Below are 57,671 nucleotides of genomic sequence, written 5' to 3' on the forward strand. Positions count from 1 at the left end.
CATCTTAGATGGTGCGGGATATCACCGCAGTGACTTAGTCAAAGATGCAGCGTTTGTCCTAAATATCGAACTACATTATCTTCCACCTTACAGTCCAAACCTCAACCCAATTGAGCGGCTTTGGAAGGTAATGAACGAGCAGTCGAGGAATAACGTTTACTTCAAAAATAAACGAGACTTCAAGGAAGCCATCGATCAATTTTTTACTGTGACTCTTCCAGAGATCGCAGGTTCACTGACGTCTCGAATCAATGATAATTTTCAGGTACTCAAGCCTGCATTTTCAAGTTGATTGGGTATAGTCGTTATTTAGCTTACACACAGTTTTACGGCTTAAAAGTTATAGCTCAAGCATTTAGGTTAATTGCTTGAGCTTGAGTATCGTTCAAGTTAAAGATATGTTACTGAACTATATGGTTTAGAATTTATATCGTCCACCAAAGCTAACCGTTGAAAGGTTCACTGCAATATCATCAGGTGCCGTATACATCATGCGATACCCTAAGTTTAAGACGAACCTCTCAAATTCATACCCTAACTCAACTCCTAAGCTGTGCCCTAAATCTGTAGAGTCACCACTTCCTGAAGGAAGGATGTTACTATCAACACTAGCATCTATTTTATATTGGCCAATACCAGCGACTGCGGCGATGTAAAAACCGTTATTCATTGGTTTGTAAATTGGTCTAATATTTACTGACAAAGAAGAAACACTAACCTCAGATCTTGCATAATTTCCTCTGTAAGATGAATAACGTTCTATATCTCCCATGTCAAAATACTCTCCTTCGAAGCTTACATTAAACTTCTCACTGACTGTCCATACATGCCCAAAACTCAGAGAAAACCCCGGCCCTAACTCTAACGTATTTGAAAGAACATCCAGATCAGTTGTACCGTTGTATGTTGCCCCTAAGTAAGTATATTCTTTATTGGTTTTATCATCACTTGCCACCTCTTGTGCTAATAGCGTTGAGGAAAAAATAATTAAAGGTAATAATAATATTTTCATAAAAGTTACATCCTATTTAATATATGGAAAGTCTATTTTTTCAAACCGGAAGTAGTTATTGATTTATTTATTCAGCGTCTCCATTACTCACGATTATATTAATATCAAGAACTTCATGCTGTTATTTCCATTAATTGCAACTTAGTTGAACGAGGTATCTTGCACATACCCATAAACCTCAGCATTGGAGGTGCTTGTTGCTGATAGTGTGAAGAACACGTGTAAATCAGATGCAGCATAATCACTACTGTAACGAGATACATTTGAGTCTGGATTTGAGGTGGCAGAGCTACCACCACCACAACCTGTAACTAGCATTAAAACTGACACATAGTATAATTTCATAACATAATCTATTATTACTCAGAAAGAGGGTAGAGATTGCGCCCATCACATTGAATCGACTTCACACTCTGATATTCATTAAAAACAAAGCTTTCGTTCTTAAAATAAACAACGCTGCACAAACGTTTATCTGTGATATCTGAGCTCATTAATGCCAAATAGCTTTCTCTATTCACTCTAACTCTTAACTTGATTCCCTTTACCGTTTGATAATATAAAGACACCCCACCGAATCGTTCGCTGTCTTCTCCTAAAAAAACCAGCTTAGTATCTACAGTTAATTCAGTTCCGTTTGTTTTATATGTTGTAAAAAAAAACCAAGTTGCTGCGAACATAACATATATTGCCAAACCTCTAAGGCTTATGGCTGCTCTCATAAAGAATTACCCCAGTTCCCACCGCATCAATGGTGTTATCTAATGTTGTATAACCTTGCATAAAGTTTATTGTACCCTGCACGGACAACCCCAAACCGATTAAGTTTGTTAACTCAGAAGCATAAGGAACATTCATTTGAGTTAACCCCTGCTCAACAATATGTGGTTGTTGGTTCCATCTAGCGTCAATACTAGCAGCCGCCCATAGTGCTGGTGCACACCCAATTTTAGTGCCAGCAATACAATCAATGCTTCCCACTGTAACAGTTAAAGAGTCAACTGCTAGAGCCGGGCCTTCTTTTTTAAAGAACTCTACACTGTCTTTTGTAGCAGCATCATTAACTTCTTTTATGATTGTATTTGCTTCACTCATTTTCGCGATACCATTCATACCACGTAAGTCATTGTACAAGTAAACAGTAATCACACTAACAGCAGAACGCATCACCGCATCTCGGCTATTGGCACCACTTGCTGCGGCCGCTATACCTGACACAATAATCATACCTCCAGCTTGAAGAGTTTGCGTTTGAACATTGTTATGAACAATTCCCCCACCAAGCTTACCAATGACACCGCTGATAAAGCCTTGCTTGAAGCTACCACCTTGCAATTCATGGAAACCACCTTGAACCACACCATGAGCGAGGGGTAAAGCCGCTCCAAACGGACTCGTTCCACCCGTCGCTCCATGCGCTACCCCATAAGTGATTCCCGCAGACAAACCGCCTATTATTCCCGCCTGAAGAGAATCGTCAAAATCCCCAGTAGTGATATAGGTTGTTGAGAATGAAGCGGTCGCACCACTCGCAGCTGCTTGTGCTATGGGTTGCAATCCAGCATATAACCCTGAAGCGGCATAACCAATCGCAATTGCACCGACCACCATGCCAGCCATTTGGATTGCTGGGTTTTCAAAGGTTTGACTCACCACAAAGAACGCCATCGCAGCAGCCCACCACACCCAGTGCCCTGTTGGGTCAGTATATTTCAACGGGTTGTTATAGACGTAAGCATAGCGGTTGTAACTTTGGCTAAAGCTCGGCTCTGGCACGAACGTATCGGCACTTAAGAAACGACCAATCACAGGGTCATACAAACGCGCGTTCATATTAATAAGACCACTGCTATTGCCAACATTTTCATGCCCAGTAAAGCCGCGCATTTCTGCGTTGGTAAACATTGGGGTTGCTTGCAACTCAGCAGAGGCGAGTAGCTCACCAAATGGCGTATAGCCACGCTCAATCTGCACTTGCCCGTTCGGGTCTGTAATGAGGTCAGCCGTACCGAGAGCATCACGATGGAAATAAGCTGTGCGGTCAATTTGTTTTTCGCTGCCAATTAACGTTTTGACATGCTCTGCAACCGCTTGGTTATCGGCAAGGAAGCGGTGACGCATTATTGTCACGGTCTTACCACTGTTATCCGTTGATAATTCAAGCTGATATTCAGGACTAATGTAGTATGTCGTCACGCCATTCGCGGTTTGTTTCACACGTTCACGTTCACTGCCATACTGATATTGCACGATATTGCCATTGTCGTTGATATGTCTAGCTTTGTTAAACGAGTTCCAAGCAAGTGTACGGCCACGACCTGCCAGCATGTTGCCGTTGGCATCATAGGTATATCCGTTCGTTAACTGACCATTTGGATTGACTTCAAAGTCACCTTGATCGGTTTTATACGTCAAGTTGCCATAGACATCGTAACGATAGTCGCGCTCAATAGAGGAGACACTCTTGTTATCGCTGAAGTTCCACTGCGTTAGACGGTCAAAGTCATCATACTGGTAGTATTCAGATTGATTGCGTATCGCACTCACTTTACTTAACACATTACTGCGCTCGTCATAGGTATAATTGATATCACGCAGATAGGTATCGCCCATGCCTGTAGTGATGCGTTGGACCGTACCACGAGAGCGGTCAATATCACGTCGAGTTAGTAGACCATTACCAAACAGTTCACCACCGATTCGACCGAAGTTATCACGGCTGGTCGCCACCCAAACAATTTCAGCCGTTTCATCCTCAAGACGCTGATCCATGATTTCTTGAAGCTCTGCCTCAGCCACCACTAAATCATCCAGCTCATCCGTTAAGTCAGATAAAAGGTCGGTTTGCGTTCTTGCAAGAGACGCATAGCTCTGAGCTTGCGTAATCAGCTCATCCGCCCTAGCTTCTGCGTTATCAGATAACGCTTGGTAATGATTCGCTTGGCTTTGTTTCTGATTTGCTTGCGCACGCTGGCGATTCGCAATGGCATAATAATGGTCAGCCCAACGTTTATAGACTTGCGTTAAGTTAACCGATGAAGAAGGCCCTACAAAACAACCTGCTTTTAACTTGCCACTAGAAGGCCAACAAAAATTATTCTGAACCATCCACAGAGGTACCCTCTCTGTATACACTTTTCGGGTTTTACAGTTTCCTTTCCAGTCTTTCTTCAGACAGCGATCATATTTATAATACGCATAACCGTTTTGAGTCTTGTAATGATTGAATATTGTCCCACTATACGCTGACCAATAGTAATTAGCTTTGGCACGATACCTATTTGCTCTCTGAATATTAATACTTGCACTTCTAAACAAAGACTGTGCACTGGCGCTTAGCTGATTCGCCGTGTTTTGATAGCTAGCACTTTGTGCAAATAACTGCTCTGCGGCTTGGCGAAGACGTTCAGATTCTTCAATGTAAAATTGGGCGCTTTGCTCTAGCTCGTAGGCCTGTGCCTCAAGTTCCATGATGCGCTCTGAGGTTTCCATCAGCGCAGTTTCAATTTGCAAATATTGGCTATCCCAAATGTCTGAGTAGGGAATACTCATTCGTTTGAGTAGGCCATTGACATCATAATCTTTATCCAGATTCATACCCGATGGGAAAATCACTCGACTTAGTCGGCCTTGCTCATTGTACTCATACTGAGTGGTGTAACTGGAGCCATCAATTGTTAAGGTCATAGACTCTGTTCGACCGAGGGCATCGTATGTGTAGCTGCGATTGCTGTTATCACTACTTGCGACATCAAGGCCACCTTTCAAGACTTGGTCATATTGCCACTGATTCACTCCATCAGGACGAGTTTCACCCGTTTTTCGGCCAAGTGCATCATAAGTAAAGGTGGTGTGTTGCCCCTTAGCATCTTGTTGCCAAACAAGCTCGCCCCAAGCGTTATGTCCGTACGTCCACACGCCCATTGCAGGGTCGTTCATTTGAGTTTTATAACCTAGCTGGTTATAAGTCAGCTCCGTCACCAAACCATTGGTATCGGTTTTTGTTAGGTTCCCTACTGCGTCATAGGTATAGCGAACCGTCGATTGCCCATTTTCAGTAATTTGAACCGTCTGACCTAGGCCATTGGTTTGCTCGACTTTTTCAAACTGACCAGGACCAGTTATTGTCGCGGTTAAGCCTTGATAGTACGTTGTGGATACTAGGTCACCAACATCTTCTGTAGGCTGGGTTTGCCTAATTGGGCGACCTAAATCATCATAAGCGGTTTGCAACCAGAAAGTCGCATCGCCAGCGAAGTCGCCCTCAAAGTAAGGCATGGTTTCGCCCACTTTTTGCCCCTTGGCATCATAAGCGATATCGACAATAACCGTTTTACCATCACCATTGAGTTGTGTCGTGCGAACTTCTCGGCCTAATCCATCGAAATACGTCGTTGACAGCCCGCCTTGCGAGGTTTGTGTCGTGACCATAAAGACACTGCGGTCACCGAGGGTTAATCCATGCTGGTCTAACCCTGCATCAGCACCATCGCTCCACTCATACACCTGCGCAACCCAATTGCCGTCAGGAAGTGTTTTCTTCACTTCGCGACAATAATCATCATACTCAAAGCGTGTGACCAAACCATTCGCATCGGTAATGCTCTGCGGCAGACCACATTGGTTGTCATAGGTGGTGCTCACAGTATGACCGAGTGCGTTTGTGTGTCTGGTCACTCGTCCATAGACATCGTAAGCCGTTGCCGATTGTCTGGTTTCACCACTTCCCGTGGTTTGCTCTGAGGTTCTAAACCCTTTAGGGCTATAACCAAATCGAGTCGTTAATGCCAATGCATGTCCGGGCTCTAAAGTTTGTTCAACTAATGCGCCAGTATCAGCATCATAAGAGAAAGAGGTACGCCTTACTTGGGAGTCGTGACGGTTCGATTTAGTGACATTGATATTAGTTGGTTTACCAATCAGCCAGCGCTGAGTGTCGTGTTGGTAGCGTGTTGTCGTGGTTTCAATGAATTGCCCTCCGTCACCATCTTCAATGACTTTGGTAATCGTATCTGGGAAGTTAAGCACATCATAGCCACGGTATTGAGTCGTCGTATCGGTTAACAGGTTCGAGGATAAATCCCACGCCTTCTGGTTGGTTTCGACCAATTGAGGCCATGTTTGACCTGATACAGGTGCATTAACATCTTGATAAACAAAATGACTTTCTGCTACTTTGCGATTGTTAATATTAGTTTCGGTTTTAGCGATATAAGGCACCCAGTCTCCGTGGTACGCAGTCGTACTAATCGACTTCGTTTTGCGTTCAACATCATGAGTCTGGATTTCACCAAATCCAAGTAGTCCCTTGTCCTTATGTGCGTGATAACCTTTATAGAGGTATTCAGTTCGATTAGTGCCACCAATAGCATTGTCTTGCTTGAGGGCTTTCACTACTTTGAAGTTTGGCGTTAAGCCAATGAGTCCTTGCGGTGGGGCTGCATTTTGAAACACCGAAGCATCGCCTGTCATGCCATACTCGAACTCACTTTTTATCCCTAAGCCAGATGTCACAGATTTAAGTAGTGCTAATGGCTCAAACTCATAAGACAAACACGTTAATCCATCGATAGAGCGGTAACAATCGCCAAGTAGACCATCGCCATTCGCATCCACGCCTTTTTTAAACGGGCCGTAAATGTTATTGGAATACAAATAGTAAATGGTCGTCTTAATACCAAAGATTTTTTTTACATAGTTATCTGAATATGTAATGTCATCATCAAGAAGTTCAAGGTCTGCGTTTATCGTAGCGAGAAGTGTTGATTGATTAAAACGATCGCCATTACCGTAGGCACAATACACTCGCTCTCCAGCGATGTAACAGAAATCGGCTAGCCCATCGCTGTTTCTATCAGATAGCATGATAGAGCCTTCAACTTGGGCAACATTATTTTCTCTATCGTTAGAGACTTCAAAGTGGTCGCGTCCAAGAACCAAACGCGTTGTGGCAGTTTCAAAACCTTTGCCTGTATTTTGATGACAGACATAGTTATTCCCACTTCGATAACACAGTTCTGATAAACCATCACCACTGATATCCACCAAGTTCATGGTGCGTTGAAGTTGTTCGACCTTAGCCACATCTTGAAAGTATGGATCGAGATTAGGCTGTGGATCTGAGGGCAATTGACCACCTATCGGCAACTGATTAGCCCAGCGATCTGGTGCTTCAAATGACAGGTTCCCTTCCGACTTCTTGCCTAATGAGCAGTAAAAGTGACCATCAAGCCTTACCCCGCAAAGGTCTGCAAACCCATCTTTATTTATATCGATGAATTGGCTTTGTGGCATTTTTACAGGCTCTGGCGTGAAATCTAGAAAAAGAAATTTCATAGATTCATAGCTTTTTTCTAAAGGATAACCATGATTAATCAGCACATAGTCTGATGATAGGCCACTTCCGGTATTGTTCGCACACACCACACGGTTCGATTCAACGCGGCAAACATCCACCAATCCATCATTGTTGGCATCCAATAGGCGTACCGCTTTATCAATCGTATAATTTCGGCTCCAGTAATGCCCAGAATCAAACGAGCGTCCATTGCGGTTTAATGCGCAGAAAAAGCCCGTTTCATTGAATGCACAGACATCCTGAAAACTATCATCGTCGATATCCATTAGGCTGATGGATGCGTAGTTTTCTGCTTCTTCCCATGCACTACCTTGGAAATCACTGCTCCATTTCACCGCACTGCCATAACGGCCATTACCTTCATTCAAGCCACAGTAGAGGCCGTCTTTTAAATAACAAATATCACTCAAACCATCTCGATTGATGTCGCCAGCAACAAAGCCTTTAAACTCACCCAGGCGGTAGAGCGTTTTTTGCTCCGGCTCACTACCGGCATAAGGGTTACTTTCCCACTCAAAGGTATGAGCAGGCATACATTCCTCATCCGAGCCACACACTCGCAAGCTATTTAAACGTGTCAGTTCAATGCCTTGAGAGTTCACTTCACCATAGGTGAATTCAATGCGGCGAAGCGCATGACCACTGCGGTTAATTTGAATATTATCGAGCTTTTGTGCCAATGTTTGTTTCTGACCAAACCGATAGGAAGAGAGGACATCAGGGCGATTGACGTAATTAAAGTTAAGGCTTACATCTGCGTATTGGATTTTATCAAGATAATGTTGACCTTGGTGAGTTCGGTACCGATAGTCGATACCATTATTAAATCGGTCAGATTGCTGAGAAATAAACCATTCGAGCCCATGACCATCAACCGTAAGTTGTGCGTCTTCTCTTGAACCGTATCGGGTCACATAACCATCTGCGGAATAAATCGTCCAACTATCAGGCCCCGAAGTCAGGCTGCCGTTTGCAACTACCTTAGTTTGCCAACCTCCCTTAGTGCGGTATTCACTGCCATTTTTACCTAACTGCCCCGAGACTAGGAAAAGCCTTTTGCCATCCAAACAGTAGACATCGGTATCATCAAAACGGAGCCCACTGTTGACATCATCATCTTGTTCATTTCGGCTACAGCGAGTGATGCTAGATAAGCCATCCAAACTCACTCCTAAGCCTAGTGGCCCATTCCCTGAGCCCTGTTGATAACTGACAGACAAAGAAGGGACAAGCTCATTGACGCCACTCGGTAACTGCAAATCAACTTGATAACCTGATTTTCCTTGAGAAACAAATGCACTACCACTGAGTTCCCCCACAGAAGAGGAAAGAGAAGGGAGGGAGAAACAAGAGAGTGCAACGATACATAAGCTCGATTTAATTCTCATCATAACGACTCCTTGTTGTTACCCAAATTGTTAAATCGTTGTTCAATATCGATAAGATCGTCTTCGACCTCAATCACTTGCTTTTCAATTGCTTGAACTTGAGTTGACGGCGTATCAGGAGTCAGTAATACAGGGTCGTAGGTGAATACAATGCCCTCTTGCTCAAGCTCTGACAAAATCATACTCGCTTTAGCCAATACCAATTCAGGGGACTCTTCTTCAGATTGAGCTATCACCGTCTCTTCATCTAACTGACGTTTAGCATCAGCAATATCTTGGTTAAACGTGTCCAGCTCTGCCAGCATCTGAGCTTCAATGCGCTCGCTTTGAGACTCAAAGTCATGGCTCGACTCAGTGAGTGCTATGGTTGATGAATCTGACGCACTCCCCATATCTGGAGAAGAAGAGCTTGCGACAGGCGTGCCTATTCTCTGAGTATGTACCGATTTATCGTAGTTAAGGGCAACGATACCAATGCCGACAACAAGAGCAAAACCAGCCCCTGTCGTGAACCAACATTTAACCATGACGTATCCTTGTTTCGGTATTTTTCGCTGCGCTAAAGAGGCGCTTATTATGGGTAGAGCGAACATTTGTTAGCCCAAGCTGATTAAGTGCATGCAGTAACAGCAAGACACCGACTGATAGCCACAATAGCCATTGGTGTCCGTACTGCGTGTAAAGAGTTTGGCGTGTTTGGAGTGGCACAACGACATCCAATACCTGCGTTCTTTGATGAGTAACTTGAGAAAGCACATCGCCATTAGGTGCGACAAGCGAAGTAAAGCCCTGATTGGTCGGATAAATAATCGACTTTCCAATTTCAGCCGCTCTGACCTGCGTCAATTTGAGTAGAAACTGTTTGACCCAAGGGGTTTGTGTCCATTCCACATCACTCAGTAAAATCGCGACGTTACCGGACTGTAATTTAGAGGCGAACACATCGGAATAGAGCGCCTCATAGCATACGGCCAACACTGCTTTGAGCGGCCCAATACTATGGACGTTGCTCGTATTGGGGACGACTTGCATATCGCCACCTCTAGATAACGTCACGCGCTCCATCCAATCAATAAACCAAGTGGGGCGATACTCACCAAAAGGCACCAAACGCTGCTTATAGTAAATAGGGGCAAGCTCATCGTTTCGGTAAATCACGTTTTGTAAATGTTGGCCATTTCTCGCTTGTCCACCCCAAATAACCACCACGTGTTTGTCGTCAATTTTCTGTAGGCTTTCCTGAACAAAAGGAGCAATTTCTCGATACGGCATGGACATCGAAGATTCAGGCCACACGACAATGTCGGCTCTTGGCGCTTGCAAGGAAAGAGATGCGTAACGCTGAACACGTTCAATGACCTCATTTTTGGACAGCTTGTGTGTACCACTGAAATTCCCGTGAATCATTCGAACCTTCGCTTGGTCAGGCGAGAAGTAGTAGTTATTCACCGCTTGAATGCCTTTATCGAGCGCAACGATAACCAAAATACTCATCACAAATTGGCTCAAGGGGCGAGCCGGTGACGATCGATTGATAAACACATAAACCAACAAACTCGCCACGACATAAACTAAAAAGCTGCCACCAAAAGCCCCGATAACACTTAACCAGCCGGATAAACCGACATCTAGGAATAAGAAACCGGGATGTAACCATGAAAACGAAAAGCTGGTAAGTTCACGTAAGATATCAATAGACACTAAGACAAAGGGAAGCGTCACCAATGCACTGCGACGAGACAGCCCGAGAGTAACAATAGGAACAATCAGAAAGCTTAGTGATAATATGAAGATAAGTAAGGGCCAAAGTCCCCAACGTATCCAACTGGCGTCACCGTACTCATCAGCGAGGTAACCGTTCACCCAAAACAGTGAGGTAACGTAATACCCTAATCCAAATAACATCCATAAAGCACATCGAGCGCTTTTTGTTTTGAGCTGAATATGCACAAAGAAAAGAGCAGCAAAACTAATCAGTGCTATCCCTAAACTTATTAATTCAAAGCGATAAGACATTGCATGAGCAACGCCTACGACTACCCCTAACCACCACATACATCATTCTTTTTTATAATATAACCACAATAACTAGGTGGTATTAGTAACATATGCAACTGGCAATTTAGCGTATTTTTTTTGTACAAAACACAGAGGCGGAACGAGCATCTTACAATGTAATTTTTAAGTAAATGCTGACTTGAATAACCTGATTTTATTGCGCTTATAGTTAGTTCTAAATGCATCTATCGAATCAGGACTGCTTGGGACATTTTTCAGCGTATGCAAGAGAGAAATGTGAGGCTTAGGTAACCCTGATGCTCGTCCAGCATTGGAATGACATTATCGATTGTAGTAGGTCACATCAGGACTAGGTTGCGAGGAGACATACTTTATGTGATTTCGTCTAGAGCGAGGAAGCACTTGTATCTATCTTACTTGATTTGTAAATCAGACGATTACTGGTTTTTAAGCCTAGATCAACAATGTGCGCCCCATTTGATATTAAAATAATTGCCTATTGTTCATCTGGTGGGAAACTCATGAGAATTAGCTTTGTAGATATTCAAAACTTCCGAAAGTTGAAGCATTGTCGCGTTGATTTTGCTGAGAAGCAGACACTTTTAGTAGGCGCAAATAACAGCGGAAAAACATCAGCTACAGATGCGTTGATTTGCTTTTTAGACAAAGGAAAGAGAATAACATCAACCGATTTTACGTTATGTAATTGGGTGGTTTTAAATAGACTTGCACAGTCTTGGATGAGTGAGGAGCCGTCGGTCGTTACTGGATTAGAGTTGTCGGATTGGCAGCCTTACTGTCCATCGTTAGATGTTTGGATTGATGCAGACGTTACAGAGGTTCAAAGAGTGTCTCATCTTATACCTACTCTAAAGTGGAACGGAGAACCCTTAGGTGTTCGTCTAGTGTATCAACCTAAAGATTTAGATAGGCTACGAGAAAACTACGTACGTGAAAGAGACGCTGTTGTTAAAGTAAATAAGGATAAACAACTCTCCCTTTGGCCTAGAGATTTTAAAGACTATCTCAAGGAAAAGTTAAATACTGAATTTGAGATTAAGGCATACCTACTTGATCCATCCAAAATCGATGAAGCACAGTCATTAACGGAAGACTCGATCTGTTTTGATTCTGACCCTTTTAAAGGGCTGTTTAGAGTCGATACAATTGAAGCGCAGAGAGGGTTTTCTGATCCCAATTCGGATTCAGCAAAGCCTACCAGTACATTGTCTTCTCAACTCAATGAGTATTATAGGCGTCATCTAGATCCGTCTGATATGCCTGAGCCCGAAGATTTAAGTGCGTTAGAGGCAATCGAAAAAGCGCAGACTGAATTTGATAAGCGTTTAGACTCTGCTTTTGAAAAAACGTTAGGTGAGATAAAAGGTTTGGGTTATCCAGGTTTTACCGACCCCGATATCAAGTTATCGAGTAGATTAAATCCGATTGATACATTAGAGCATGATGCCTCAGTGATTTTCGACGTGAGAAAACAAAACTTTGGCGACAATACGTTTTCTCTTCCTGAGCAATACAACGGCTTAGGATACAAAAACCTAATTCATATCATTTTCCAACTGATTACTTTCCGTGACCGTTGGTTGCGAATAGGAAAAGTTGCGAAAAGACGTAACGAGGATGATATTGCAATTGAACCAATTCACTTAGTATTGGTAGAGGAGCCTGAAGCGCATCTTCACGCACAAGTTCAGCAAGTATTTATACGTAAAGCTTATGAAGTGTTGAGAGAGTATGGAAATGTACAAGATGATCTAACCACCCAAATGGTTATCAGTACACATTCAAGTTATATAGCTTACGAGGCTGGGTTTGAGACACTAAGATATTTCAAAAGAAAGTCAGCTTCTATGCAGTATGAAACTCCTCACGCAGAGGTAGTTAATCTTAGTGAAGTATTCCCCTCGTCTAAGAAGTCCGACACAGATCTTTCGACTACAAGTAAGTTTGTCTCTAGATACTTAAAGACTACTCATTGTGACTTGTTTTTTGCTAATGGAGTGATCTTGGTTGAGGGTGCTGCTGAACGCATGCTTTTGCCTCATTTTATTCGATATCATCATGAAAAACTACGTCGGAGCTATATATCTATTGTCGAGATAGGAGGAGCTCATGCTCAAAGGTTGAGGTCATTAATTGAGTTGTTAGGTTTGCCAACACTGGTTGTCACAGACACTGATTCATGTCATGCAAGTACGGGATCTAAAGCGCGTCCGAAAAGAAATGCTTCTCTAAAGTCTGGGAGTGATACTTTAAAGGACTGGTTTGAGTTTCAAAGCTTATCACTCGATGAGCTTCTTGACCTTCCGTCAGAGAAAAAGGTCAAGAAGAATGTTCGGGTTGCATACCAATATGGGATAAACATTGAGTTCGGGCCAAAGTCACAATGTGCGGCTGAAGCAATACCTTATACATTTGAAGATGCTTTGGCTCTTACTAATTTGGAGTTGTTTCGAACACTCGATAAGTCTACAGGCATGATCAAGAAGATGTATAAAGCGACTCAGCATTCGGATTTGGATACTTGTTGTTATGCAATGTACCAAGCTCTAGATGGCGAGAAAGCTAAAATGGCATTAGATCTCTTGTACGATGTTGATCCAGAAAGATTGCAGGTTCCTGAATATATACGTGAGGGTTTAGCTTGGCTAGAAAGTGAGCTAGATACTCAAAGTATTGAATTTAATTGGGCTCCAAGGGCTCAAACTTCGAAAGAAGAGGAGCTAGAAAGTGATGCGGTATAGTTCATTGGTAGGAGTTGATAACGAGATTATTGAATACCTTGACCTTGATAATCCTAAAAGCTTTTTGTTGTTTGCTGGCGCAGGGTCGGGTAAAACACGATCATTAGTAAATGTTCTCCAAGCTGTTAGAGAGAGAAACTTGGAACGTATGGTCAAGTGTGGGCAGAGAGTGGGAGTAATAACCTATACTAATGCCGCTTGCGACGAAATTCAGCATCGGCTCTCGTACGATCCTTTGTTTCATGTGTCGACTATACATAGTTTTGTATGGGAGTTGATACAGCCTTTTACTGAAGATATCAAAGTCTGGCTGGAGAAAAAGCTTAGAAATGACATTACTGAGCTGACTTCTAAGATATCTAAGGCGAGAGACATTAATGGCAAAACGGCTCAGCAAAACATCCGAAAACGAGAAGCCAAATCTAAAAGACTAAGTGAGCTGAGTTTAGTTAAGAAGTTCTCATATTTACCAACAAGCAACAGAGTCGAAAGGGGTACTGTTACCCATGAAGAAGTTGTGCAAATAACAGCGGCGTTGCTCAATGAGAGTGTGTTGCTACAGAGTATACTGGTCACTAGATATCCCATATTGCTAATTGATGAGAGTCAGGACACTAGGAAAGAACTGATGGAAGCTTTCATGACAACTCAAGCTAGCCATAGCTGTAAGTTCTCTTTAGGTCTATTTGGTGACCTAATGCAAAGAATCTATGGAGGGGGAAAAGATGATTTGGAGTCTACCCTTCCTATCGATTGGGAGAAACCATCTAAGACAATTAATCATCGCTCTGCGAAAAGGGTTGTTTCGCTTATAAATAGTATTCGTAAGGAATCTGATGGTAAACAACAAGACCCTAAGGAAGATGCGGTTCAAGGAAATGTAAGGCTATTCATAGTGAACTCCTCTGGGGCTGATAAGCCTGAAGTAGAGGATAAAATTAGAGATAGAATGGCGTCTATTACAGGGGATTCTTTGTGGTCAGAGTCTAGTGAATCGAAAGTGCTGACGTTGGAACATGCGATGGCAGCTAGTCGAGGTGGTTTCGATAAATTTTATGTCCCACTAGCTAAAATTGACCATTTAAGGGACTCTCTTTTAAATGGGACTAACATTTCGTTAAGGTTTTTCTGTAGCCAGTTTTTACCATTCATCCATGCAATCAGGGCTCGCGATGATTTCTTGATAGCGAATCTAATTAAAAAGAACTCTGACATCATTAGTTTTAACAATTGTAGGTTTCGTGAAGAGCCAATAGCAACATTGAAAGAGACAGATCATGCAGTCGCTCTTGTTAGCGAATTAATAGTTGATAATGATCCAACTATTTGGTCAGTCTTGCGTCTAGTTAATGAGAACAATTTACTTCATATTCCAGATACTCTCCAAGCTCTTTTTGTTAATGATGGCAAAGACTCAAAGGGATCAGACATTAAAATAAGTGATACTTTATCTGCGTGGGATCTTGCGCTAAAGGCACCACTCAGTCACTTAAATAGCTATGACCTATACGTTAACGAGCAGTTAGGTTTTGCTACCCACCAAGGTGTTAAAGGTCTAGAGTTTGAACGTGTCCTAGCAATAATGGATGATGATGAAGCAAACGGTTTTTTGTTTAAGTATGAAAAACTGTTTGGCGCAGAAGCTTTATCCGATACGGATCTAAAGAACGTGGCTGAAGGGCGCGACAATGTAATATCAAGAACTAGAAGATTGTTCTACGTGATATGTAGTAGGGCTGAAAAGAGTTTGGCTGTCGTTGCGTATACAAAAGATCCCGAAGCTGTAAAGAGGAAGAGCTTAGAGTCTGGCTGGTTTCGCGAATCTGAAATCGAAGTGTTATAGGTATCTATTCACCTGCACTGTTAGCTAGAAGTGTTGTGTGAATTTCTTCTGCATGTAGGTAGTAATCTTTTTCAGGGTATATGGGTCTAGCTGAACGGTTGACTGCTTGGACAAAAACAGCCACATCATCTTGGCTATAGTTTTTCTGGCTTTTCGGCATTTGATTCTGGGCATAAGTTTGACTCCCTTACGTTAATCGACACTGTTTAGATTCTAAGCCATTCTAGATAAAAGTACCCATGGATGGTGACTTTGCTAAGGTTTAAAGAAAAGGCGAACCAAACGGTTCGCCTTTTTATTCAAGTTAGTTTCCAACTCGGTTATCTGTGATCAACGAGATAATTAATCTTCGTAATTCTCGATACTTGGACAAGAGCAGATTAGGTTACGGTCACCGTAGACATTGTCTACACGGTTAACGGTTGGCCAGTACTTCCAGCTCTTAGTCGCAGGTGATGGGAAGCAGCCTAGCTCACGCGAGTAAGGGCGGTCCCATTCATCTTTCGACAGGTCAACTTGAGTGTGAGGCGCTTTCACTAGAGGGTTATTATCTAGTGGCCACTCACCATTTTTGACTTTGTCCATCTCTTCACGGATAGCAATCATGGCATCACAGAAGCGGTCAAGTTCTTCTAGGTCTTCAGATTCTGTTGGCTCAACCATCAGTGTACCCGCAACAGGGAACGACATCGTTGGCGCGTGGAATCTGTAGTCCATAAGACGTTTAGCGATATCTTCTTCGCTGATGCCTGTTTCTTCTTTAAGCGGACGAATGTCGATAATACATTCGTGAGCAACGCGGCCGTTAGTACCACGGTAAAGTACAGGGTAGTGAGGGCGTAGACGCTCCATCACGTAGTTTGCGTTTAGAATCGCGACTTTTGTTGCTTCTGTTAGACCCGCTTCACCCATCATCGCGATGTAAGCCCAAGAGATTGGCAGGATTGAAGCACTACCTAGATCCGCAGCAGATACCGCGTAGTCGTTGCCTTCAACACCATTTTCGATGTGACCAGGTAGGAAAGGTGCTAGGTGTGATTTAACACCGATAGGACCCATACCAGGACCACCGCCACCGTGTGGGATACAGAACGTTTTGTGTAGGTTTAGGTGTGAAACATCTGAGCCGATAAAGCCTGGAGACGTTAAGCCCACCTGTGCGTTCATGTTGGCACCGTCTAGGTAAACCTGACCGCCAGCCGCGTGAACCATTTCACATACTTCTTTCACTTGCTCTTCATACACACCGTGCGTCGAAGGGTAGGTGATCATGATGCTTGATAGGTTTTCTGCGTGCTTTTCGATTTTAGCGGCTAGGTCAGCCATATCGATGTTGCCTTCGTCATCACACTTAACAACGACGACCTTCATTGACACCATAGACGCTGTTGCAGGGTTAGTACCATGTGCTGAGCTAGGGATCAGGCACACATTACGGTGCCCTTCGCCACGGCTTTCGTGGTAGCGCTGAATCGCGATAAGACCTGCGTATTCACCTGATGCACCAGAGTTTGGCTGAAGTGAGAACGCGTCGTAGCCAGTGATTTCACATAGCTTCTCTTTTAGGTCTTTAGCTAGAGCTGAGTAGCCTGCGGCTTGATCCATTGGTGCGAATGGGTGAATTGAGCCAAATTCAGGCCATGTCACTGGGATCATTTCAGCAGCAGCATTAAGCTTCATTGTACAGCTGCCAAGTGGGATCATACCGTGTGTTAGCGAGAAGTCTTTGTTCTCAAGTTGCTTCAGGTAACGCATCATTTGCGTTTCGCTGTGGTGCGTGTTGAACACAGGGTGAGTCAGGTACTTAGATGTACGACGCAATGCTTCTGGAATCGCGGCAAATTCGTTGCTAGCAATTTCTGAAGAAAGGGTATTCACATCTTGGCTAACTGCAAATACTGCAAATAGTGCTTCGATATCCGACGTGGTTGTTGTTTCGTCGAAGCTGATGCCTAACTTACCATCAAGCTTGCGCAGGTTGATGTCAGCGGCTTGCGCTTTCGCGTATAGCTCGTCTGTTTTGTCTGCCGAGTTGATAGTGATGGTGTCAAAGAAACTGTTGTGAGCCAGTTCAAAGCCGGATTTGTTAAGGCCGGCCGCAAGTATCGCTGTCATGTGGTGAGTACGGCGCGCGATAGTACGCAGACCTTCTGCTCCGTGGTAAACGGCGTAGAAAGAGGCCATATTCGCTAGCAGAGCCTGTGCAGTACAGATGTTCGAGGTCGCTTTTTCACGACGGATGTGTTGTTCACGAGTCTGCATTGCCATACGTAGCGCTTGGTTGCCGTTGGCATCGATAGAAACACCGATAACACGGCCAGGCATCGTACGTTTATGTTGGTCACGTGTTGCCATGAATGCAGCGTGTGGGCCACCGTAGCCCATTGGTACGCCGAAGCGTTGAGCACTACCGATCACTACATCAGCGCCCATTTCACCCGCAGGTTTAATAAGAGCCGAGGCGAGTAGGTCGGTTGCAACCGTTACTAGAATTTTGTTTTCATGTGCTTTAGTGATGATGTCAGTCAGATCACGAACTTCACCCGTTGTGCCTGGGTACTGAAGTAATGCACCGAACACGTCTTGGTCAGCCAGTGTTTCAACTGCGCCAACTTGAACATCGAAACCGATGTATTTAGCACGAGTTTTGACGACTTCAAGCGTTTGTGGATGAACGTCATCAGCAACGAAGAAAACGTTGCTCTTGCTCTTACCTGCACGCTTACACAGAGTCATTGCTTCGCCGGCTGCTGTTGCTTCGTCAAGCAGTGATGCGTTCGCAATGTCCATTGCAGTAAGATCCATGACCATCTGCTGGTAGTTAAGCAGTGCTTCAAGACGACCTTGAGAAATCTCAGGTTGGTATGGCGTGTACGCAGTGTACCAACCTGGGTTTTCTAGCACGTTACGTAAAATTACGTTTGGTGTGAAAGTGTTGTAGTAACCTTGACCAATAAAGGTACGCTTAATTTGGTTAAGGTTAGCAAATTCGCGCATGGCAACGAGCATGTCTGCTTCGCTTTTTGCTTCTGCAAGCGTCATTGGCTTTTCTAGGCGAATTTGCGCTGGAACGGTCTCTTCGATCAATGTATCTAGATTCGCTACGTTGATCGCTTCCAACATTTTTTGTTGGTCAGATTTGTTTGGTCCATTGTGGCGTGCAACGAACTCATTTTGTGTGCTGAGGCTTTGAAGTAATTCAGTCATTGTCCTTTACCTACTCCATCATTCGGGTAACGGATTACAGCATTGCTGATAATATTGATTATACGTCCGAACGTTGAAAAAAAGCTGCCACCTAAACGGGGCAGCTTTGCTGTATTCCTAATTACTCGTCTTCGATTGAGTTTAGGTACTCTTCTGCGTCTTTTAGATTGTCTAGCTCTGATGGATCAGACATCTTCACTTTAACAATCCAGCCGCCTTCATAAGGTTCTTCGTTAATAAGCTCTGGGCTGTCTTCTAGATCTTCATTGATTTCAACGATTTCGCCCGTGATTGGGGCGTAAATGTCCGACGCTGCTTTTACAGACTCAACAAGTGAGAAGCTGTCGCCTGCTTCGATTTCGTCTTCAACAGCAGGCAAGTCTACGAATACAACGTCGCCTAGCATCTCTTGTGCGTGCTCCGAAATACCGATAGTTACTGTGCCATCACCGTTGTCACGAACCCATTCATGGCTGTCTGCAAACTTCAGTGTGTTGTCCATTGCTTATTCTCCAAAAAAATAACTGTATTAAATTGTCTATTGGTAAAGTGGGAAGCGAGCGCAGAGTGTTTTTACTTCTTTGCGAACACGTTGCTCTACTTCAGCGTTACCTTCTGGGTTTTCAACTAACCCGTCTAGTACATCGCCAATCCAGTTACCGATGAGTTTGAATTCTTCAGCGCCAAAGCCGCGGCTTGTTCCCGCAGGCGTTCCCAAACGGATGCCCGATGTAATCATAGGCTTCTCTGAATCGAATGGGATGCCATTTTTGTTACATGTGATCCCAGCACGTTCCAGAGCTTCTTCCGCTTTGTTGCCTTTTAGCCCTTTCGGACGAAGGTCAACCAGCATTAGGTGCGTATCTGTACCGCCAGTCACAATGTCACAACCGCGAGTTTGCAATACTTCCGCAAGAACTTTTGCGTTGTCGATCACTGAATCTATATAAGTTGCAAATTCAGGACCTAATGCCTCACCAAATGCGACAGCTTTAGCTGCGATAACGTGCATTAATGGGCCGCCTTGAAGGCCAGGGAAAACGGCTGAGTTGATCTTTTTGATGATCTCTTCGTGGTTGGTCAGAATCATGCCGCCGCGAGGGCCACGTAGTGTTTTATGAGTTGTGGTCGTCACCACGTGTGCATGCGGTAGTGGGCTAGGGTGAGCGCCCGTCGCGATTAGGCCAGCAATGTGTGCCATATCGACCATTAGGATTGCATCCACTTCGTCTGCGATTTCGCGGAACTTAGCGAAATCAATCGTGCGTGGAATCGCACTACCGCCTGCAATAATCATTTTAGGCTTGTGTTCAACCGCTAATGCGCGAACATCTTCATAGTTGATTTCAAGTGTTTCACGGTCAACGCCATACTGTACTGCGTTGAACCATTTGCCTGAAAGTGCAGGGCGAGCACCGTGAGTCAGGTGACCACCTGCGTCTAGAGACATACCTAGGATGGTATCACCAGGTTGAAGTAGAGCCAGTTTTACCGCACCGTTTGCTTGAGCGCCAGAGTGAGGCTGAACGTTGACATATTCACACTTGAACAACTGTTTTGCGCGTTCAATAGCGATAGACTCAACCGTATCTACGTGTTCACAACCACCGTAATAGCGGCGGCCAGGATAACCTTCTGCGTATTTGTTTGTTAAACACGTTCCTTGTGCTTGCATTACCGCTTTAGAAACAATGTTCTCAGAAGCGATAAGCTCAATTTGTTCGTTTTGACGAGTGAACTCGGCTTGGATGCCAGCGAATACAGCATCATCAGTAGCAGCAAGGTTAGTAGAGAAAAAGTTCTCTAGGCTATGATTTTGAAACGGTTTGTTCATGGTAGATGACCTTCCATTCGTGCCAACGAGATTTTTATATACGCTAATTGGTTCTCGTCAGTTCTACTTCTTTGTCTGCTCATTTCTATGCACGAGCAGGGTGAATTTCCATACCCCAAAATAGCGGGGAAAACTGAAACCAAGGGTTAAATTCCTCAACATTTGGCTTCCGAAACAACATCTCTACAACTAACAAGTTGGTAACATAACGGTTGTGAAAGGAACAATCAACCAAAAATTTCCTATTGGAAACAAGGTTTCTATTTTTGTTAACAAGAGCACGGTTTATTTCTCATTCGAACCTTTCTTCCACTTTACGCTTCGTGCACAATGAAAAATGAGACAGGAAGTAGTAGAAATTAAGAGGGAAATATGCCCGAAGATATCTTTGATGATTATCCATCTTTGACTCTGGCCAAAGAGGCTGAAGAAAACATTGAACCGCTAAAACTGGGGCAGCGAATTAAAGATATTCGTGGCAAGTTGGGCATTACATTAGAAGAGGCGAGTCAGCGTACAGGGTTGGCGCGTTCGACGTTAAGTAAAATCGAGAATGAGCAGATCTCTCCAACCTTCCAAGCGATGCAGAAATTGGCATCTGGATTGCAGATAGATATGCCGCAACTGTTTGAACCACCTAGAAAAAAGGTGGCAACAGGGCGTAGAGATATTACCAAGGCAAATCAGGGTAAACCGCATCCTACACCTACCTATGAGCATGAGCTTCTGGCTACGCAACTATCTAACAAGAAAATGATGCCATTTAAGAGTCAGGTCCACGCTCGAAGCTTTGATGAGTACACCGATTGGGTGCGACATGACGGAGAGGAGTTTCTACTGATTTTATCTGGTTCAGTAATGTTCTATTCCGAATTCTATGAACCAGTAGAAATGCATGCAGGTGATAGCGTCTATTATGATGCCAATATGGGGCATATGTTGGTCTCAACCAGTGAGCAAGACGCGCACATTTTGTGGGTTACTGCAAAGTAACGTGAACGGTTTGTTAATTTCTTATAGTGAATGCAAACGGTTGCTTTTGGGTTGAGCATGAATACAATACCGCCATCTTGACGATTTGTTCGTCAAGGTGGCGTTTTTATTTTCAGTCTTTATTGTGAATATGATGTTAAATGTCACATTTTGAACGGTTCTGATCTTGTTAATCGTGCAAATTCTATCTACTCGTGTTTATTATTGGAAACAAGGTTTCCTTGAATGGAAAACGAACCTGACTAAATGGAGACAACAATGACTCAAGAACTACTCAAAACACCTTTGCACGCACTGCACGTTGAAGCTGGCGCAAAGATGGTACCTTTCGCTGGTTATGATATGCCAGTTCAGTACAAACTTGGTGTTAAAAAAGAGCATCTACATACGCGTGATGAGGCAGGCCTGTTTGATGTGTCGCACATGGGACAGCTTCGTCTTCATGGTGAGGGCGCAGCGGAGTTTCTTGAGTCACTGATTCCTGTTGATATTATCGATCTGCCTTCTGGCAACCAGCGCTACGCGTTCTTTACCAATGAACAGGGCGGCATTATGGATGATTTGATGGTGGCTAACTTAGGCGATCATCTATTTGTTGTTGTCAATGCGGCATGTAAGCAACAGGATATTGACCATCTGGAAGCGCACCTACCGTCTGGCGTAGAGCTGGAAGTGATTGATGATCGTGCTCTTCTTGCGCTTCAGGGCCCTAAGGCTGTAGACGTTCTCAAGCGATTCAACCCACAAGTTGCCGATATGCTTTTTATGGATGTGAAGAAGCTAGAGATTCTTGGCGTAGAGTGTATCGTTAGCCGCAGTGGTTACACGGGTGAAGATGGTTATGAAATCTCGGTACCGAACACCCATGCTCAAGAGCTGGCGCAAAAACTGACAAACGAAGAAGAAGTTGAGTGGATTGGTCTCGGTGCACGTGACTCACTTCGTTTAGAGTGTGGTTTATGCTTATACGGTCATGATCTTGATGTAACCACATCACCAGTGGAAGCAAGCCTACTTTGGGGTATTCAGAAGGTTCGTCGCATCGGTGGTGAGCGCGAAGGTGGCTTCCCTGGTGCAGATATCATTCTAAACCAGATTGAAAGTAAAGATGTTTCTCGCAAGCGTGTTGGTCTAGTCGGTCAAACTAAAGCGCCAGTTCGTGAAGGTACAGAGCTGTTTGACGCTCAGGATAATAAAGTGGGTATCGTGACGAGTGGTACTGCTGGTCCTAATGCGGGTAAGCCAGTTTCTATGGCTTATGTGCGTGCAGACCTTACTGCTATTGGCACAGAACTGTTTGCAGATGTACGTGGTAAGAAGCTACCAATGACTGTTGAAAAAATGCCATTTGTTCCGCAAAGGTATTGCCGAGGTTAACATTTCGTGACCAAAATAAATTCTTGTGATAAAACCTCTCAATTCTGAGAGGTTTTTTTATACTTATATAGTACCCAAGTGCTATGGAGAGCGAGCCGTGATTCGAAAGTTAGCCGTTTTACTTTCTAGTTTATATGTAACCAGCGCTTATACCAGTGTTGAAATTACGCCATATGTAGTAAATGGTAATGGTATTAGTGCAACCAAGTATCCCTCTTTTACGAGTCTCATGTACGATCGTATTGATTATGATCGTATATATGGTACGTCGCCGTACTGTGGTGCCACGCTGTTAACACAGTACTATGTACTGACGGCGGCGCACTGTATTTATGGCGATACCAACACCCAGCTGTTTACCTCAGTCGTTCCCCAACTTCAGAATGAGTCGGACTTTCCCAACGCTATCACACAGCGAGTGATGGTGAGTGAATACTATTACCCAGACAACTACAACAACGATACTTTAGCCAATGATATTGCTATTTTGAAGCTGTCCCAGCCTATTACCGCCGTGTTCGATTACGCCGATCTCGCAAGCAGTACCGATGCTACCAACTATCGAGGTATCAGTTCAGATGATCCTTTCTTTGCGGTTGGTCATGGTAATACCCAGTCTGGTTATGACGATAGCGAGGCTCTTCAGGAAACTCTGCTGCGCTACGTTAGCAATTCGAACTGTGATTTATACAATGTCGATACGTCAGCGAATTTATGCATGGACGGAGCGTCAAGCCAAAATGGTCGTGATAATGCAACCTGTCAGGGGGATTCCGGTGGCCCATTATTCTGGAACAACAAGCAGGTAGGCATTACCAGTTTTGGTCCAACGACTTGTGGTGATATGAGTGTGATTGCCAATTCAATATTTACAGAGGTGTCAGACCATCGGGCCTGGATAAGTTCAGTACTCAATGGTTCAGAAACGCCAAAAGTGACGGTCAACGATGCGCAGCGAATCAGTTACCTCAATTCGATAAACGCAAATAGCTCGGGTGGGGCAAACAGTTGGTTGGGACTACTTATCTTGAGTGGTATTGCTCTATGGCGTCGTAAGTCTTCTTATCTGCAACAGCGTAGTTAACCGTCATTCTTCTGGTATGATTTTTTTGTTGTTGTGAATCGCCTAACAGATAACTCGGTGTGTTCTCAAAAATAAGAAATTAGTTCTAAGCCCATGATTACCATGAATTAAATGGCGGTAGTTTAATTCACTTGCTTAATCAACATGTTGACTATTTAGTTCTAAACGATAGTTTTAATTTATCAACAACGTGTGCAGGGACCCATTATGACTAACCGTGATAACGACAAGATTACTCTGATTTCTGATGTAAGCATGCAATCTAAACTGCTTAAGGACTCTTTGGAGAAGGGCTTAGGATTACAAGTTAGCATAGTGACAGCTGATACTTTGCAAGCAATGGATGAAGGGCAGGGGCAATTAGATAGCTTAGTGCTTATTGATTACCACTATTTGGATGATAGCAAGTTTGAGTACTATAGCAGCGCCAAATCTTATAGCGATGCTACGATCAAAGAAATTGTTTTCAATTGCCCAATTGATGCGTCTTCAAGCCAACTGTTTAAATGGCGCAATTTGGTTGGGGTCTTTTACCTTGATGACGAAGTTCCTCTGCTGCTTAAAGGCATGGAAAAAATAATGAGAGATGAGATGTGGCTATCGCGAAAAGTCGCGCAAGACTACATCGAGCATTTCCGCTGTGCCAATACAGTGACCACGTCTCAGGCTTATGCCAACCTCACTAAACGTGAGAAGGAGATCATGCGTTTACTTGGTCACGGTGCGTCAAATATCCAAATTGCAGACGAACTGTTCGTCAGTGAGAATACGGTTAAAACGCATCTTCATAATATCTTTAAGAAGATCAATGCGAAAAATCGCCTGCAAGCCTTGTTATGGGCTAATAACAACATTTCGCTAGAAGAGCGCGTTTAGTTTTACAATCTCATCTCAATCAATGAAATACAAAGGTCTGGATAACACCAGACCTTTGTTGTTTAGAATACGCAATGTTTCGCGTAACTGGTCGCTTCATTGGCGCTCCAGTCACCTTTTGGTTTATCTTCGAGATCACTACACCAAGCTTCGCTTCCAACCGCATCGAGTAACACACAGTGCTTAGCGTAATCGACGGTACCTTGAGCGTTCCATTCACTTTTTGGTTTGTCCGCCATCTCGTCACACCACGCTTGAGTACCCACCTCAGCTTTGCAGGCATTTAGTGCAAGAAGAGTGACTACAGAAAGTATGATTTTCTTCATTTTGTTTTCCAAAGGTTGTCAGTGGACGTCACTATACCTAAAACGGTCGGGTTTGGTGTTTGGGGAATGAAAAAATAAAGAAAATAGCCTATCGAAACGTTTCGATGGCGTGATCTGAATCACTCTGTACGAACAATAGTGGTTGCCAAAGAAGATCAAATTCACACTCTACTTATCTCGCTCTCGAATTTATTAGGTGAGCGACTATTATTCTATCGAAACGTTTCGATGAGTTTTTTCTCAATAACAAATCTGATAGTGAAATCAAGACTCACCATTTTGTAAACGTGTATTTGATAGGTCGATGAGATGAAGAAAAGTACCCTAATAAATTCTGAGCTTTCGTACTTGGTAGCGACGTTAGGTCATACCGATGAGATAACGATTTGTGACGCAGGATTACCAATACCAGACGAGGTTCAGCGTATTGATTTAGCCCTGACACATGGTGTTCCGTCGTTTATGGAAACCGTTAAAGTGATGTTGTCTGAATCTCAAATTGAAGGCGTAGTGGTTGCGCAAGAATTTGCAACGGTTAGTCCAGAACTCCATGAGGCGCTGAAAGTTGAGCTACTTGCAGAGAGTGTGCGTTGCGGTAAAGAGATCTCTATTTCCTATGTGTCACATGAGGAATTTAAAGCGCGTACCCGACAGAGTCGAGCAGTCGTTCGTACGGGCGAGTGTACTCCTTATGCAAACGTCATATTTCAAGCGGGCGTGGTTTTCTAACCCTCGCAATAGTAAGGAAGAGTTATGACTCAAGCTATCCTACAGTTGAGCTCGATTGAGAAAGCATTCCCTGGCGTTAAGGCGTTAGATAAGGCGAGCCTGAATGTCTACCCTGGGCGTGTCATGGCCCTGATGGGAGAGAATGGTGCCGGCAAATCGACCTTGATGAAAGTACTGACTGGTATCTACAGCAAAGATGCGGGCACCATTCAATACCAAGGCCAAACCGCAGCATTTAAAGGACCTCGCGACTCTCAAGAGGCGGGCATCAGTATTATTCACCAAGAGCTGAATCTGATCCCTGAACTGACGATTGCCGAAAACATTTTCCTTGGCCGTGAGTTTACCAACGCGTTTGGTGGCATTCAGTGGCACAAGATGTACCAAGAAGCCGATCGGTTGCTTGGCCGCCTTAACGTTAAACATCCATCAAGCACCTTGCTTGGCGAGCTTAGCTTGGGCGAACAACAGATGGTTGAAATCGCGAAGGCACTGTCGTTCGAATCAAAAGTCATCATTATGGATGAGCCGACAGACGCGTTGACTGATACTGAAACAGAGTCGCTGTTTAATGTCATCAACGAGTTACGCGCTCAAGGATGTGGCATTGTTTACATCTCTCATCGTCTCAAAGAGATTTTTGAAATTTGCGATGATATTACCGTTTTGCGTGACGGCAAGTTCATTGGTCAATGTCAGGTGTCGGATACCGATGAAGATGGCCTAATCGAAATGATGGTTGGGCGTAAGCTTGATGAACAATACCCACGCATTGATGTCCGCCATGGTGAAACCTGCCTTGAAGTGATTGGCTTAACGGGTTCAGGCATCCAGGATGTGAGCTTCACGCTCAAACGCGGTGAGATCTTGGGTGTATCCGGTCTTATGGGCGCGGGACGAACTGAACTGATGAAGGTGATCTACGGAGCACTGCCAAGTGAACGAGGTGTCATCAATCTCGACAATAAAACCATCAACCCAGTCAGCCCACAAGATGGCTTGGCGAATGGGATTGCGTACATCTCTGAAGATCGTAAAGGAGACGGATTGATTCTGGGGCTTTCGGTCAAAGAAAACATGTCTTTATGTGCGCTCGATAAGCTGGCAAAAGGTGGTCGAATCCAGCACCAAGACGAAATTATTGCCGTTGAAGACTTTATCAAACTTTTCAACATCAAAACACCGACACGTGATCAGATCATTGGCAACTTATCAGGCGGTAATCAGCAGAAAGTGGCGATTGCGAAAGGCCTAATGACCAAGCCGAAAGTCCTAATTTTGGATGAACCGACACGCGGTGTAGACGTTGGTGCCAAGAAAGAAATCTATCAACTGATCAATAAGTTTAAAGCCGACGGTATGAGCATCATTCTTGTCTCGTCAGAGATGCCGGAAGTTCTGGGTATGAGTGACAGAATCATAGTGATGCATGAAGGACGAATTAGCGGCGAGTTCAATGCTAAAGACGCCGATCAAGAAAAACTACTCGCCTGTGCCGTAGGCAAAAAGATTAACGAGGAAGCAGCATGAGTACCAATACCATGAGCAAACCAACACAAACAAACGGCAAGAAGCTGTTTAGCAAAGAGTGGTTGATTGAACAAAAGTCTTTGATCGCACTTCTATTCTTAATTGTCGTCGTATCGTTTTTAAACCCGAACTTTTTTACCGTTGACAATATTCTCAACATTCTACGCCAAACGTCCGTCAATGCAATTATTGCGGTCGGTATGACATTGGTCATTCTTACGGCGGGTATTGACCTTAGCGTTGGCTCGGTACTGGCACTTTGCGGTGCGTTTGCCGCGAGCCTTATCGCAATGGAAGTGCCTGTCCTGATTGCGGTGCCAACCGCTCTGCTAGCGGGTGCCGCACTGGGTGCTATCAGTGGTGTCATTATCGCTAAAGGCAAGGTGCAAGCGTTTATCGCTACCTTGGTAACCATGACTTTGCTTCGTGGCGTCACTATGGTTTACACCGACGGTCGTCCTATTTCTACAGGCTTTACTGATACGGCGGATGCGTTTGCTTGGTTTGGTACGGGCTACGCACTAGGCATTCCAGTACCGGTTTGGTTAATGGTGATTGTGTTTGCTGCTGCGTGGTATCTGCTGAATCATACCCGTTTTGGTCGCTACGTCTACGCCTTGGGCGGTAACGAATCGGCAACCCGTTTATCTGGTATCAACGTTGATCGTGTAAAAATTGGCGTATACGCCATCTGTGGCTTACTCGCTGCATTGGCAGGCATCATCGTGACTTCTCGACTCTCTTCTGCTCAACCGACTGCGGGTATGGGCTATGAGCTAGACGCTATCGCTGCTGTGGTATTGGGTGGCACTAGCTTGATGGGAGGTAAGGGCAGAATTATGGGAACCTTGATTGGAGCACTAATCATCGGCTTCCTCAACAATGCGCTCAACCTACTCGATGTTTCGTCTTACTACCAAATGATCGCGAAAGCAGTTGTTATTTTGCTTGCGGTACTGGTCGACAACAAAAACAAGTAAATCATAACTAAATAGAGCCAAGTGACGTGTCTTGGCTCGCCCTACACAAGGACTGAGAAAATGAAAAAACTCGCAACTTTAATCTCTGCAGCACTACTTTCTTCAACCGTTTCTGTATCGGCGCAAGCACAGGACACGATGGCAATCGTACTGTCGACGCTGAACAACCCATTTTTTGTAACGATGAAAGATGGCGCAGAAGCGAAAGCTAAAGAGCTAGGTTACGACCTGATTGTTCTGGACTCACAGAACGACCCAAGCAAAGAACTATCAAATATTGAAGACTTAACCATTCGTGGTGTAAAAGCGATTCTGATCAACCCAACGGATTCTGATGCAGTATCGAATGCAATTCGTATGGCAAACCGCTCTAATATCCCTGTTCTAACACTAGACCGTGGTGCTAGCCGTGGTGAAGTAGTGAGTCACATTGCCTCAGACAACATTGTTGGTGGCGAAATGGCAGGTAACTTCATCGTTGAAAAAGTGGGTATGAAAGCGAAAGTTATCCAGCTTGAAGGTATCGCGGGTACATCAGCAGCTCGTGAGCGTGGCGAAGGTTTCATGAACGCGGTTAAAGGCAGCGAAATGGAAGTTCTTGCGAGCCAACCGGCAGACTTTGACCGTACTAAAGGTCTTAACGTGATGGAAAACCTACTCGCGGCTAACCCAGACGTTCAGGCTGTGTTCGCTCAGAACGATGAAATGGCTCTTGGTGCGCTACGTGCGGTTCAAGCTTCAGGTAAAGATGTGATGATTGTCGGCTTCGATGGTACTGACGACGGTATTGCAGCGGTAAACCGTGGCAAATTGTCTGCAACTATCGCGCAGCAACCGGACCTAATCGGTGCGCTTGGCATTGAAACCGCGGATAAAGTACTGAAAGGTTCAGCGGTTGAAGCGTACATCCCAGTACCGCTAAAAGTGATCACTAAATAATATCGCTTAGCCCTCCCGCCTAAACAGGGTGCGGAGGGCGAATAGCCATGAGCTTTGTCGCAAAGTTTATCGCTATTACTCCTGTTCACATTTGCAAGGCTCAATTGAGCCGAGGATTACCTTATGAATAAGTTAGTGGTTTTAGGTAGTGTTAACGCTGACCATGTTCTTCAAGTGCCTTCTTTTCCTCGCCCTGGCGAGACGCTTCATGGTCGTAATTACCAAGTTATTCCCGGTGGGAAAGGCGCAAACCAAGCGGTGGCTGCTGCACGTCTTAATGCGGATACCGGTTTTATCGCCTGTGTTGGGGATGATGCTTTCGGTATCAATATCCGAGAAAATTTTAAGATGGATCGCATCAATATCGCTGGTGTCAAAATGGAGCCAAACTGCCCAACTGGCATTGCGATGATTCAAGTCTCTGATAGTGGTGAAAACAGTATCTGTATTTCTGCTGAAGCCAACGCCAAACTGACCGCTGAAGCGATTGAATCCGATTTGGAGCGCATCCGTGGTGCAAGATTCCTACTGATGCAGCTTGAAACACCAATGTGCGGTATCGAAAAAGCAGCCAGTGTTGCAAAAAGCGCCGCAACTAACGTGATTTTAAACCCAGCTCCAGCGCGTGAACTGTCTGATCAACTGCTCGCTTGTGTTGATGTGATTACGCCGAATGAAACCGAAGCAGAAGTGTTAACAGGCATCACGGTGACTGACGACGAGAGTGCGCAAGCAGCCGCAAATGCGTTACACCGTAAGGGCATCGAAATTGTTTTGATTACCTTAGGTGCTAAAGGTGTGTGGTTGAGTGAGAATGGCCGAGGCGAGCTGATCTCGGGCTTTAAAGTCGACGCAACGGATACCACTGCCGCAGGAGATACCTTTAATGGGGCATTGGTCACTGGTCTGTTGGAAGATTTACCTCTAAAATCAGCAATTAAGTTTGCTCATGCAGCGGCGGCTATCTCAGTAACTCGGTTTGGTGCACAGACATCAATCCCAACCAGAGAAGAAGTGGATACATTTTTAGCCGAACACAGTGAGTCGTAGAGATCGTTATTTGATGGAGAAAATGACATGGCAACCATGAAAGATATTGCAAAGCTTGCGGGAGTCTCGACTTCCACGGTTAGCCACGTCATAAACAAATCACGCTATGTGAGCGAAGAGATCTCTGTGCGGGTGAATAGTGCGGCTCAACAACTTAACTACCGTCCGTCAGCTTTAGCAAGAAGTCTCAAAGTTAACAGGACGAAGACCATTGGGATGTTGGTGACGACTTCGACCAACCCTTTCTTTGGTGAGGTCGTGAAAGGTGTTGAGCGCAGTTGCTATCATCAAGGCTACAATCTTATCTTGTGTAACACTGAAGGCGACCTTGAGCGAATGCGAGAGTCTATCAATACTTTGTTGCAAAAGCGAGTCGACGGTTTGATCCTGATGTGTTCTTCACTTGAAGGAGAGCGCATCGAAGTCTTCGAACAGTACCCTGATATTCCCGTGGTGGTGATGGACTGGGGGCCAATGCTGTTTACCAGCGATAAGATTCAGGATAACTCTTTGCGCGGAGGATATCTGGCGGCAAAACATCTTATCGATTCAGGTCACACCGAGATTGGCTGTATTACCGGCCCGTTGGTCAAACACCAAGCCCAAATGCGTTATGAAGGGTATAAACGCGCACTGAATGAATCAGGCTTAGACTTTAACGCCAATTGGATCATTGAAGCGGACTTTGAATGTGAAGGCGGGTTTGAGGCATTCAACAAAATGCTTGCGAAAGGCAGATTACCGAGTGCTATTTTTGTCTGTAACGACATGATGGCAATGGGGGTGATCAACGCAGCTAACGCGAAAGGGATTCGTATTCCTGAAGATATTTCAATTATTGGCTACGATGATATTCATATTGCTAAGTTTATGAGCCCATCACTGACGACTATCCATCAGCCAAAATACCGCTTAGGCAAAGCGGCGGTGGAAGCGCTGCTTAATCGACTTGAAAAAGGCGCAACGGACGCACAAGTGGTTCAGCTAGAGCCGACTCTAGTTGAAAGGGCAACCGTACAAAACATAAAGTAACCCAGAAACACGCTGCTCAACAGTTGACGGAAGTCTCTTGTTCAAATTCAATACTTATCTCCGGATTGGGTTGTTCATTAAACGCATGATTGATGCTATTGATGATTAAGTTAGAAATAACCTGAGTCAAAATACCGGGTAAGCTGTTCATCATTACCGAGAGTTCTCCTTGTAATCTCGGGGCTACAGGAAGTTCAGTATAGACCTCGAGATTTGATTGTGATTAACGACATAAAGTGGAGGGTTGTGGAAGGGCAACTACACTTAACAAATACGGTAGGAGAGCCCAATGCGTTGGATAGTCATTTGCCTTATTTTCTCGTCACAAGCCTTAGCAACCAAAGTGCTACTTATTGAAAGTTATCACTCAGGGTACTCTTGGGATGCGAGTTACATCGAAGGCATAAAGCAAACGTTGTTGCCCTCTATTGAGTTCGAAACATTTCAGATGGACACTAAACGTCTACCGATGGAACAATTTGAACGGAAATCAGATCAGGCTTTTACCGCCTATCAAGAGTTTAAGCCTGATATCGTCATGCTGGGTGACGACAATGCACTTAACTACATGCTCCCAAAACTGTACGATGAGCCTGTTTCCATCGTCTTCCTTCAGCTTGCAGTACAAGGCACCTCAACCGTAATACCGATTGCGACCGGAAACCAAGGTAAGGCGATCTATTCGAAAAGTGAGCTGTCGCGTTGGGGGCTAAACATGCCACCCCACTGGCAGCAAATTGAGTAAATGTTGTAGTCAAACTAGCAGATAGTAAGAAGTTTGAAGTCAGTCTGCTGATTAGATTTACAAAATATTGAATTGCAGTTAAAAAGTATCAAAGTATTAGTGATTGATGACGATAACTAATAATGATCAAATATTGAAAGTAGAATTATGAGCGGATCAAGTAGTACGATTTTAACGGAAAGCGGCACCAACGAGCTGGAAATCATCGAGTTCCATTTAGTCAAAGAGTTGCCGGACGGTCGAAAGAAAACCTGCTATTACGGGATTAATGTCGCTAAGGTTCGTGAAGTAATTCAAGTACCAGATACGACAGATTACCCAAATGCACAGCCTCATATGGTTGGGGTGTTCTCGTCAAGAGACATCTTAACACCACTGGTGGATTTGGCTGGTTGGCTTGGTGTTCCGACCTCAAATGACAACTCACGTAAATTCGTTATTGTTACTGACTTTAACAATATGACTAATGGTTTTCTAATCGATAGCATTAGCCGCATTCATCGAATCTCTTGGAATGACGTTGAGTCACCTAGCCAGTTTTTGGAAGCGGGTGAACAAGATTGTGTGGTTGCTGTAGTTCGTAAAGATGGCAATCTCATCATGATATTGGATTTTGAGAAGATCATTGCTGACATCAACCCAGAACTGAGTATGGAAAAATACGATGTGACTTTGGATAAGAGCGTCGATCTTAACCAACGTATGGTCAAGAAGCGCAACGCCAAAACTCTGATGGTGGTCGACGATTCAGCGTTCATCCGCTCGATGATTCAAGATACATTGAGCTCTTCTGGTTACAACGTCATTGCGTGTAAAGATGGCGGTGAGGCACACGACAAATTAATGAATTTGATTGAAGTTGCCAAAGAAGAGAATCTACCAGTCAGTGAATTGATCGACGGCGTAGTGACTGACGTGGAAATGCCTCGAATGGATGGTATGCACTTGGTCAAACGGTTACGAGATAGCGAAGCTTACGCTAACATTCCAATTGTGATGTTTTCGTCACTGATGAGCGAAGACAACCGAGCGAAAGCATTGGCCTTAGGCGCAAATGACACGATTACTAAACCAGAAATTGGTCGCATGGTTTCGATGATGGATAAGTATGTTTTTCGCGACAATGCTAAATGATTAACAAATAAAAAAAGGATACGCAATGCGTATCCTTTTTTGTATTCAAGCAGTAGATTAACCTTCGCTGCGAGTACTACGACCGTGACCACGTTCGCCACGGTAGTTACCACGGTGATCACCACCACGGTTACGGTCAAAGCGACGTTCACCTTCACGACGAGCACGACCACCTTCACGGTTACCATCACGACCGCCTTCACGGTTACCACGGTAGCCACCTTCACGGTTGCCTTCGCGGCCACCTTCGCGATTACCACGGAAACCGCCGTCACGACGAGGTCCACCATCGCGACCGCCACGACGTGGCTCACGGAAATCGTTGAAGTCACAGACTACAGCGTCAACTTGCTTCTGACGGATACGTAGCTTACGTAGTTTGCCCGCAGTTTCAGAAGACATCGCTTTTGGTAGCTGAACGTAAGTTTCGCCTTGTGCTAGTTTGATTGCACCGATAGAACCTTTAGTCAGGCCCAGCTCGTTTGCAAGTGCACCAACGATATCTTTAACCTGAACACCTTGCTCGCGACCAACTTGAAGTTGGTAAGTATCCCAATCTTGAGTATTGAATGAGCGACCACCTTCGCGTCCGCCGTCACGACCACCTTCACGGCGCTCTTTACGACGTTGCTTGTCACGCTCAATTGCTTCAGTCATTGGGTCTTCGCCAATGTAGAACAGTGGACGTTTACCTTGTTGGCGCTTAAGCAGGATAGCGGCTAATGTCGCTGCGTCTAGTTCTAGAGATTCTTGAAGCTTTTCTACAAGCTCAGCAAATTTTTCTAGTGCTTTGTGTTCTTTTTCTGTTTCTAGTTCTGCGCCTAGTTTAGCTAGACGAGACTCTGCAACTTTGTTACGGTGAGGAAGTTGAATCTCTTCCATTGATGATTTAGTTACACGTTCGATAGTACGCAGCATACGTAGCTGGTTAGTGCGAACGAGAAGGATTGCTTTACCTTTACGTCCAGCACGGCCTGTACGACCGATACGGTGGATGTATGATTCAACATCGAATGGGATGTCGTAGTTAAATACGTGCGTAATACGTGGAACGTCAAGACCACGTGCAACAACGTCAGTTGCAACTAGGATATCGATAACACCTTGTTTGATGTGATCAACAGTACGCTCACGTAGAGACTGAGGAATATCACCGTGTAGTGCCGATGCTTTGAAGCCACGTGCACATAACCAGTCTGCTAGACGCTCTGTGTCTTGACGAGTACGTACGAATACGATTGACGCGTCAGTCTCTTCAGTTTCTAGAAGACGAGACATCGCTTCGTCTTTTTCTACGCCTTTAACAACCCAGAATTGTTGTTCTACTTTGTCTACTGTGTGGTTTTTACCAGCAACGTCAATCGTTTCTGGATCACGAAGGAAACGCTCAACAATGCTTTTCAGCATTGGAGGCATAGTCGCTGAGAATAGTACGCGTTGCGCAGATTCTGGAGCGTGCTCCATGATCTCTGTTACATCATCAACAAAGCCCATGTTTAACATTTCGTCTGCTTCATCAAGGACGAATGTATGAACTTCGTCTAGATGCAGACGATCACGGTTGATAAGGTCTTGAACACGACCAGGAGTACCGACTACGATTTGCGCACCGTTCTTAAGTGCACGCATTTGATCAACGATAGATGCACCGCCGTAGATCTCGAGCACTTTAAGGCCATCGATGTTTTTACCTAGGTTCTTAATTTCAGCCGCGACCTGAATCGCAAGTTCGCGAGTTGGTGCAAGAACGATAGCCTGAGGCTTACGTTGTGCTAGGTCTAGCTTGTTAAGAAGAGGTAGAGAGAAAGCCGCAGTTTTACCAGTACCAGTCTGAGCTTTACCTAGTGCGTCTTTACCTGCCAATAGGTGCGGGATAGCCGCAGCCTGAATTGGAGTTGGTGAAACGAAACCCATACCTTCAAGAGCTGAAAGGATTGAGTCGTTAAGCGCTAGGTCGCTGAACTGAATTACGGAATCTGTCATTGGGATCCTACTTTATATATGTCAACAAAAGGTCCCACGAGCTCTACCAATTCCAATACCAATCCAGTTGAGAGCTGATTCCATTCAGATGCGGAAAAGTCGTAAATCGCATCAAGCCACTAGGGACGTAAATAAGGGGGCGGATTATTCCCTAAAAGCATAAAAAAAGCTAGAAAAAATTGAATTTCATCACAATTATTCCCTGAATTAAGTCATCTAGTTTATATCTTGCTCATCTCGATACACCAATAGCATGAAATCTGACCATTTTACGGCATAGGGTAACTGATTGAATTAATGACGAAACGATAAGTTGTCATGTTTATGCGCTAGCTAGACTATAGACGCAGTGATATAGTGGGCGGAATGTTTTTGGTTAGATACTTACTCGGTAAAACAAGATAGATGTTCCAAGATAACCCTCTACTGGCTCAACTCAAGCAGCAAATTCAAGAAACGCTTCCTAAGAAAGAAGGCACGATTAAGGCAACTGAGAAAGGCTTCGGCTTCTTAGAAGTCGACAGTAAAACGAGCTTCTTTATTCCACCACCATATATGAAGAAATGTATGCATGGTGACAAAGTCAAAGCCATCATCCGTACAGAGAAAGAGCGTGAAGTAGCGGAACCTGAGGAGCTGATTGAGCAAGGTCTAACTCGTTTTATTGGTCGCGTGAAACTGATCAAAGGCAACCTAAATGTCACCCCTGATCATCCGCAGCTTAAAAAGCTGGCTTTAAAAGCGAAGACACGCAAAGGGATTAAAAGCGATGATCTAAAAGAGGGCGACTGGGTCGTCGGTCATTTAACTCGCCACCCGCTAAAAGGTGACAATGGTTTCTTTGTCGAGATTAGCGACAAAATCACCGACGCGGACGATAAGATCGCACCTTGGTGGGTGACACTGGTTCAGAATGATTTACCCAATAGTGAACCTGTTGGTATTGAACACTGGCAAATTAAAGATGATGCCGATCTAGAACGTATCGATATGACTCACATTCCGTTTGTCACAATTGATGGCGCTTCTACCAAAGATATGGACGATGCTCTGTATGCAAAGAGAACTCAATTCGGTGATTTTGAACTCACTATCGCTATTGCGGATCCAACGGCGTATATCTCAGCAGACAGTGAAATGGATAAGGTGGCACGCGAACGTGGTTTTACTATCTATTTACCTGGGCGCAATATCCCAATGTTGCCGAGAGACCTTGCTGATGAATTATGTTCATTAATGCAAGATGAAGTTCGCCCAGCCCTTTGCTGTACTGTGACCGTCGGACAAGATGGTGTGATTGTGGATGATATCCAGTTCTTTGCCGCCAATATCAAGTCTCATGCACGCCTAGTGTACGACCATGTGTCTGATTGGTTAGAGTCTGGTTCATCCAGTGAGTGGCAACCAAGCGAAGTGACGGCGCAAGTTGTCCGTGACCTATACGACTTTTCATTGGCTCGTGCACAGTGGCGTGAACAGAATGCAGTGGTGTTCCCTGATCGTCCAGACTATCGATTTGAACTTAGTGAAGACAACGATGTGGTTGCGATTCATGCCGATATGCGCCGCAGTGCGAACCGTTTGGTTGAAGAGGCGATGATTACCGCCAATATTTGCGCAGGACGTACACTGAAGCAGGCGTTTAATTCAGGTGTGTTTAACACTCACTCTGGCTTTAAAGCTGAGAAAATCCAAGATGTTATCTCGTTCGTCAATGCAGAAGGCGATTTGCCGTTCACTGTAGAGTCTGTGGCAACGTTGGAAGGATTTGCTGAGTTACGTCGTTGGTTAAGCCAACAAGAGACGAGTTACTTGGACAACCGCATTCGCAAATTCCAAAGTTACAGTGAAATGGGCAATCAGCCGTTACCACACTATGCGATGGGTTTAGACATTTATGCGACTTGGACCTCACCAATTCGTAAGTATGGTGACATGATCAATCATCGTATGTTGAAAGCGCATATTTTAGGCAAAGAGCCTGAGCAAGTTGCAGATGAAACCGTTGGCGAAGAGTTGGCGATTCATAGAAAGCACCACAAGATTGCTGAACGTAACGTTGGTGACTGGCTATATGCTCGTACGTTGGCGGAAGAGCCAGCAAAAGAGACCAAATTCCAAGGTGAAATCTTTGATATCAACCGTGCAGGCATGCGTGTTCGTTTATTAGAGAATGGTGCTGCCGCCTTTATCCCTGGTTCCCTCATCTTAGCCAATAAAGAGCGTCTGGATTGCAACGGTGACATGGGCACAGTTTCTGTCGACAAAGAACTAACATACCGTTTGGGTGATGTTCTTGAAGTGGTGTTAACGGAAGTTAATCAGGATACGCGCAGTTTAGTTGCCAAACCTACTCAAGTATTTGCTGACTTAGAGTGTGCAGAAGAGCCCGCTGCTGAGACAGATTCGTAACCTTTCCTACCTGCGAAAAAATGCCAGTCGTCTGACTGGCATTTCAAATAACCGTTGCGCACATTTTTTTGTTCTCGAAAAAGGTTAATCACCAGTAATTGCTTCTCGCTTACTGACTTCAATTAACTCAATAACGCTTGATACGCCATATTTGTCTAAGATTCTTCGCTTATATGTACTCACTGTTTTTGGACTCAACCCCAAAATATGCGACACGTCATTATTCGATTTTCCTTGCAATAAGTAGTTCAATACCATCACCTCCCGATTGGATAGTTTGGGCACCTTAGATGATATATCTCTCTGATTTGACTTAAAAAAGTTATAACCACTCAGTACCGTTTCTAAGGCGTTAATAATAACGTCCTGACCCTCTGATTTATCTATGTAGCCATTTGCTCCCAGTTCATAAGCGACTTTAGAGCAGTAGTCTTGGCTATTACAGGAGAAAAACACAGTTTTTCCACTGTATCCGTGAGATTTTGCGCGTCGGAAAAACTGAAATCCATCGGCGCTATCTAAGTTGACGTCCAAGATTAATAGATCAAACTCATGTGAAGAGATAATACTGATAGCCTGTTTGTAATTGCTAGTACAGACAATATTATCAACCGATTTAATTCGGGATAAGATGATTTTAAGTGACTCACACACGATAGGGTGGTCATCATATATAAGGACGGCGTGTTTTTCCATTCCATTACTTTTAAACATAGTATTACTTCTTTTTAGTTTTGTGCTAATGTTACGTGAGCTGAATAAAAACATTAACTACATGATTGATATAGGTAATTAAGTGCTTGCTTTACTTTTATTTAGATGTGACTCATGTATGTCAATTCTTGTTCAACTGAGCATGTTAATGCATGTCATATTCTATAATACCTTTGTAGAATATAACCTGATTTATGGGGATAACATTTATAGTTTTGCATTAAATACGATATTTCCTACACGAAGAGAATGAGAAATGTAGGATTTTTTCTCTAGAGTAAAGGCTAATAAATGTCAAATTAGCCTACAATGAAAATGCTTCAGTTGACTTAAATAAATATCATTCTATTTAATTTTGGTGTGTTTTATTCGCAGTGGCCTTGTTCATTGGGCAATGGAATGCGCTCGCTATCAATCACTCCAGAACATCTGTTTGGGATCTTTATCTATTTCTCGTATCAGGGCGGTCAAGTCGGTACTGTGAGGTAGAAATGGGTAAGGTATCCAGGTGTCTATTTGAGTTTCATGGGGGATGAACAACTGCCAACGTTGGGTATTGACGCACCAAGATAGTTTCGCAATATAATCCATGTAATCGCAGTGAGCTGAATCGAGTAAGAAATGCTGTTTTATGAAGATGACACCGTTATTGGTGACCTCGTAACGGGCTTTACCTAACTCGGCTGGTGTGTTTTGGTTTCTCACTTTACAGATCGACTCTGCACGACTTTCAACCTGACGTTGTAGCAAACTTACTAATCCCATTGCACTCTCACTTCAGTAATGTGCTGTATTCTAATCAGAGCAGAATACCTAATGCATACAGATACTATTTACATCAGAACTATTTATCTGCCCAGTTTTTCACAAAATTGTCATCTTATGGAAATATTATGAGGTCGGCTAACTCGAGTCTATCAACTATCAGGAGAAAAATATGATTCGCATTGCGCTGGCTGCACTTTTATCTACATCATTGGTTTCAGCGCCAATATTTGCGAAAGAAGTAAACGTATCAGGTTCAACTTCTGTTGCACGTATCATGGATGTCTTAGCGGAAAAATTCAATGCCACTCACCCTGAAAGCTTTATAGCGGTTCAAGGTGTAGGCTCAAGTGCGGGAATCACGCTTGTTAATAAGGGTGTTGCAAACATAGGAATGAGCTCGCGTTACCTGACTGAGAGTGAACAAACTGAATCATTGACGGTGATGCCAATTGCTTACGATGGACTCGCTGTTGTCGTGAATAAGTCGAATATGGTTGACAATGTGACACGAGATCAGTTGTTTGATATCTACAAGGGCAAGATTACTAACTGGAAGCAGATCGGTGGTAGTGACCAAAAAATTGCTGTGGTAACGCGAGAAGCGTCTTCAGGTTCGCGTTATAGCTTTGAAAGCTTAATGGGCTTAACTAAGACGATTAACGGTCGAATGGTCTCGGACATCAATCCAGATAACTTAGTCGTTAATAGCAATAGTATGGTTAAAACGATCGTTAACCATAACAAGCAGGCGATCGGTTTTATTTCAACGGGTTCGGTAGATAGTTCGATTAAAGCAATTCAGTTTGAGGGAGTCGATCCTAATACCAATAACATTGCGTCAGGAAAGTATGGATTGGCCCGCCCGTTCTTAGTGCTTTACGATCAAAGTCGTCTGAGCGAAAGCGCTCAAGAGTTTGTACACTATTTGGCGGAAGATGAAGCGAAAAATCTGATTGATGAGTACGGTTATACCTCTATCAGAGACAAAAAACAGAAGTAATAGCGATTTTCCACGACTTTGTTGGGTAATTTGATGGAACTAAATCAGGACGTTACGATCTGATCAGCTACATCAGTTAATCAGCGTAGCCTTATGCCGAAACCTCGTTACAAACAAGATCACAGGGCTAGGTATGACTGAAACAATGATGACCGCCTATAGAGATAAAATAAGCCCCTATGAGTAGGGGCTTTCTATCAGCGGGAGCTTTAATGGGCAGACTTGTTAGTCGAGCTCCACTCCAGATTCTTTATACAATCGACGACATGCTTTGCCGTCACTGTGGAACAAGTGGCAACGGTGAGCTGGAATGCCTACCGATAACTTATCACCTGGTTCAACCGCTAGGGTATCCGGTTGACGGAAGATCATGTCTGCATCAGCGGCATCGATATGTAGATAAGCTTGTGTCTCGTTACCTAGTTTTTCGACGATATTGACTTCACCTTCAATGATTGCGTCACCTTGATTTGACGGTAGTAAATGTTCAGGACGGATACCCAGTGACATACGTTCACCACGCGTCACTGTCGTGCCATCGACAGGGATCCAGAAAGTCGTCCCGTTTGCCAACTGAACCATAACGCGCTCTTTCTCAACGGCTTCGATAAATACACTCATAAAGTTCATTTTAGGAGAGCCAATGAAGCCTGCAACAAAGCGGTTTTGTGGGTAGTGGTAAAGTTCTAAAGGCTTGCCCACTTGAGAGACAAAACCAGCATCCAATACCACGATTTTGTCAGCCATGGTCATCGCTTCTACTTGGTCATGCGTTACATAGATCATGGTGCAGCCCAGTTTGCGCTGTAGCTTTGTGATCTCTGAACGCATCTGTACGCGAAGCGCAGCATCTAGGTTAGACAGAGGTTCGTCTAGTAGGAATACATCGGGTTGCGAAACGAGTGTTCGCCCGATTGCAACACGTTGACGCTGACCACCAGAAAGCGCTTTTGGTTGACGTTCTAGAAGATGACTGAGCTGGAGGATTTCCGCTGCGTGTTCAACGCGTTTATCTATTTCGTTTTTATCCGCTTTGGCAAGTTTGAGACCAAAAGACATGTTGTCGTAAAGGTTTAGGTGAGGATAAAGTGCGTACGACTGGAACACCATGCCGACCCCACGCTTTGATGGCTCAACGTCGTTCATTCGTTCATCGCCAATATATAGGTCGCCGGAAGTGATGTCCTCTAAGCCAGCGATACAGCGTAGCAGTGTAGATTTACCACAGCCTGATGGACCAACAAATACGACAAACTCACCTTCTTGAATGTCTAGATCTACATTCTTTGAAATCAGTAAGTCACCGTAAGCTTTACATACATTTTTTAACGTGACACTCGCCATCTAGCTCGTCCTCGATCAATTTTATATTTTACTGCCTATCATTATATGAATTATGGACAAGGCAATAATAGTAGGAATTAGGTAAGAAAATGGATTTTTTACAGGTAAGAAAATATGGGTGAAGGAGTTCCTCGCGACACCCATCAAGCCAAAGTCAAGTTTGCTTCCCCCGTGTAACACAAGCTTCTCCCCCGGTTGAATCAGTTACCTGAATACCTATGTCACTTGTGTACTCTTAGCAAACCCTCGCGGCGTTGCAACCAGTGACATGATTCATGTCTTACTGGAAAGGGTTCTTACCATCCACTCTTGGATGACTGTAGTTTGCGGAAAAATGAGGTCAGCGACATCCTCCTATACGCAATAATTGTAGGGGGAGTAGGAGGGGATGAGGTTATCAAGGGATGAGAAAGCACAAAGAGATCGAGTTCAAATTATTGCTTGCATTTATATAGAGTTCGATCACGTTCGAGAGTTGATTTGTGACTTAGGTCGCTAACCTGTATCGATGGAGATCACGAAAATAGTCCATAATAGCGAGGGCGTAGGGAGTAGGAGGATGAGCCATTGATTCGTTTGGCTGAAAATAACTGCTGAAATACGGTGAAGCCTCTGGTTGAGCCCTACAACACAAATATAAAAAGGATATGAACATGAAAAATGCCCTAAGCACAGTAGCACTAGGAACTCTTGTTGCTCTTGGCTCATTTGGCGCAAATGCTGCTATCGAAGAAGGTCAACTAACGATCTGGATCAATGGTGACAAAGGCTACAATGGACTTGCTGAAGTAGGTAAACAGTTTGAAGAAGATACTGGTATCAAGGTAACAGTTGCTCACCCTGACGCACTTCAAGACAAGTTCCCACAAACTGCTGCAACTGGCGACGGTCCTGATATTGTGTTCTGGGCCCACGACCGTTTCGGTGGCTACGCAGAAGCGGGTCTACTGGCTGAAGTGAACCCGTCAAAACAACTTAAAGAAGGTATTGTCGATTTTGCTTGGGATGCAGTTAAGTACAACGGCAAGCTAATCGGCTACCCAGTAGCGGTAGAATCTCTATCTCTTATCTACAACAAAGATCTTGTACCAAATCCACCTAAGAGCTGGGAAGAAGTCGCGGCTCTAGACGCTAAGCTAAAAGCAGATGGCAAATCCGCAATCATGTGGAACCTGAAAGAACCGTACTTCACATGGCCTCTAATGGCAGCTGATGGCGGTTACGCATTCAAATATGGCGCAGCTGGTTACGATGTGAAAGATGCAGGTATCGCGAAAGATGGCGTTAAAGACGCAATGAACTTTGTGAAAGGTCTTGTCGACAAAGGCGTGATTTCTTCAGACATGGATTACTCTGTCTCTGAGTCAGCGTTCAACCAAGGTAAAACAGCAATGACAATCAATGGCCCATGGGCTTGGGGTAACATTGAAAAGTCTGGCATTAACTACGGTGTAACGACGCTACCTAAGTTCAACGGCCAATCTTCAAAACCTTTTGTTGGCGTACTAACTGCTGGTATCAGCACTGCTTCACCAAACAAAGATCTAGCGGTTGAGTTCATTGAGAACTACCTACTAACCAACGATGGTCTACGTAAAGTAAACAACGACAAACCACTTGGTGCGGTTGCTCTTAACTCATTCCAACGTGAACTTGATGCTGACAAGCGTATTGCAGCCACAATGGACAACGCAATGAATGGCGAAATCATGCCTAACATCCCACAAATGGGCGCATTCTGGGGTGCCGCTAAAAACGCAATCATTAACGTTGTTGACGGTCGCCAAACTGTAGATGCAGCACTTGCTGATGCAGAAAAACAAATGACCAAATAATTTAGTAATACCCTTTTGAGGAGAGGGTAACCTCTCCTCCTTTTCAAGTTTTATTATCGCTAGCAGGTTCTCTTATGCAGTCAGTTCAAGGTACAGATGTTATGCCATCTACAACAACGAGCTTGCCATCAAGTAAAAGCGTACTCATCAAATGGGGCGTATTGGCCTCTGTTGGTATTGTTAATGGCTACGCAACCGTTCTTATGTATTCTCGTGGTGAGACGGCTTTTGCGCTACTTACCCTTATTTTAACCGCTCTGGCGTTGTACATTTTTGGTAGTAAAAAGACATACGCACACCGTTACATTTATCCAGGCATCGCAGGCATGATTCTATTCATCCTGTTCCCTCTTGCTTACACGGTCAGTCTTGCTTTCACTAACTACAGTGCGAAAAACCAACTTTCATTTGACCGTACCCAAGTGGTGCTGATGGATCGTACATTCCAAAGTGGTGATAGCTATCCATTCACTCTGTATAAAACAGAGACAGGTCACCTTCTTTCAATCAAGAAGGGTGATCAACTGCTAGCAACTGATGTTTTTGACCTTGCTTCCCTGACAGCAAGCGATATGGATTTGAAGCCTGTTGACTCGATTGAGGGTGACAAGGAACAAATTAAGACGATTATCAGCCACAAAGTGGCACTGGGTAATCTCGACCTACACCTTCCAAATGGTGACGATATCCGCATGAGCGGCTTACGTAAGTTTGCTGCGGTTGTACCGCTCTACACGATGCAAGATGACGGCGAGACGCTCTACAACAACCGTACTGGTGAAACTCTACGTCCAAACATGGAGATTGGTTTCTACCAGCCTATTGACGAGAACGGCCAATTTATTGGTGCGACGGTATCTCCTGGTTTTGTCGTCGACATTGGTGCGAAGAACTTTGAGCGAGTTTGGAAAGACGAAGGTATTAAAGAACCGTTTGTCAGCATCTTCATTTGGACAATTCTTTTCTCAGCGTTGACCGTTGGTCTGACCGTGATCATTGGTCTGGTACTTGCGAGTATCGTTCAATGGGAGGAGATTAAGGGTCGTGCAATCTACCGAGTGTTGCTAATTTTGCCTTACGCAGTGCCAGCGTTTATCTCAATCCTAATCTTTAAAGGTTTATTTAACCAAAGCTTTGGTGAGATCAACATGGTACTAGAAGCACTATTTGGTATCAGTCCATCGTGGTTTTCAGATCCGCTAACGGCGAAGGCAATGATCGTCATTGTTAACACTTGGCTAGGTTTCCCTTATATGATGATTCTGTGTATGGGTCTGCTTAAAGCGATTCCGGATGACCTTTACGAAGCCTCGGCAATTGATGGTGCTAACTTCTTTGATAATTTCCGTACTATCACATTACCGTTGATGATCAAGCCGCTTACTCCGTTACTTATTGCGAGTTTCGCGTTCAACTTTAACAACTTTGTTCTAATTCAATTGTTGACTCAAGGTGGACCAAACATGATTGGTACTTCTGAGCCAGCGGGTTACACCGACCTACTTGTAAGTTACACCTACCGTATCGCTTTTGAAGGTAGTGGTGGTCAGGACTTTGGTCTGGCAAGTGCTATCGCAACGCTTATCTTCCTATTGGTTGGTGGATTGGCACTACTCAACTTACGCTTCACTAAGCTGTCTCAAGATTAAGGAGTACTGACAATGGCAATGGTACAAGGTAAGTCACTTAAATACCGCGTATGGGCGACGCATATTGCCCTATGGATTTTCTTGTCAGCGATTATCTTCCCACTACTGATGGTGGTTGCGATCTCATTCCGTGAAGGTAACTTCGCAACGGGTAGCCTGATTCCAGATAATCCGTCACTGGAGCACTGGAAACTGGCATTAGGTTTCTCTGTTACAAACGCTGATGGCTCGGTTACACCACCGCCGTTCCCTGTTCTTACTTGGTTGTGGAACTCTGTGAAAGTTGCGGGTATTACATCTGTGCTTATTGTGGCTCTGTCTACTACTTCAGCGTACGCTTTTGCTCGTATGCGTTTTAAAGGCAAAGAAACGATTCTGAAAGCAATGATGATTTTTCAGATGTTCCCAGCCGTGCTAGCCCTTGTGGCACTTTATGCGCTGTTTGATAAGTTGGGTCAGTACATTCCGTTCCTTGGTTTGAATACACACGGTGGTCTAATTTTCTCTTACCTTGGTGGTATCGCACTGCATGTTTGGACCATCAAAGGGTACTTTGAAACGATTGACACCTCATTGGAAGAAGCCGCAGCTCTTGATGGTGCGACACCTTGGCAGGCGTTTAGATTGGTACTACTCCCTCTTTCTGTGCCAATTCTTGCGGTAGTGTTTATTCTGTCGTTCATTGGTGTTGTAGGAGAAGTTCCTGTGGCGTCATTGCTACTTTCTGATGTAAACTCTTACACATTAGCGGTTGGTATGCAGCAATACCTCTACCCTCAAAACTATTTGTGGGGCGATTTTGCAGCAGCAGCAGTACTGTCTGCCTTACCAATAACCATCGTATTCTTACTTGCTCAGCGCTGGTTGGTCGGAGGATTGACCGCCGGTGGTGTGAAAGGTTAATAAGAACGATAAGGGCGACCGCAAGGTCGCCCATTTGTTTCTCTGCTTAACACTTTTGGTTTGGCCGCCGATCAGTTAAGAAGAGAGCATAACTGGCGTTACGCATAGCTGGCTGTTAGCTAGATTCCTTACTATTTACTACTAACAGTTTTTGTAACCATTACCCGGCTTGTCCGGGTATTTTTATGTCTGAAATTCAGCTATCAAGGGATTATACGGAGGCAAAAATGGAACGGCAGGGTCGAATAGCTGTGTTGCGAGGAGGCGGTGATTACAAAATGCAACGCATAGAGGCGTTGCAGATAGTTGCGGCAAAAAGCACAGAATTGCTAGGGTTTATAGCTCGCGGTTAGAAGGTGCACAGCCTAAATGTTGCAAAAGCACATAGATACTTTCCTGCGACAACGCGACTTTTCTAAACAGGTCGGCGAACAGTTCATCTCCACCAAAGCAGGTGCGTATGTAGTGGTTTATCTCTGCGTCCCCATAGCCTTCAACGTACATTGTCCGAACCCATTGATACTCTATCGCTTTCAGGTTTAACAGCGTTGATTCACTCAATGTGGTTTGACTAAGGTTCAAGAGATATTCCTTTCGATCGTTTCTATGCTGATGAATTTAAGCAAACAAAGATGAAAGAAAAATGACAAGGGTGTGGCAGCAACGAAGAAAAATAATTGCTGCCAGCAGCTTACAGGGGGAGGGCTACTTAAGGTACTTAACGTGCGCTTCCATCTCTTCACCGATCTCTTTACGCATATTCATCAGACGGACGGCAGAGTCGCGTAATTCGATGTCTTCAGGTGTCTCTGGAATCCATTCTGGAACAGAAGTTGGTGTACCTGTTTCATCCACGGCTACCATGATCACGATGCAGTGAGTTGTAAGACGATTTTTGAGCTCTTTAGGATCGCAAGCCTGTACATCGATTGCGATATGCATGGAGCTTCGACCTGTGTAAATCACTTTGGCACTGACTTCGACCAAGTTACCCACATGAATAGGTTGAACAAAGCGAATTCCGCCTGCGTAGGCAGTAATACAATACTTACCACTCCATCCGGCAGCATTAGCGTATGCCGCTAAATCTATCCATTTCATCACGGCGCCACCATGGACTTTACCGCCAAAGTTAACATCTCCGGGCTCAGCTAGAAAACGTAAGGTTATATCTCGTTGACCAGTACTCATCTGTCAATCCTTATTGTTATAGGTGTGTTTGCGACTCGCTAAAATACTAGATAACAAAGCTGTCAATTATCTGCAACATCTATTGGAGTTTAGACGCAAAAACAAGGTCTCAAGCCTGATATTGTCGTCGTATGCAGCACTTCGTGGTCTTACGATTGAAGCGGCATACTCTTGGGCGTTTTTTTTAAACTTCTGTTCATGTTTGATTCATTTTGAGTTCGTTAAGCTAAAGCTAACTTAATAGAGGATTGATTATGAATAGAATGATTACTGGCGTATTTGCGCTTTTCATCGGTTTCTTTACCCTCATATTTGGCTTGATTCTAGCTATACCGCTAACGATAGCGGCGCTTATTACAGGTAAAAAACTCGAACGAGCAATTAAAATGAACCACCCTATGTTCAGCCAAGGTAACCGTAAAAACGTTATCGAGGGTGAATTTGAAGAAGTCTCCAAATAATGACCGTAGTATAGACGGCACTTGTGACTCTCTCGTGGTGAAAACAAAAAGGCCACTTCCATAAAACGGAAGTGGCAACTACGGGGGATTATTATAGGTATTAGTGTTGTGGAGTTTTGCTCCCGAGAAGGTGAGAGCGATATTCTGTTATAAGCAGGCTCTATCCAATAGAACCCGCTTATTTATCCCGCGAGATTATTTTGTAGGGAACGTTTTGTAACGAACACCCATCATCTGTTCCATACAGTGAACAACTTGGCAGCTGTAGCCGAATTCGTTGTCGTACCAAATGTACAGAACACAACGGTTATCTTGAGCAATCGTCGCCGCGCCATCAACGACACCAGCAAAACGAGAACCAACAAGGTCAGTTGATACGATTTCAGTAGATTCAGTGTAATCGATTTGCGCCGCTAGCTCAGAGGTCAAAGCGATTTCACGTAGGTAGTTGTTCAACTCTTCCTTGTTAGTCCCTTTTTCTAGGTTAAGGTTTGCAACAGCCATAGAGACGTTAGGCGTTGGTACTCGAATTGCGTTACCAGTTAGCTTACCTGCTAGTTCAGGTAGTGCTTTAGCAACCGCTTTCGCTGCACCCGTTTCAGTCAATACCATGTTTAGCGAAGCGCTACGACCACGACGCTCTCCTGAGTGGAAATTGTCAATTAGGTTTTGGTCGTTAGTGAACGAGTGAACGGTTTCAATGTGACCAGAAGTGACAGTGTATTTATCATTGATCGCTTTTAGTACCGGAGTAATAGCGTTCGTTGTACAGCTCGCCGCAGAAATAATCGTGTCTTCAGGTTGAATAACGCTGTCGTTAACACCAAACACAACGTTCTTAATGTCGCCTTTGCCTGGAGCCGTCAGCAGAACTTTTTCTGCGCCGTTACACTCTAGGTGCTGGCTCAGACCTTCAGCATCACGCCATACACCTGTGTTATCAACAACGAGAGCGTTGTTGATGCCATAGCTGGTGTAATCCACTTCTTGTGGTTTGTTTGCGTAGATAAACTGGATGAAGTTGCCATTTGCAATGATTGCTTTGCGCTCTTCATCAACAATGATGCTGCCATTGAACTGACCGTGAACAGAATCACGACGTAGCAAGCTGGCGCGTTTTTCTAGATCGCCTTTTTTACCACCACGAACGACAACGGCTTTTAATCTTAGTGGGTAGCCTGGGCCGCTTTTCTCAACAAGTAGACGAGTAAGCAGACGACCTATACGACCAAAGCCGTAAAGCACGACGTCACGTGGTTCCGTAACGCTCTTGCCATCCATAGCACCCATTAGAGCAGTGTGAAGGAAATCCTTTACGCCATGCTCATCATCTCGTCCTTTCCAGAACTCGTGCGCAAGCTGACCAACGTCGACACGACATGGTGACAGTTCCATTTCAGATAACGCTTTAATCAGTGGAAGAGTTTGTTCTGGGGTAAGAGAAGTACCTGTGTAACGGCGTGCTAGACGGTGAGTTTTGATGATATCAATGGTTGCCGCGTTGACTAGTGTTTTACCGAAAAGTAAAACTTCTACGCCTTTCTGACGGTAAAGCTGACCAAGCAGGGGAGAAATAGATTCCGCAATCGTTTGGCTAGTTTGCCAGTCTAAAAGATGTTTCTCTGGACTCATGTTTCGTTTGGACCTTTCACGTTTTGGGGACTGACTCTACTTTGCTGTTGTAGGGGAGCAGGTAGAGATAAATAAACTATGTATTATTTTTGTAATTTTTATGCGGCAGGATTGTAAGGCCTAACATCTTATTCTGCTAGTAAAATTAATATGAGACCTAAAGGCTATAGATTGAGGGTGATTTGGCGAAAAATACTGTAATGAGTACGAGGGATCGCCTATTGACATTTTTAAAGGATGTGGCTTATTTCGTGATGAAAAATACTTGTCGCACATAAAATATGTAACAAGAATGCGACTTATCTCGTCTGTCTGTGATCAGGGTTGATTAATACACTTAAAAGGTAAACGATACACCCGCGGAAACGACATCGACTTTAGACGCGAGCGGTTTGCTCGGATCTTGCAACTGAGTAAACTGTCCACTGATCACGTTTTGCTCTCCTGTGAACCGTTGCCATTCGAGAGATGTATTGATTTGTGGTGTCCAGTCATAACGAAATCCGACTAAGTAGCTTTCGCTGGTTCTTGAAACCCGAGCCTGACCATATTGAATATAAGGTGTGATTTTCCCAAAACGTAATCTAGCCCCGCATACCAGTTAGCACTAATATCCTTGGTTAAGATAGCTTCTGCTTGAAAGTGCAACCACTGGCTAGCCATAACTCTTCGATTGCGATTCACAGCTTAGATTTGGTGCTTTCTGATTTGAGTTGGCTCTATTACTGGATGGAGAGAGAGGCTTGGCTGACTCAGGAAATCAACTGGTTCGGTTGGGTATACACAGATTATGCGGAGGAGTACTTTCGTATCAGTGAAAGGCAGCAGTTCTATTTGGACAAATTTATTAATCTCGGCGCGGACTCTGAGCAGATCGATGTGCTACTCGACATTTTTGCTAGCCGAGATTTTCAGCAAGGTCTGCTGGTTAAAGACCGACTACTGACTTTTTCACAGAGCAACAATGTGCCAGAGGGTTTCGTTGACATCATTCAAAAGCGAAATAAAACCGTGAAACGTCAACTGATTATTTTCACCCAGCAGTTGCAAACCGAACTAAAACACGCCATCAGCAACGCGGAGCAAGCACTGTGGTTAATCGCAATTTTAGGCGTGACCATTTTTACTGTGATGTTTACCTGGGGATATAGCACCCTGATGCGAATCAACAGCAAGCTTGCCAAAATCATTCACGTAATGGGTCGCTTGAAAGAGAAAGATGGTGCGGAGCAGATCCCTGTCGATGGTAAAGATGAATTTTCGGCATTCGCCAGTGAGCTCAACCAAATCATAGAACAACAAAAAGAGTATGAACAAAAACTGGTAATGGCAAAAGAAGACGCTGAGGCAGCCAGCCGAGCAAAAAGTATCTTTCTTGCCAATATGTCCCATGAGATTCGCACGCCCCTAAACGGAATTATTGGCATGGCGGAAATACTCTCGGATAGCCATCTATCGAGCAGCCAGAAAGAGATTTTGTCGGACATTGATACCTCGTCTCATGCCCTGCTAGTGCTGATCAACGATATTTTAGATTTGTCTAAGATTGAATCTGGAAACCTGGTGCTATCAATTCACAGCGTCAGTTTACGAGAAATGGTGTTTGACACAATTAATATGATTAGTTCAAAAGCGCTAAAGCAGGACGTCGAATTGAAAGTTGAGTTCGCGGATGATCTTCCTAACCATATTGATATCGATGACTTTCGCTTTAAACAAGTTCTGATGAACTTGCTCAGTAATGCGGTGAAGTTCACCCAACAGGGAGCGGTCAGTGTTGAAGTGGCAGCACAGGAAGGGTTCCTCGTTTGTCATGTTGCTGACAGTGGGGTAGGCATTTCACAGGAAAAGTTGAGTGAAATTTTCAAGCCATTTACTCAAGAGGATGGCAGTATTACACGCCGATTATTGCCTTGACGGCTAGCGTATTGCCTGAAGAAATTCAGAATTGTTTTGGCGTTGGTATGGACGCTTATCTGCCTAAACCCTACAAATCACAACAATTGTTTGAGACCTTAGATTTTAATTAAGGTTGACCAAGTTCGCTCAATGGCAGCCAGTTCACTTTTACGCCGGCTTGCAAAAACATCTCTTGGCTTACGGTGATTTTGTCTCCCCAACGGGATAGAAAGTCAGCTGTTTGCTCAGGGCAGTGGACTGCGGAAATACCTGTCTGGATAATTTTAGCGGCGCAATTCGGGCAAGGAAAGTGAGTTACCCAGATTTCACATCCATCTAAATCACGTTTAGCAAACAAAATGGCGTTTTCTTCTGCGTGAAGCGTTTTCAAATATTTCATCTCTCGATCATCGGTCATCGCGCTATCGGAAATACCGTGCGGGTAGCCATTGAAACCCACAGAGACAATTCGGTTCTGTTTAGTAATAACGGCGCCAACCTGAGTAGACGGATCTTTACTCCAAGAGCCGACTAATTCCGCCATTTGGTAAAAACGTTGAGCCCACTTAGAAATCATTGAGTCTGTCCTCTAAAAGATATCGGCCTAGAATTGAACTAGGTTAATTGAGTTCTGTGATATTGATCTGGTCATAATATCCTAATTTAAGTGCAGTTAGTCCAGAAAAAAGCGCTGCTGTTTGGTGGATTCACTCTCGTACAAGGAGGCTTAGTGATCCAAGTCACTTTATCAAAATAGAAGAATGCAGTGATGCGCCTGTCACCTTATGCGAGATCTCTCACAAGATCGTGAGCATTGAGAGCTTGGTTGTTTGAGAAAAACAGTAAAGTTAATCGTAACTTATTAATATTAAGTGTTTTGTATGTTTCTTGAGCAAAGGAAAAGTTATCAAAAATGAAAATTTACCCGTTGTGAAAAAATACCGTTCGCTTAATCTTAATTCGTCGGCAGGATGCAGACACGGAACAGGAAAGACCCAAGGATAGGTCATCTTCAGGAAGAAGATTCGATTATTCAGGATGAATAATTGGCATGGAAAGCGAAGGACACCGCTAGGAAGGCGATGATAAGGAAAGTGCTGAAGGATTCAGCGTACTATCAAGGAATAGATGCAGGGAGCACCTATTAGTAGCCGGATTGCTGCGAGTAAGAATAGACCCCACTAGGCGAAAGCTTAGTGGGGTTTTCTTAGCGTTTGAACGTCACGCTTTCAGTACTATCCAAATGTATTTCCGTTGTTGCAGGTTGAGTTTGTGCAATGATCTTACCTGCGCGTACAGAGTATCGAACAGGAACTTGGCGTCGGACGGCATCAAAACCATTCTCAGCAGGTAGAATCAGCAAGCTGCCAGGTTTATCGACTTCGATGCCATGCTTGTCGGTAATGTTCAGCGTACGTGCTGAGTTGGTGCTTATGAGATCTAAACTGTTGTTGATTTGCTCGTAACCCATCACCTGGCAAACATGCAGCCCCATGTGAAGCACTTGTAGCATATTCGCCGTGCCCAACGGATACCAAGGGTCAAATACATCATCGTGCCCAAAGCAGACATTGATATTGGCTGCCAGCATCTCCTTAACTCGCGTGACACCGCGACGCTTAGGGTAGTCATCAAAGCGTCCTTGAAGATGAATATTGACCAAAGGATTCGCAACAAAGTTGATGCCAGACATACGCAGTAAACGGAACAGGCGAGAAGCGTAAGCACCGTTGTATGACCCCATAGCCGTGGTATGACTTGCCGTCACCTTGTGACCCATCTGATATTTATGTGCGAGCGCTGCTAAGGTTTCTACAAAGCGCGACTGTTCGTCATCAATTTCGTCACAGTGAACATCAATCAAGCAATCGTATTTTCGTGCTAACTCGAAGGCATAATGCAGAGATTCAATGCCATATTCGCGAGTGAACTCGAAATGAGGGATTGCGCCAATCACGTCGGCACCTAATTGTACTGCCTGTTCCATCAACTCTTTACCGTTTGGGTAGGAGAGTATTCCTTCTTGCGGAAAAGCGACGATTTGAATATCAACCCATGGTTTCATCTCTTCACGCAACTCAACCATCGCTTTTAGCGCAGTCAGTGTTGGATCTGATACGTCAACGTGGGTACGGACGTGTTGGACACCATTGGCAATTTGCCATTTCAGAGTCTGTTTAGCGCGTGTTTTGACATCGTCAATAGAAAGCAATTCTTTGCGCTCAGCCCAGCGTTCAATCCCCTCAAACAAAGTGCCTGAAATATTCCAGTTAGGCTCACCTGCGGTTTGGGTGGTATCTAAGTGAACATGTGGTTCACAAAACGGCGCAACAGCTAATCCACCTTCTGCGTCGAGAAGATTTCCTTGGTAAGCCAAATCAGTATCGTTGTCTAAGATCTGCTTAAATTGACCGTCTTCAATCAGGATCTGCTTCAAACCCTCTTGGTCTGGTAGTGTTACGTTTTTGATCAATAGCGTTGTCATGATACTTCCTTACGCTGCTTGTGTTTTCAGCGCGTATTTGTTGAATAGTGGGTTTAGAAGTGCGTAGCAAAGTGCACCGCCAAGTACAGCGTTTAGCGGTACTATTCCCGGAATAAATTTACCTGCCGCAACGCCAACGGCTACAGCAACAATACCAGCCCAGTTAACGGTTTTGAATTGGGCATTTGCAAAGTTTTCATAACGTTTACGGTTGATGATAAAGTCAGCAATGATTACGCCGCCAATTGGTGGGATTGCAGTCGATAAGAAGGTTAACCAGCCGACGAAGTTATTGTATAACCACAAAGCGAATATCGTTCCTACTATGCCGTTGACTATAGACATTATGGTGCTTGAACGGCCTGTAATGTTAGAGAAGCCTAGTCCCGATGCATATAGGGCGTTTTCATTGGTCGTCCAGATATTTAGACCCAGAACAATGATAGCCGGGATCAGTAATCCTTGCGCAATCATCACATCAGAAATGTCCGCTTGACCTGTTGCCGCCGCTCCTGCTGCACCAAAGATAAACATCAGTGAGTTACCAATAAAAAACGCCACCATGGTCACCAGTACCGCGCCAGCTGGCTTTTTACCAAAACGAACGAAATCGGCGGTCAAGGTACCAGCACTGATGAACGAACCTACTACCATTGCCAACGCCACTGAGAAGTCCATCGGGGTTTCAGGCTCAATAAGTTGCAGTTGTGCCAATCCGCCAACACTGTCTACTGCCATAGACACAGAGTAACTACCAAGGATAGCAATTGCCGGTACCGCAACCGCTGAAAGTACCATTAACGCTTTAATTCCGAAGTAAACCGTTGCAGTCATTAACAGGCCAGAGATGATAATCAAGGTGTTGGTGTCAATTCCCGTTGCTTTATGAACTGGAATGGCAAACATGGCAACACCGACACCAAACCAGCCCACTTGAGTGCCACCTAATAGAGCGGATGGAAGCCATGAGCCTTTAGTACCAAATGAGAAACGTGCAAGAAGGTGAGTAGAGAGACCAGTAGAAGCGCCGATGTAGCCGAGAAAAGAAGTGTAAATGCCAAGAATGAGGTTACCAATTAGGACTGCGAGGAAGAAATCGTCAAATGAGAGCCCCGTACCAAGTGAACCGCCTGTCCACATACTTGCGGAGAAAAATGTCAGTCCCAACATGACCATGGTCAGTGAAGCAACCCCTTTTCTCGCTGTGTCCGGTACTGGTCCAAGACTGTAGTTATTGTCCGCAGCCATCTATAACCTCCGCAAATAGAATGATGATGAAAATTTGTCAGTATATTTTAGGTAAACGGCGCGTATTATGTTGATATTTAGTTTTCTGTCAATTCTCTAGGTGATTTTTTTGAATAAATTCCTTATATGTTTATTTTAAGTGCATTAAAAACAATGCGTTATTGTTTTTGTTTTTTATGTTTATTTCACATTTAAGATGAATTTAGCTGAACTTAAATCTGATAAATTTCACGCAAATATGAATTTTTCGTATAAGTTGCCATATATGGCATTCTGTAATTAGTGTTTGCTGGTGCTAGCCATTCTCTTCAGATAAGCAAACGTTTTCTTATCATCATTGCGCTTTGTTCTAATATGGGTGGTTAATTTTCGATCTTTGAGTGGTGTTAATGTTGGTTTGTTGGGTGGATTTGGTTTAAAGGTTAAAAAAAGAATGTTTCTGATGTAGAGAGCCGATGGTTTGAGTCAGTTCTTCATATAACAAAAAGGCCAATCTCAAGTTCGGAGATTGGCCGCTATAAATGTGAACAAATCAGGTTCACTAACAACGTCAGTTGGCTAGGTGACCCTCGGCTTAAAAAGGGTCAAGCATACTATTGCAGTATATGTGCCAGTTTTAATAGCGACTAATTGCGCTAAAACGGCGGGTATTTGCAGATATTTACGCTTTCTTTTTGCATATTGAAATTGCAAAATGCAACTAATATCATATTTGCTAATTCTGCCTTTACAGCATGACCAAACTCGCTGTGCCAAGAAAAGCAAAGAAGCCAACGACGTCCGTGACTGTGGTGAGGATTACAGAGCCCGCAAGAGCGGGATCCAACTTAAGTTTATCCAGTGCGATTGGAATCAGCACCCCGAACATAGCAGCGGTAATAATGTTGACTATGATGGCTAAGGCGATCGTTGCCCCGAGGATTGATGATTGAAACCATAAGCCAGCAATCGCGCCGATGATCAATGCCCACAGCAGTCCGTTGATCGAACCAATGCCAATTTCATTTTTAAGTAGCGCCCAACGGTTACCCGTTGTGATCTGGTTAAGAGCCATAGCGCGGATCATCAGGGTAAGGGTTTGGCTACCTGCGATACCGCCCATTGAGGCAACAATCGGCATTAGAACCGCCAATGCCACGACTTGGGCGATGACATCTTCAAACAGGCCGATGGTGACAGAGGCTAAAATCGCCGTCATTAGGTTGATACCAAGCCAAACCCCACGTTTCTGTGAGCTCTTTACAACCGGAGCGAACAGGTCATCGCCTTCGTCCATACCGGTACCGGCCATTAATCGCGCTTCGTAGATTTCGCGTTGGCTGCTTAGAGCAAATTGCCAATCTATTTCACCAACCAGCAATTGTGATTCGTCAGTGACGGGCATAACGGGTAGAGGGGAGTGCTCCAAAGCATCGATACTTTCCGCCAAACTCAGCTTAGCACTGAGGGGCACGATATTGTCTAATGCGAGATTTTTCAGTCTCTCAACAGGATAAGCACGGAGTAGATCAATGTAACTTACCATGCCACGGAACTGTTTAGCTTTATTGATTAAGTAGATTTGTTGCGGTGCATCATAGCTGTATCGCTCCATCAACCCTTTCGCTTTTTCGACCGAAATACTAAAAGGTAATGTCACCACTTTACGTTCTGCCCAACGACCTAATTCATCGTCTTGGTACTGGTTTGCTTGGTCGTAGAGCTCAAGTTCGTCCTTCTCAATTAACTGCAAGGCTTCATTAATGATCTCTTTAGGAAGAGAATCGGCCCATTCGATAAGCGATAAGTTGTCGAGTTTTGCTAGAGTGAGCTTCAACTCGGTTTCAGAAAGCTGGTCGATAATAGAATGACGTACTTCAGCACGGGCATCGGTCAATGCATCGATATGCAGTTCAAGAGGGAGACTGCGCCATAAACGCACACGATCCTCTAGGGGAAAGGCTTCAAGAACCAGTGCAATAGAGCCGGAATCTAAACCAAGTTCGATCGCGTTATTAAGAATGCTAATCTGATCGGCTTCATCTGCTTGCGCGATCTGCGCAATAAGGGTGGAGAGATCTTGGAACTGGCTCACTAACTACCTCGTTGTTTATACGGAGATTCTGTTTATCACGGTAGTTGAAATTAGCAGAAAAACAATACACTAGCGAGTCACAGACAGTAGTTTGAGCATTGGATTGAGGTTGAGTGGACGTTTTTAAGCCATATTAATCGCTGGTGAACCAAATACCGCCAGACGGGCTGGCGGTATATTTGTGTCCTTGCAGTGATTAAATGGAATAGAAGTAGTAAAGCTGCGATTTCATGCGGATGATAATTCCGCGAATTGCATCCAAAAACGCCATGAATCCAATCGGTTTTTCACCGCTCACCCACGCCAAGCCGACGGAACCAACAGGTATATCGTAGCCTTGACCTTCTTCAATCTTCAGACGCACAAAGTGGTGCTTGTTTTGCAAGTTATTTCCCGTTGTCGTGCGCACGGATTGGTCCATACCTAATAAGTTACCCTGTGCTTCACCAGTGGCTTCAACAATACCTTCTACTTGAGCTGAGAAAATCTTACCAGGGTAGACTGAAGAGGCAAATTCAGCCGGCTGACCCGGTTTGACATTGCGGATAGCCTGATGATTAACCCGCATTAATACGTATTTCTCATTGGTGTACATTTGGAGGCGAGGCATCATAGAGACGCGCTGACCTTCTCGCAGAATAAAGTTCGTCACGAATCCATCCACCGGAGCATAGACTTTGGTGCTGTCTAAGTCCCATTGAGCTTTCGCCAGTTGTTCACTTGCGGTTTTCCAATCCGCTTGGCGGCTCTGAACCGTAAGTTCTGACTTGGTAATCGCCAACTTTGCTTTATCTGCCGCGACTTTCTTACTGCTTAACTCAGACTCAATCGTTGCGATGTTATGTCGAGCTTTTT

45 protein-coding genes (1 of these 45 running past the window's edge) are annotated in these 57,671 nt (G+C 44.3%); 22 read left to right on the plus strand and 23 right to left on the minus strand.

The window, feature by feature from the left end:
- A partial coding sequence (locus tag DA100_RS16695; RefSeq protein ID WP_171052152.1) for a transposase occupies nucleotides 1–292 on the plus strand: 292 nt, incomplete at its 5' end.
- Between the two features lie 126 nt (nucleotides 293–418).
- Here DA100_RS16695 and DA100_RS16700 read toward each other — a convergent pair.
- The 6 genes from DA100_RS16700 to lnt all read right to left on the minus strand — a co-directional run bounded on the left by DA100_RS16700 (nucleotide 419) and on the right by lnt (nucleotide 10,813).
- Entirely contained in the window at nucleotides 419–1,012 is a 594-nt protein-coding gene (locus DA100_RS16700; RefSeq protein WP_138973160.1) for an outer membrane beta-barrel protein, read from the minus strand.
- A 141-nt stretch (nucleotides 1,013–1,153) separates the two neighbouring features.
- Nucleotides 1,154–1,357 (minus strand): hypothetical protein, encoded by a 204-nt coding sequence (locus DA100_RS16705; RefSeq protein ID WP_138973162.1) that lies wholly within the window; start codon nucleotides 1,355–1,357, stop codon nucleotides 1,154–1,156.
- A gap of 14 nt (nucleotides 1,358–1,371) precedes the next feature.
- Nucleotides 1,372–1,734, minus strand: coding sequence for a hypothetical protein (locus DA100_RS16710; RefSeq protein WP_138973163.1), 363 nt, complete (start codon nucleotides 1,732–1,734; stop codon nucleotides 1,372–1,374).
- Nucleotides 1,712–8,761, minus strand: a complete 7,050-nt coding sequence (locus tag DA100_RS16715) for an RHS repeat-associated core domain-containing protein (RefSeq protein ID WP_138973164.1) — start codon at nucleotides 8,759–8,761, stop codon at nucleotides 1,712–1,714. The genes DA100_RS16710 and DA100_RS16715 overlap by 23 nt, the downstream gene beginning before the upstream one ends.
- Nucleotides 8,758–9,285, minus strand: coding sequence for a hypothetical protein (locus DA100_RS16720; RefSeq protein ID WP_138973166.1), 528 nt, complete (start codon nucleotides 9,283–9,285; stop codon nucleotides 8,758–8,760). Before DA100_RS16720 ends, DA100_RS16715 begins: the two co-directional genes overlap by 4 nt.
- Nucleotides 9,278–10,813, minus strand: coding sequence for an apolipoprotein N-acyltransferase (lnt, locus tag DA100_RS16725; RefSeq protein WP_138973167.1), 1,536 nt, complete (start codon nucleotides 10,811–10,813; stop codon nucleotides 9,278–9,280). Before lnt ends, DA100_RS16720 begins: the two co-directional genes overlap by 8 nt.
- A gap of 485 nt (nucleotides 10,814–11,298) precedes the next feature.
- On the opposite strand from lnt, the gene DA100_RS16730 reads away from it, so the two are divergent.
- Nucleotides 11,299–13,539: an AAA family ATPase gene (locus tag DA100_RS16730; RefSeq protein ID WP_138973168.1), complete on the plus strand. Its 2,241-nt coding sequence runs from the start codon at nucleotides 11,299–11,301 to the stop codon at nucleotides 13,537–13,539.
- Nucleotides 13,529–15,382 (plus strand): UvrD-helicase domain-containing protein, encoded by a 1,854-nt coding sequence (locus DA100_RS16735; protein WP_138973169.1) that lies wholly within the window; start codon nucleotides 13,529–13,531, stop codon nucleotides 15,380–15,382. Before DA100_RS16730 ends, DA100_RS16735 begins: the two co-directional genes overlap by 11 nt.
- Nucleotides 15,383–15,724: 342 nt before the next feature.
- On the opposite strand, the gene gcvP is transcribed toward DA100_RS16735, so the two are convergent.
- The 3 genes from gcvP to DA100_RS16750 form a co-directional block, all read right to left on the minus strand.
- On the minus strand, nucleotides 15,725–18,589 hold the full coding sequence (gene gcvP / locus DA100_RS16740; protein WP_138973170.1) for an aminomethyl-transferring glycine dehydrogenase: 2,865 nt from the start codon (nucleotides 18,587–18,589) through the stop codon (nucleotides 15,725–15,727).
- 121 nt (nucleotides 18,590–18,710) lie between these two features.
- The gene (gcvH, locus tag DA100_RS16745) at nucleotides 18,711–19,091 is read right to left on the minus strand and encodes a glycine cleavage system protein GcvH (RefSeq protein ID WP_138973171.1); all 381 of its coding nucleotides are present in this window, start codon (nucleotides 19,089–19,091) and stop codon (nucleotides 18,711–18,713) included.
- A 36-nt stretch (nucleotides 19,092–19,127) separates the two neighbouring features.
- Complete coding sequence (locus DA100_RS16750; protein WP_138973172.1) at nucleotides 19,128–20,423, minus strand: serine hydroxymethyltransferase; 1,296 nt, start codon at nucleotides 20,421–20,423, stop codon at nucleotides 19,128–19,130.
- Nucleotides 20,424–20,795: 372 nt separating this feature from the next.
- On the opposite strand from DA100_RS16750, the gene DA100_RS16755 reads away from it, so the two are divergent.
- The 4 genes from DA100_RS16755 to DA100_RS16770 all read left to right on the plus strand — a co-directional run bounded on the left by DA100_RS16755 (nucleotide 20,796) and on the right by DA100_RS16770 (nucleotide 24,753).
- Nucleotides 20,796–21,416, plus strand: a complete 621-nt coding sequence (locus DA100_RS16755; protein WP_138973173.1) for an XRE family transcriptional regulator — start codon at nucleotides 20,796–20,798, stop codon at nucleotides 21,414–21,416.
- A 258-nt stretch (nucleotides 21,417–21,674) separates the two neighbouring features.
- Nucleotides 21,675–22,793 carry a glycine cleavage system aminomethyltransferase GcvT gene (gcvT, locus tag DA100_RS16760; protein WP_138973174.1) on the plus strand — a complete coding sequence of 373 codons (1,119 nt, stop codon included), beginning with the start codon at nucleotides 21,675–21,677 and terminating at the stop codon, nucleotides 22,791–22,793.
- A 100-nt stretch (nucleotides 22,794–22,893) separates the two neighbouring features.
- Nucleotides 22,894–23,877: a trypsin-like serine protease gene (locus tag DA100_RS16765; RefSeq protein ID WP_138973247.1), complete on the plus strand. Its 984-nt coding sequence runs from the start codon at nucleotides 22,894–22,896 to the stop codon at nucleotides 23,875–23,877.
- 207 nt (nucleotides 23,878–24,084) lie between these two features.
- Nucleotides 24,085–24,753, plus strand: coding sequence for a LuxR C-terminal-related transcriptional regulator (locus DA100_RS16770; RefSeq protein ID WP_138973175.1), 669 nt, complete (start codon nucleotides 24,085–24,087; stop codon nucleotides 24,751–24,753).
- A gap of 62 nt (nucleotides 24,754–24,815) precedes the next feature.
- On the opposite strand, the gene DA100_RS16775 is transcribed toward DA100_RS16770, so the two are convergent.
- Nucleotides 24,816–25,079 (minus strand): DUF3012 domain-containing protein, encoded by a 264-nt coding sequence (locus DA100_RS16775; protein ID WP_138973176.1) that lies wholly within the window; start codon nucleotides 25,077–25,079, stop codon nucleotides 24,816–24,818.
- A gap of 309 nt (nucleotides 25,080–25,388) precedes the next feature.
- On the opposite strand from DA100_RS16775, the gene rbsD reads away from it, so the two are divergent.
- The 6 genes from rbsD (at nucleotide 25,389) to DA100_RS16805 (ending at nucleotide 31,339) form a co-directional block, all read left to right on the plus strand.
- Nucleotides 25,389–25,808: a D-ribose pyranase gene (gene rbsD / locus DA100_RS16780; protein WP_138973177.1), complete on the plus strand. Its 420-nt coding sequence runs from the start codon at nucleotides 25,389–25,391 to the stop codon at nucleotides 25,806–25,808.
- A gap of 24 nt (nucleotides 25,809–25,832) precedes the next feature.
- Complete coding sequence (gene rbsA, locus DA100_RS16785) at nucleotides 25,833–27,338, plus strand: ribose ABC transporter ATP-binding protein RbsA (protein ID WP_138973178.1); 1,506 nt, start codon at nucleotides 25,833–25,835, stop codon at nucleotides 27,336–27,338.
- A complete protein-coding gene (rbsC, locus tag DA100_RS16790) occupies nucleotides 27,335–28,318 on the plus strand; it encodes a ribose ABC transporter permease (RefSeq protein ID WP_138973179.1) in 984 nt (327 codons plus the stop codon). The genes rbsA and rbsC overlap by 4 nt, the downstream gene beginning before the upstream one ends.
- 60 nt (nucleotides 28,319–28,378) lie before the next feature.
- Entirely contained in the window at nucleotides 28,379–29,257 is an 879-nt protein-coding gene (gene rbsB / locus DA100_RS16795; RefSeq protein WP_138973180.1) for a ribose ABC transporter substrate-binding protein RbsB, read from the plus strand.
- Between the two features lie 123 nt (nucleotides 29,258–29,380).
- Nucleotides 29,381–30,307 carry a ribokinase gene (gene rbsK, locus DA100_RS16800; RefSeq protein ID WP_138973181.1) on the plus strand — a complete coding sequence of 309 codons (927 nt, stop codon included), beginning with the start codon at nucleotides 29,381–29,383 and terminating at the stop codon, nucleotides 30,305–30,307.
- A 27-nt stretch (nucleotides 30,308–30,334) separates the two neighbouring features.
- Nucleotides 30,335–31,339, plus strand: coding sequence for a substrate-binding domain-containing protein (locus tag DA100_RS16805; RefSeq protein WP_138973182.1), 1,005 nt, complete (start codon nucleotides 30,335–30,337; stop codon nucleotides 31,337–31,339).
- Between the two features lie 16 nt (nucleotides 31,340–31,355).
- Here the strand turns inward: DA100_RS16805 and DA100_RS21055 are convergent, their stop codons facing one another.
- On the minus strand, nucleotides 31,356–31,493 hold the full coding sequence (locus tag DA100_RS21055) for a hypothetical protein (protein WP_171052242.1): 138 nt from the start codon (nucleotides 31,491–31,493) through the stop codon (nucleotides 31,356–31,358).
- A 135-nt stretch (nucleotides 31,494–31,628) separates the two neighbouring features.
- On the opposite strand from DA100_RS21055, the gene DA100_RS16810 reads away from it, so the two are divergent.
- Together DA100_RS16810 and DA100_RS16815 are read left to right on the plus strand one after the other, a co-directional pair.
- Nucleotides 31,629–32,084, plus strand: coding sequence for a hypothetical protein (locus DA100_RS16810; protein WP_138973183.1), 456 nt, complete (start codon nucleotides 31,629–31,631; stop codon nucleotides 32,082–32,084).
- Nucleotides 32,085–32,231: 147 nt separating this feature from the next.
- The gene (locus tag DA100_RS16815; protein WP_138973184.1) at nucleotides 32,232–33,218 is read left to right on the plus strand and encodes a chemotaxis protein; all 987 of its coding nucleotides are present in this window, start codon (nucleotides 32,232–32,234) and stop codon (nucleotides 33,216–33,218) included.
- A gap of 57 nt (nucleotides 33,219–33,275) precedes the next feature.
- Here the strand turns inward: DA100_RS16815 and DA100_RS16820 are convergent, their stop codons facing one another.
- Nucleotides 33,276–35,201, minus strand: coding sequence for a DEAD/DEAH box helicase (locus tag DA100_RS16820; RefSeq protein WP_138973185.1), 1,926 nt, complete (start codon nucleotides 35,199–35,201; stop codon nucleotides 33,276–33,278).
- 405 nt (nucleotides 35,202–35,606) lie between these two features.
- Between DA100_RS16820 and rnb the strand changes: the two genes are divergently transcribed.
- Nucleotides 35,607–37,613, plus strand: coding sequence for an exoribonuclease II (gene rnb, locus DA100_RS16825; protein WP_138973186.1), 2,007 nt, complete (start codon nucleotides 35,607–35,609; stop codon nucleotides 37,611–37,613).
- 84 nt (nucleotides 37,614–37,697) lie between these two features.
- Here rnb and DA100_RS16830 read toward each other — a convergent pair whose 3' ends face one another.
- Together DA100_RS16830 and DA100_RS16835 are read right to left on the minus strand one after the other, a co-directional pair.
- The gene (locus DA100_RS16830) at nucleotides 37,698–38,327 is read right to left on the minus strand and encodes a response regulator transcription factor (protein WP_138973187.1); all 630 of its coding nucleotides are present in this window, start codon (nucleotides 38,325–38,327) and stop codon (nucleotides 37,698–37,700) included.
- A gap of 411 nt (nucleotides 38,328–38,738) precedes the next feature.
- A complete protein-coding gene (locus tag DA100_RS16835; RefSeq protein ID WP_138973188.1) occupies nucleotides 38,739–39,092 on the minus strand; it encodes a DUF3024 domain-containing protein in 354 nt (117 codons plus the stop codon).
- Between the two features lie 172 nt (nucleotides 39,093–39,264).
- On the opposite strand from DA100_RS16835, the gene DA100_RS16840 reads away from it, so the two are divergent.
- Nucleotides 39,265–40,095, plus strand: coding sequence for a phosphate ABC transporter substrate-binding protein (locus DA100_RS16840; RefSeq protein WP_138973189.1), 831 nt, complete (start codon nucleotides 39,265–39,267; stop codon nucleotides 40,093–40,095).
- Nucleotides 40,096–40,320: 225 nt separating this feature from the next.
- Here the strand turns inward: DA100_RS16840 and malK are convergent, their stop codons facing one another.
- Nucleotides 40,321–41,439: a maltose/maltodextrin ABC transporter ATP-binding protein MalK gene (gene malK / locus DA100_RS16845; RefSeq protein WP_138973190.1), complete on the minus strand. Its 1,119-nt coding sequence runs from the start codon at nucleotides 41,437–41,439 to the stop codon at nucleotides 40,321–40,323.
- Nucleotides 41,440–42,092: 653 nt separating this feature from the next.
- Here malK and malE point away from each other — a divergent pair.
- The 3 genes from malE to malG all read left to right on the plus strand — a co-directional run bounded on the left by malE (nucleotide 42,093) and on the right by malG (nucleotide 45,826).
- Complete coding sequence (gene malE / locus DA100_RS16850; RefSeq protein ID WP_138973191.1) at nucleotides 42,093–43,274, plus strand: maltose/maltodextrin ABC transporter substrate-binding protein MalE; 1,182 nt, start codon at nucleotides 42,093–42,095, stop codon at nucleotides 43,272–43,274.
- A gap of 74 nt (nucleotides 43,275–43,348) precedes the next feature.
- Nucleotides 43,349–44,923 (plus strand): maltose ABC transporter permease MalF, encoded by a 1,575-nt coding sequence (malF, locus tag DA100_RS16855; RefSeq protein ID WP_138973192.1) that lies wholly within the window; start codon nucleotides 43,349–43,351, stop codon nucleotides 44,921–44,923.
- A 12-nt stretch (nucleotides 44,924–44,935) separates the two neighbouring features.
- Nucleotides 44,936–45,826 carry a maltose ABC transporter permease MalG gene (malG, locus tag DA100_RS16860; RefSeq protein WP_138973193.1) on the plus strand — a complete coding sequence of 297 codons (891 nt, stop codon included), beginning with the start codon at nucleotides 44,936–44,938 and terminating at the stop codon, nucleotides 45,824–45,826.
- A 336-nt stretch (nucleotides 45,827–46,162) separates the two neighbouring features.
- Here the strand turns inward: malG and DA100_RS16865 are convergent, their stop codons facing one another.
- Entirely contained in the window at nucleotides 46,163–46,408 is a 246-nt protein-coding gene (locus tag DA100_RS16865) for a hypothetical protein (RefSeq protein ID WP_138973194.1), read from the minus strand.
- A gap of 123 nt (nucleotides 46,409–46,531) precedes the next feature.
- Entirely contained in the window at nucleotides 46,532–47,017 is a 486-nt protein-coding gene (locus tag DA100_RS16870) for an acyl-CoA thioesterase (protein WP_138973195.1), read from the minus strand.
- A gap of 254 nt (nucleotides 47,018–47,271) precedes the next feature.
- On the opposite strand from DA100_RS16870, the gene DA100_RS16875 reads away from it, so the two are divergent.
- Complete coding sequence (locus DA100_RS16875) at nucleotides 47,272–47,478, plus strand: hypothetical protein (RefSeq protein ID WP_138973196.1); 207 nt, start codon at nucleotides 47,272–47,274, stop codon at nucleotides 47,476–47,478.
- Between the two features lie 195 nt (nucleotides 47,479–47,673).
- On the opposite strand, the gene DA100_RS16880 is transcribed toward DA100_RS16875, so the two are convergent.
- Nucleotides 47,674–49,110, minus strand: coding sequence for a glyceraldehyde-3-phosphate dehydrogenase (locus DA100_RS16880; protein WP_138973197.1), 1,437 nt, complete (start codon nucleotides 49,108–49,110; stop codon nucleotides 47,674–47,676).
- A gap of 642 nt (nucleotides 49,111–49,752) precedes the next feature.
- On the opposite strand from DA100_RS16880, the gene DA100_RS16890 reads away from it, so the two are divergent.
- Nucleotides 49,753–51,027 (plus strand): histidine kinase dimerization/phospho-acceptor domain-containing protein, encoded by a 1,275-nt coding sequence (locus DA100_RS16890; protein WP_240800951.1) that lies wholly within the window; start codon nucleotides 49,753–49,755, stop codon nucleotides 51,025–51,027.
- A 109-nt stretch (nucleotides 51,028–51,136) separates the two neighbouring features.
- Here DA100_RS16890 and DA100_RS16900 read toward each other — a convergent pair whose 3' ends face one another.
- The 5 genes from DA100_RS16900 to DA100_RS16920 form a co-directional block, all read right to left on the minus strand.
- Entirely contained in the window at nucleotides 51,137–51,586 is a 450-nt protein-coding gene (locus DA100_RS16900; protein WP_138973198.1) for a cytidine/deoxycytidylate deaminase family protein, read from the minus strand.
- 630 nt (nucleotides 51,587–52,216) lie between these two features.
- Complete coding sequence (locus tag DA100_RS16905; RefSeq protein WP_138973199.1) at nucleotides 52,217–53,494, minus strand: cytosine deaminase; 1,278 nt, start codon at nucleotides 53,492–53,494, stop codon at nucleotides 52,217–52,219.
- Between the two features lie 9 nt (nucleotides 53,495–53,503).
- Nucleotides 53,504–54,742, minus strand: coding sequence for a cytosine permease (codB, locus tag DA100_RS16910; RefSeq protein ID WP_138973200.1), 1,239 nt, complete (start codon nucleotides 54,740–54,742; stop codon nucleotides 53,504–53,506).
- Nucleotides 54,743–55,469: 727 nt separating this feature from the next.
- On the minus strand, nucleotides 55,470–56,816 hold the full coding sequence (locus tag DA100_RS16915; protein ID WP_138973201.1) for a magnesium transporter: 1,347 nt from the start codon (nucleotides 56,814–56,816) through the stop codon (nucleotides 55,470–55,472).
- A 196-nt stretch (nucleotides 56,817–57,012) separates the two neighbouring features.
- A protein-coding gene (locus DA100_RS16920; RefSeq protein WP_138973202.1) for a biotin/lipoyl-binding protein crosses the window boundary here: on the minus strand, nucleotides 57,013–57,671 show its 3' portion. The gene runs 565 nt beyond the window's last position; the window shows 659 of its 1,224 coding nt (coding positions 566–1,224); its start codon lies beyond the right edge, outside the window — the gene reads right to left on this strand; the stop codon is at nucleotides 57,013–57,015.

The organism is Vibrio sp. Hep-1b-8 (genome assembly GCF_006124995.1).
GTDB lineage: Bacteria > Pseudomonadota > Gammaproteobacteria > Enterobacterales > Vibrionaceae > Vibrio.

Excerpts from the sequence above, each read along its gene's own strand:
- DA100_RS16700 (WP_138973160.1), bottom strand. The coding sequence starts at position 1,012 with ATGAAAATATTATTATTACCTTTAATTATTTTTTCCTCAACGCTATTA.
- DA100_RS16705 (WP_138973162.1), bottom strand. The coding sequence starts at position 1,357 with ATGAAATTATACTATGTGTCAGTTTTAATGCTAGTTACAGGTTGTGGT.
- DA100_RS16710 (WP_138973163.1), bottom strand. The coding sequence starts at position 1,734 with ATGAGAGCAGCCATAAGCCTTAGAGGTTTGGCAATATATGTTATGTTC.
- DA100_RS16715 (WP_138973164.1), bottom strand. The coding sequence starts at position 8,761 with ATGATGAGAATTAAATCGAGCTTATGTATCGTTGCACTCTCTTGTTTC.
- DA100_RS16720 (WP_138973166.1), bottom strand. The coding sequence starts at position 9,285 with ATGGTTAAATGTTGGTTCACGACAGGGGCTGGTTTTGCTCTTGTTGTC.
- lnt (WP_138973167.1), bottom strand. The coding sequence starts at position 10,813 with ATGTGGTGGTTAGGGGTAGTCGTAGGCGTTGCTCATGCAATGTCTTAT.
- DA100_RS16730 (WP_138973168.1), top strand. The coding sequence starts at position 11,299 with ATGAGAATTAGCTTTGTAGATATTCAAAACTTCCGAAAGTTGAAGCAT.
- DA100_RS16735 (WP_138973169.1), top strand. The coding sequence starts at position 13,529 with ATGCGGTATAGTTCATTGGTAGGAGTTGATAACGAGATTATTGAATAC.
- gcvP (WP_138973170.1), bottom strand. The coding sequence starts at position 18,589 with ATGACTGAATTACTTCAAAGCCTCAGCACACAAAATGAGTTCGTTGCA.
- gcvH (WP_138973171.1), bottom strand. The coding sequence starts at position 19,091 with ATGGACAACACACTGAAGTTTGCAGACAGCCATGAATGGGTTCGTGAC.
- DA100_RS16750 (WP_138973172.1), bottom strand. The coding sequence starts at position 20,423 with ATGAACAAACCGTTTCAAAATCATAGCCTAGAGAACTTTTTCTCTACT.
- DA100_RS16755 (WP_138973173.1), top strand. The coding sequence starts at position 20,796 with ATGCCCGAAGATATCTTTGATGATTATCCATCTTTGACTCTGGCCAAA.
- gcvT (WP_138973174.1), top strand. The coding sequence starts at position 21,675 with ATGACTCAAGAACTACTCAAAACACCTTTGCACGCACTGCACGTTGAA.
- DA100_RS16770 (WP_138973175.1), top strand. The coding sequence starts at position 24,085 with ATGACTAACCGTGATAACGACAAGATTACTCTGATTTCTGATGTAAGC.
- DA100_RS16775 (WP_138973176.1), bottom strand. The coding sequence starts at position 25,079 with ATGAAGAAAATCATACTTTCTGTAGTCACTCTTCTTGCACTAAATGCC.
- rbsD (WP_138973177.1), top strand. The coding sequence starts at position 25,389 with ATGAAGAAAAGTACCCTAATAAATTCTGAGCTTTCGTACTTGGTAGCG.
- rbsA (WP_138973178.1), top strand. The coding sequence starts at position 25,833 with ATGACTCAAGCTATCCTACAGTTGAGCTCGATTGAGAAAGCATTCCCT.
- rbsC (WP_138973179.1), top strand. The coding sequence starts at position 27,335 with ATGAGTACCAATACCATGAGCAAACCAACACAAACAAACGGCAAGAAG.
- rbsB (WP_138973180.1), top strand. The coding sequence starts at position 28,379 with ATGAAAAAACTCGCAACTTTAATCTCTGCAGCACTACTTTCTTCAACC.
- rbsK (WP_138973181.1), top strand. The coding sequence starts at position 29,381 with ATGAATAAGTTAGTGGTTTTAGGTAGTGTTAACGCTGACCATGTTCTT.
- DA100_RS16805 (WP_138973182.1), top strand. The coding sequence starts at position 30,335 with ATGGCAACCATGAAAGATATTGCAAAGCTTGCGGGAGTCTCGACTTCC.
- DA100_RS21055 (WP_171052242.1), bottom strand. The coding sequence starts at position 31,493 with ATGATGAACAGCTTACCCGGTATTTTGACTCAGGTTATTTCTAACTTA.
- DA100_RS16810 (WP_138973183.1), top strand. The coding sequence starts at position 31,629 with ATGCGTTGGATAGTCATTTGCCTTATTTTCTCGTCACAAGCCTTAGCA.
- DA100_RS16815 (WP_138973184.1), top strand. The coding sequence starts at position 32,232 with ATGAGCGGATCAAGTAGTACGATTTTAACGGAAAGCGGCACCAACGAG.
- DA100_RS16820 (WP_138973185.1), bottom strand. The coding sequence starts at position 35,201 with ATGACAGATTCCGTAATTCAGTTCAGCGACCTAGCGCTTAACGACTCA.
- rnb (WP_138973186.1), top strand. The coding sequence starts at position 35,607 with ATGTTCCAAGATAACCCTCTACTGGCTCAACTCAAGCAGCAAATTCAA.
- DA100_RS16830 (WP_138973187.1), bottom strand. The coding sequence starts at position 38,327 with ATGTTTAAAAGTAATGGAATGGAAAAACACGCCGTCCTTATATATGAT.
- DA100_RS16835 (WP_138973188.1), bottom strand. The coding sequence starts at position 39,092 with ATGGGATTAGTAAGTTTGCTACAACGTCAGGTTGAAAGTCGTGCAGAG.
- DA100_RS16840 (WP_138973189.1), top strand. The coding sequence starts at position 39,265 with ATGATTCGCATTGCGCTGGCTGCACTTTTATCTACATCATTGGTTTCA.
- malK (WP_138973190.1), bottom strand. The coding sequence starts at position 41,439 with ATGGCGAGTGTCACGTTAAAAAATGTATGTAAAGCTTACGGTGACTTA.
- malE (WP_138973191.1), top strand. The coding sequence starts at position 42,093 with ATGAAAAATGCCCTAAGCACAGTAGCACTAGGAACTCTTGTTGCTCTT.
- malF (WP_138973192.1), top strand. The coding sequence starts at position 43,349 with ATGCAGTCAGTTCAAGGTACAGATGTTATGCCATCTACAACAACGAGC.
- malG (WP_138973193.1), top strand. The coding sequence starts at position 44,936 with ATGGCAATGGTACAAGGTAAGTCACTTAAATACCGCGTATGGGCGACG.
- DA100_RS16870 (WP_138973195.1), bottom strand. The coding sequence starts at position 47,017 with ATGAGTACTGGTCAACGAGATATAACCTTACGTTTTCTAGCTGAGCCC.
- DA100_RS16875 (WP_138973196.1), top strand. The coding sequence starts at position 47,272 with ATGAATAGAATGATTACTGGCGTATTTGCGCTTTTCATCGGTTTCTTT.
- DA100_RS16880 (WP_138973197.1), bottom strand. The coding sequence starts at position 49,110 with ATGAGTCCAGAGAAACATCTTTTAGACTGGCAAACTAGCCAAACGATT.
- DA100_RS16900 (WP_138973198.1), bottom strand. The coding sequence starts at position 51,586 with ATGATTTCTAAGTGGGCTCAACGTTTTTACCAAATGGCGGAATTAGTC.
- DA100_RS16905 (WP_138973199.1), bottom strand. The coding sequence starts at position 53,494 with ATGACAACGCTATTGATCAAAAACGTAACACTACCAGACCAAGAGGGT.
- codB (WP_138973200.1), bottom strand. The coding sequence starts at position 54,742 with ATGGCTGCGGACAATAACTACAGTCTTGGACCAGTACCGGACACAGCG.